The organism is Frateuria flava (assembly GCF_017837635.1).
GTDB classification, from domain to species: Bacteria; Pseudomonadota; Gammaproteobacteria; order Xanthomonadales; family Rhodanobacteraceae; genus Frateuria_A; species Frateuria_A flava.
This window is the reverse complement of record NZ_JAGJRS010000022.1, coordinates 1-55,549: the sequence shown is the minus strand read 5'-3', so window position 1 is coordinate 55,549 and position 55,549 is coordinate 1. Positions and strand designations below refer to the sequence as shown.

Below are 55,549 nucleotides of genomic sequence, written 5' to 3'. Positions count from 1 at the left end.
CGGAATCGGCAGCATCACCGGCGAGCGCTTGAGCAGCCAGGCCAGCGCGACCTGTCCGTTGCTGGCGCCCAGGCGCCGGGCGATGCGGCTGAGCACCGATTCGGGAGCGGCCAGGTCACCGGCGGCCAACGGGTACCAGGGTATGAAACCGATGCCTTGCTGCTCGCAATAGTCCAGCACCGCCTCGCTCTTGCGGTTGGCCATGTTGTAGAGATTCTGCACGGTGGCGACCGGGAAATGCCGGCGGGCCGCCTCGATCTCCTCCACGCCAACCTCGCTCAGGCCGACGTGGCGGATCAGCCCTTCCTTGCGCATCTGCGCGATGACCTCGAATTGCTCCTCGCGCGGCACCTTGGCGTCGATACGGTGGAGCTGCCACAGGTCGATGCGCTCCACACCGAGACGACGCAGGCTCATCAGTACGCACTGACGCAGGTATTCGGGCCGACCCACCGGCGCCCAGACGTCGGGGCCATGGCGGGTCAGGCCGCCCTTGGTGGCGATCAGCATGCCCTTGTACGGGTGCAGCACCTCGCGGATCAGGTCCTCGCTCACGAACGGGCCGTAGCTGTCGGCGGTGTCGACCAGGTTGACGCCCAGTCCGGGCAACGCGCGCAGGGTGGCGCGGGCGCCCTCCGGATCGGTCGGCTCGCCCCAGATGCCCTTGCCGGTAACGCGCATGGCGCCGAAGCCGAGGCGGTTGACCGTGATGTCGCCGCCGATCTGGAACTGGCCGGCGGCTGCAGCGTTGGGTTCTTGCATGAGGAATCTCCTGGTCAGGCGCAGATCCCGATCATGGGGGCACGCGACGACGAGGCAAGCACGCGCGCGGGCATCCCGGGGCCCAGGCCCGTTCGGCACGGAAGCCGGGTTCCGTGGCCGCGTTCGTGCGCACGGCGCGTGGTCAGCGCTCCTAGCGCAGCTGGCTGTCCTTGCTGCCGCGGCGGTTGTAGCCACTCACCGCGTGCTGCGCCTTGTCCTGCGCCTCCTGGCAGGCCACGCACAGCCGCACGCCGGGTACGGCTTTGCGCCGCGCCTCGGGGATTGGCGCATCGCACTCCTCGCAGTGGCTCAGGCTCGGCCCCTGCGGCAGTTTGCTGCGCGCGCGCTTGATCGCGTCCTTGACGGTCGCGTCGATCTGGTCCTGTACGGCGCCGTCGCCGGCCCAACCGATCGCCATGGCGGTCTCCGGAAACATGTCGGAGTGCTGATGCTACCGTGGACCCCGTGAACGCGGGCTCGGCAGCGGAGCAGAAGCATGCCCATCACCAGCGCTGGCATCCTGCTGTATCGCCTGCACGAAGGCGAGCCACAGGTGCTGCTCGGCCACCCAGGTGGCCCGTTCTGGCGCCGTCGCGACGCGGGAGCGTGGATGCTGCCCAAGGGCGAGCTGCAACCGGACGAGGACGCCCAGAGCGCCGCACGGCGCGAGTTCGAGGAAGAGCTCGGCATTCCGGCGGTCGGCGCCTTGGTCGCGCTGGGGCGCCTGCGTCAACGCGGCGGCAAATGGATTGAGGCCTTTGCGCTGGAGGGTGATCTCGACCCTGCAATCATGCGCAGCAATCTGTTCGAAATCGAATGGCCGCCGCACAGCGGGCAACGGGCCTCCTTTCCGGAGATCGACCGCGTTGCCTGGTTCACCCTTGCGCAGGCGCGCCATAAGATCCTGCCCAGCCAGGCGCCCCTGCTGGACTGGCTGGAAACGATGCTGGCGGGCGTATAGCGCCAGCGCGATGCCTCTGCGCGGTGAGCGGCTTGTCTGCGATCGCGTCCCACCCGCCTCGAACGAACGGTCACGTGACATCGGCTATCGACGCGATCAACTAAGCCCATGCCACCGCCGCGGCTCTTCCGTGACGCCATGCTCGCCGGCCTCGCCCGCTGGCTGCGGGCCGCCGGCCACGACGCTGCGCTGGCACCGGGCAACGCCTCCGATCGCGTGATCCTGCAGTGCTGCCGGGCTCAGGCGCGAGTGCTGCTCACACGCGACCGCCATCTGGCGGCCCACGCAGGCGGCGACATCCCGGTAATGCTGCTGGTCGCCAACGACATCGATGCCCAGGCGGCGGAACTGGCCGGGACGCTCGACCTCGACTGGACATTCGCGCCGTTCACCCGTTGCCTGCTCGACAACACACCGCTGAGGGAGGCCACGCCGGAAGAACGCGAGCGCCTCCCTGCGCGTTCGCGCGACCTGCCCGGCCCGTTACGCGCATGCCCTGGCTGTGGCCGCATCTACTGGCGCGGGAGCCACGTGCGGCGCATGCAGGCACGCCTGGAACGGTGGCTCGGGTTCGCGCGCGGGATACGGCGCGCGGACCCGGCCGATCCGGCAGGCGCCTAGTGCAAGCTTCCGCCGTCCACCTCCTCCGGTGGCTCCACGCCCACAATCTGTAGGCCGATGAACGCCCGGGAGACAGCCACCCCTACAGACGGAACCTGCGCGCACTGCATCGGAGCGGATGGGTGTGCGGTCAGCGCTTTCCACTCGCCCATATCGACCCGCGCCCTGGAAGCCGCATCGTCAAGCTGCTCCGCCCGGCGGTAACGCAACGACGCATCCTTTCCAATCTGTTCCAGAAAATCGATCGCATCGAACATGCTTTTCTCCTGGCTGTCGAATGCCGCCCATCATTGCGGCGTGGGTTTCGCGCAAGCGCAACCGCGCAAGGCAACTCTTTCAAAACCAGCGCCCGGGCGGCCTGCGCGCCGTTGCGATTGAGGGTTCACGACCGGCGCACGCCGCACGCTATGCAATGCGGCCAAACCAAACCGGAAAGCCGCCGCCATGCCGAACATTCTGGACACGCTAAAGAGCGAACACGACCAGCTGCGCGAACTTTTCGCACAGATCAACAAGACTGCCGACTCGGAAGCCGACACGCGCCACGAATTGCTCAAAAAGATCGAGGCGCTGCTGATTCCACACGCGAAGTGGGAAGAGACCGTGTTCTACCCCGCCTTCGAAGATCGCGCGGATCACGAACAGAAACTGATCTACGCCGAGGCGATCCAGGAACACCGAGCGGTGGAACTGGCCGTTCTGCCGGACATCCATGCCGCCGACGTGGACTCGCGGCAGTTCGCCGGTTCGGTGCAGGTGTGCGGCGAGCTGATCAAGCACCACGCGCACGAGGAGGAGACCAAGATGTTCGACGCCGTGCGCCAGCTGTTCAGCGCCGAGGAACTGGCCGATTTCGACCGCAAGTACGCCAGCTGGAAGGATTCCTCCGGTGCGGACGCCATCACCAGCTACGCCAAGGTAAAGACCGCGGCGATGGCATTCATGCGCAACCCGGATTCGCCGGCCTGAGCGCTCGCCTTCCCGCCCTGACGGGTGCGTACGCGCAGCCGCGCGCTTGCCCACGGGCGTCTGACCGATGAGCGAGGGGTTCGACGCCACCGAAGCGTGGGTGATCCAGGCGGTGCAGTGGCTCAAGCTGCTGATCGAGACGGTGGGCGCGGTCACCGTCGGCATCGGCATGCTGCTGGCCGTGTGGCAGTTCGCGCGCATGATCGCCTTGCGCGAGGCCAACGATTACAACCGCATCCGCCTCACGCTCTCGCGTTACCTGGCGCTGGCGCTGGAGTTCCAGCTGGGCGCGGACATCCTTTCCACCGCCATCGCGCCGAGCTGGCAGGAGATCGGCAAGCTTGGCGCCATTGCGGTGATCCGTACGGGCCTCAACTGGTTCCTCTCGCGGGAAATGGTCGAGGAGCGGGAGGCCGAGGCCGCGGCGGCACGCGCCCGCCACGCGGCCACGCCGTGACCGGGATCATCTGCCCATGAACGACCTGATCGACGCGCTGCAATGGCCGGCCATGGCCATCACCCTGGTAGCCGCCTGGCTGGTCGGCTCGCTGTCGCGGCGCAAGCGCACCTGGGGCTTCTGGTGCTTCGTGCTCAGCAACGTGGTGTGGGTCGCCTGGGGCTGGCACGACCACGCCTGGGCGCTGATCGCGCTGCAGGTCGGGCTGTTCCTGTTCAACCTGCGCGGAGTGTTCAAGAACGACGACGCGCCGGCGGGCTGACCAGCTTGCCCCGGGCACGTGGGGTGGGCTTGAGCCCACCGGCTTCTCGCCTGATGTGGACGGTGGGCTGAAGCCCACCCTACGGAGCACGTCTTGCCGGGCGCCGGCGCAGCATCCACAACGCCAGCGCCGCGCCGGCCACGCCGAAGGCGGCGGCGCGCGCACGCGGCGAGCGGCGCACGTCGTCCAGCAGGCCTTCGGCCACGTTTACGCGGTCGGCCAGCAGCAGGAGCATCCAGTGGCGCAGGTCGCTCTCGCTGCGCTGGAACGCGCGCCGGCGGATCCACCCGCTCACGGCGCTGGGCGGCACGCTGGTGCCGAACACCGGCGTGATGCCGGGCCGCTCGATCGAATGCAGCACTTCGACCGTGCGCGGCTGCTGCGCCGGACGGTCCCAGTGCACGCCCTCCAGCCGCGGCGGGGTGTGCTCCATCGGCACCGCCGGGCGCCTGGCCGGGTCGAGGTCCACGCCCCAGTCGGGGATGTGCGAATGGTCTGTCGCCTGGTTCATGGGTCGGGGCCTCGTCAATGCAGGTGGCTGGATGCCGGGGACACCGGCGCGGGCGTGTCGATATGGGCGGCGCGCGGCGGAACCAGTACGGTCTTGATGCAGCCGTCCTGCTTCGCCGAGAAGCGGTGGTAGGCCTCGTCGACCTCCTCCAGCGGCACGCGGTGGGTGATCAGCTCGCGCGGCTTGAGCCGGCCGGCGCGGATGTGTTCGATCAGGTGCGGCAGGTGGCGCTTGACGCTCGCCTGGTTCATGCGCAGGGTCAGGCCCTTGTTCATCGCGCTGCCGATCGGCACCAGGTTGAAGGTCGGCCCGTACACGCCGACGATCGACACATTGCCGCCGCGGCGCGCCGAGTTGATCGCCCAGTGCAGCGCCGTGGCCGCGCCGGCCTGCAGTTTCATCTTCACGCCGGTCAGGGTCTGCATGGCGTTGCCGTCGGCCTCGCAGCCGACTGCATCGATGCATACGTCCGCGCCCTGCCAGTCGGTCATCTTCTTGATGTGCACGGCCATGTCGTCCACCTCGCGGAAGTTGACCGTCTCGGCCTGCGCGAAGCGGCGCGCGAACTCCAGGCGATAGTCGTACTGGTCGACCACGATCACCCTGCCCGCCCCCATCAACCAGGCGCAGCGCGCGGCCATCAGGCCGATCGGGCCGGCGCCGAACACCACCACCGTGTCGTTCTCGTGGATGTCGCCCATCTCGGCCGCCTGGTAGCCGGTGGGCACCACGTCGGTAAGCAGCACGGCATCCTCGATATGGATGTCCGGAGGGATGACCGTCGGGCCGACGTCGGCGAAGGGCACGCGCACGTACTCGGCCTGGCCGCCGTTGTAGCCGCCAGCGGTGTGCGAGTAGCCGTAGGCGCCGCCGACCGCGGTCGCTTCGGGATTGACGTTCTCGCAGTTGCCGTAGAGCTCGCGCGAGCACGAAGCGCAAGTTCCACAGAACACGTTGAACGGCACCAGCACGTGGTCACCGACCTTCAGGTTGCGCACGTTGGCACCGGCCTCTTCGACGATGCCGGTGAACTCGTGGCCGAAGATCGAGCCCACGCGCGTGTCCGGCACCAGGCCGTGGTAGAGGTGCAGGTCCGAACCGCAGATGCAGGCGCGCGTGACCCGCACGATGGCGTCGTCCGGATGCTCGATCGCCGGCTCGGGTACGTGGGCGACCCGCACCCGGTAGGGCCGGCGATAGGTGGTGGCGAGCATGGCTTCTCCTCCGGGGGCGTGCGCTGCGATGTGCGGCACGCTAACCATGCGCATGTCGTCGGCACGGGAAGAGCCTGCATGGATTTCCTCGCCGAACAAGCGCTTGCCTGCTTGTCGACCAGGCAGGCAACGGCTGCGAAATGCTTGCGTCTCTGTCACCAGCGCTAAACACGCGCCGCCCTATAAACAAGCTGAGCCTGCACCCCGGCAGGCCCGCAGGAGACATGCATGAACGACAACCGCATCGAAGGCACCGAGCACCAGGTCAAGGGCGCCGTGAAGGAAGGCGTCGGCAAGCTGACCGGCAATACCTCCAAGGAAGTCGCCGGCAACCTCGAAAAGAACGCCGGCAAGGTGCAGAAGAACGTAGGCCAGGCCCAGGACGAGATCGAGGACCTGGACGACTAGAAGGCCCCCAAACCCGTCGCCCGCGCCCCATGAAGGGGGCGCGGGCGACCCTGTAACAACTGACCCACGCAACCATCACCCGTGCGCGCGAAACATACGGCATGGCCACCGGCCATGCCGGTCGGGGCCCTACCGGGAGGCGCCCATGAAAACCCGCTGCGTGTTCAGCACCCCCGACCTCGCCGCCGCGCGTACCGTCATGGCGGCCGCCCGCCAGGCCGGCATCCCCGACGACGACCTTTCGCTGATCGCCCGCGAGGACATCGAACTCCAACAGATTCCCGACCACCTGATGGTTGGCCGTACGGACTTCTATCCGGCCGCCGCCCGCGGCGCCGCCTGCGGCGGCGGTGCTGGCGTGTTGCTGGGGCTGATCGCGGTCGCGGTGCCGCCGCTGGGCGTGACGCTGGCCGGCGGCGCAGCCATCGCGCTGGCGGGCGCGGCGGTGGGCTGCTGGACCGGCGCGCTGGTCGGCACCGACGTGCCGGACGCCGTGCACCGCAAGTTCAAGGACGAGATCGACGCCGGGCGCATCCTGGTCATCATCGATGCCACCCGTGACGACCTCACCGCCGCCTGCCCGGGCGTGCTCGCCACCGGGGCGAAGCATTTGCCGCTGCACGCGCACCCTGAGGTGCCGCAGCTCGCGGCCTAGGCCCCAATCGTCAGGCGCGGTGGTAAGGGTGGCCGGCCAGTAGCGTGCTGGCGCGATAGAGCTGCTCGGCCAACACCAGGCGCACCAGCATGTGCGGCAGCGTGAGCGGGCCGAGCGACCAGCGCTGGTCGGCGCGCGCCAGCACCTCGGGCGCGTGGCCGTCGGGGCCGCCGATCAGGAAGGCCAGGTCGCGACCGGCCATGCGCCAGTTCGCCAGCTGGGCGGCCAGCTCCTCGCTCGACCAGGTCTTGCCGCGGCCGTCCAGCGCGATCACGTGGGTGTCGCGCGCAAGCGCGGCGAGGATCGCGACGCCCTCGTCATGCATGGCGCGCGCGTCGTCGCGGCCCTTGCCGCGGGCGCCCGGCTTGAGCTCGACCAGTTCGAGCGGGAGTTCGTGCGAGAGGCGTTTGCGGTATTCGGCGAAGCCTTCGGCGACCCAGCCGGGCATGCGTTCGCCGATGGCAAGCAGGCGGGCTCTCATGCCAGCTTCAATCAGATGAAACGGCGCGAAGCGCCACGTTCGCTTCCTCTCCCCTTCGGGGAGAGGATTGAGGTGAGGGGCTGGGGCTCGCGGGGATGTTCATGGTGAGGATGCTCTTAAAGCAGCACGCGCTTCGTCGCCAATCGATCGCAAGAATGACCCCTCACCCCAACCCTCTCCCCGGAGGGGATAGGCGCAAAAAAACCAGCCGCGAGGGGGCCACCTCGCCCAGCCATCTCCCGCAGGGGAGAGGGAAGCAAAGACCTCAACCAGCGCTCGCCGCATCCATTCCCGGCTCGCGGTCGCCCACCGTCCACAGCCGTTCCAGGCCGTAGAACTCGCGGATGCGCGGCAGCATGACGTGGACGATCACGTCGCCCAGGTCGACCAGCACCCACTCGGCTTCCTGCTCGCCCTCGACGCCCAGCGGCATCACGCCCGCCTTCTTGGCGAACTTGACCACTTCGTCGGCAATGGATTTGACGTGGCGGGCGGAGGTGCCCGAGGCGATCACCAGCAGGTCGGCGATCGAGGTTTTGCCGCGGACGTCGATTTCGCGGATGTCCTTGGCCTTGAGCTCTTCCAGCGCGTCGATCACGTGCTTGCGCAGGTCGGTGGTATCGGCCGCTTTCTTGGCGGCGACGGAAGGCTGGCTACGGGAAGACGTACTCAAGCGGGGGTGCCTCGGGGCGTACTCAGGGCGCGGAATGGCGCCGGGCCAGTATACCCGGCGCAACTCTATGGCACGTCAAGCGGGCGTGCAGCGGGCCGTGGCGTACTCCTCCACCAGCACGCGGACGAGCTCGGCGGCAAGCATCGGACGCACCCGCGTGGCGGACTGGCCGCACCACTCCGACAACAGGTCGCCGCGCCCGGCGGCCGCGGCCGCACGGCGCAGCGGGGCGGTCAGCGCGTTGAGGATCGGATACGGCGGCAGCTCGGCGGCGAACGGCTGCATGGCTTCCACGAAGCGGTTGCGCAGGCCCTGTGCCGCGCGCCCGGAGAAGCTGTAGATGGTGCCGATGCGGTGATCCTGCGCCTGCGGCAGGTCGCGCTTCCACGCGTCGGCCGCGGCCGATTCCGGGCAGGCCAGGAACGCGGTGCCGAGCTGGCTGGCGTCGGCGCCGAGCAGCTCGGCCGCGCGCATGCCGCGCCCGTCCATGATCCCGCCGGCCGCGATCACCGGAACGTCCACCGCCGCCACCGTCAGCGGCACCAGCGCGAACAGCCCGACCATCGCCTCCTCGGCCGGGTGCAGGAACGTGCCGCGATGGCCCCCTGCCTCGGCGCCCTGCACGCACACGGCGTCGGCACCGCGCTCGGCCCATGCCCGCGCTTCGGCCACGCTGGTGGCGGTGCCGACCACGCGGATGCCCGATGCCTGCAGTTCGCGCACCTGGGCCTGATCGAGCACGTCGAAGGCGAAGCTCGCCACCGCGGGGCGCGCCTCGCGCAGCGCCGCGAGTTGGTCGGAGAAGCGCGGCGCCCAGCGCGCGGGGAGCTCCGTGCGCACATCCAGCCCCTCGCAGGCCATCAGCGCATCGAGGCGACGGCGCATGGTCGCCACCTGCGCCTCGTCGACGCTGAAGTCGTCGGGCAGGACGAACAGGTTGATGGCAAAGGGCCGGTCGGTGGCCGCGCGGATCTGCGCCGCCTGGTCGAGCAACGCCTGCGGCTCCAGGTAACCGGCACCCAGCGAACCCAGCGCGCCGGCGCCGCTGACCGCGGCCACCAGCGCGGGCGTGTTGGAACCGGCCATGGGCGCCTGGATCAGCGGATGCGCAACGCCCAGCGAGCGAAGGAAGACGGACATGGCGGGCTCCTCGACAGCGTCACGCCATTGTCGCGCCGATCAGGCGGCGCGGTGCGGTTCCCCCGCCAGCGCGTACATGCGCTCGACTTCCCGCTCCAGCGCGCTGGCCATGGACGCCGCACGCTCGGTGAACAGGTCGGCCAGCAGCCGATAGTAGGTCAGCGTGCCGTCGCGGCCGCCGGTGAAGCGGGCGAACACGCCCTGGCCCACCTCCGGACGCTCCAGGTCCCCGACGATCGCGCGGGCGTTGTGCAGCTTGTCGCAACCGGACACCAGCAGCGTGTCGTCGGAGGCGTGCGCCAGGTGGTTGAGGTAGGCCTGCTTGCGGCGCAGCCAGTCGCGGCGACGGGCACCCTCATCGTCGACGCCGGCCTTGGCCTCGGCGGTGCCGTCGGTGCAGCCGAGCACCATCGCCTGCACACGTTCGCCGAAGCGCTCGCCGACCGTTGCGACATGCCCCTCGCCGCAATCCTCCACCACGTCGTGCAGCAGCCCGGCGATCGCCTGGTCTTCGTCGCCACCGTGCTCGAGCACCAGGCTGGCCACGCCCAGCAGGTGCTGGATGTACGGGATGGCGGTGCCCTTGCGGCGCGAGTGGGCGATGCGCGCGTAGTCGACCGCGGCGGTAAAGCGTTCGCTGAGCATGGCTGTCCTCCCTGTAAAGACGACAGCCTGCGGCCGGCGCGTCTCAGGAAGCGCGACGAACCCCGGGCGCGAGCAGGCGCCCGCCCAGCGCGGCGTTCGCCCCGACCACCACGGCGACCGCCAGTGCGTGCATCGCCAGGTCGGTCGCGGCGGCGTCGTATGCGTGGCAGATCTCCAGCAGGCTGGCGGACGCAGCGGCGCTGGCCAGTCCGACCATCATCGCGGTCAGCACCGGCCGCAGCGGGCAGGCGCGACGCAGCAGCACCACCAGCAAGGCCGAGAGCGGGACCGAGAACCCGATGATGAAGAACAGGCAGTCGCCCGCCTCCGGCGCGCTGGCGACGTGCGTGGCCGGTGCGATCCAGCCGCGCAGGCAACCCAGCCCACTGGCACCGATCCACAGCAGCGCGGGGGCCAGCGGCAGCCATGCCCACGCGACGCGACGGCCCGGCACGCCCAGCGCGAAGGCAACCCAGGCCGCGGCGATGGCGGTGAGCACGGCGCCCAGGCCGGCCCAGCCCAGGTCCGGCGCGCCCGCCCAGCGCGCCAGCATCGGCGCGCTGCCGTAGTGGGCCAGCAAGGCAAGCGCGATGGCCGCGACCACCGACAGCCAACCGAGCGTGCGCAACCACGGTGGGCGCAACCGGCGCACCGGCGCCAGCTGGGCGCCGAGCGCGTCGATCAGGCGATCATGTACGTGCGGGTCGGCCATGAGCTCAGTCGCCTCCGTGGATGCGGCCGCGCAGGGCCTTCAGCGCGCGATGCAGGTTGACCTTGAGCGCGCCGGTGCTGCGACCGGTCCGCGCGGACGCCTCTTCCAGCGAGAGCTCCCTCAGGCCCAGTTGCTCGACCGCCTCGCGCTGGCCCGGCGGCAGGTCGGCGATCGCTGCGCGCAGGTGACGCGCCTGCTGCGCCCGGTCGCTCTCGCTGCTGGCGTCCTGTTCGTCCGGGTGCATGGCGACCGCGCGCTCGTCGCCGACCTCGCGGTGCGCCTGCCGGCCGCTGCGGCGCAGGCCGTCGATCGCGCGGCGCGCGGCCAGCGCGGACAGCCAGGCGTCGTACGAACGGGACGGATCGTAGGTATGGCGCACGCGGTGGACGGTCAGCAGGGTTTCCTGCACGACGTCGTCAAGGTGGTCGTGGGCCACGCCCTGGCGGCGCGCGACCGCGCGGATCAGCGCCACCGAATCGGCCAGCACGCGCTCGTAGGCACGCCGGTCGCCCGCCTGCGCGGCGGCCATCCACGCGGCGCGGCGGCGTTCGGGGCTTTCGCTGGCAGGATCGGCAGGCACGGCCGGGTCGACGCTCGCCCAGGGGGAAGAGCGTTCATCTAGGACCAGGGTGCCGGTGGCGGTCAAGCCCGGCATGGCGGGAACGTGTGGCGCATGCCCGGGATTCGCTGCATCCGTGTGCGCGGTTACGTCGTAGGAATGGCTGCAGGCGGCGCCTGGCGGTTTTCGGCAAGGCTTCCCCCATCCGCCCTTCGGGGGCCTTCCCCCGCAGGCGGGGGAAGGATCAGCGGCGCAGCGCCACGCTACCGGCCTTCCCTGTCCGCGAGAGAAGTACCAAAGCGCGATGCCGCGCTACCGGGCCTTCCCCCGCGAACGCGGGGGAAGGTGCCGACAGGCGGATGGGGGGCACCCCTGGCCGGATGTAACCGCCGCCGTCTGGCGATCGAATCACCGGCATTCCTCCTTGGAAATCCACCCCATGCTGTTACTGATCCTCGCCTACCTGGGCGGCGTGCTGACCATCCTGAGCCCCTGCATCCTGCCGGTGCTGCCGTTCGTGTTCGCACGCGCGGACCGGCCGTTCGCGCGCAACGGCCTGCCGATGCTGCTGGGCATGGCGCTGACCTTTGCGCTGGTCGCCACGCTGGCGGCCGTCGGCGGCGGCTGGGCCGTGCGCGCCAACCAGTACGGCCGCCTCGTCGCGCTGGTGGTGCTGGCGTTGCTGGGGCTTACCCTGCTCTCGACCCGGATTGCCGAATTGATGACCCGGCCGTTCGTGGCGCTGGGCAACCGGCTCTCGCAACGCGCCGACAGCGAGGGCTCGGTGTGGTCCGCCGCCGGGCTGGGTATCGCCACCGGCCTGCTGTGGGCGCCGTGCGCCGGACCGATCCTCGGCCTGCTGCTGACCGGCGCGGCGCTCAACGGCGCCAGCGTGCAGACCACGCTGCTGCTGCTCACCTACGCGGCCGGGGCGGCCACGTCGCTTGCGCTGGCATTGCTGATCGGCGGCCAAGTGTTCGCCTTGATGAAGCGCTCGCTGGGCGCGGGCGAGTGGGTGCGCCGCGCGCTTGGCGTGCTGGTGCTGGCCGGCGTGGCGGCGATCGCGCTGGGGCTGGATACCGGCCTGCTGACCCGCGTGGCGCTCGCCAACACCGGCGGGCTCGAGCAGAAGCTGCTGGACGCCGCCCGCCCGCCGCCCGCGCCGGAGCCGGTGCACGCGGCCGGCGCGCCACTGCCGGTGGAGGGCGAGATGCCGTCGCTGGCCGGCGCCACCGGCTGGCTCAACACGCCGCCGCTCACCCGCGAAGCACTGCGCGGCAAGGTCGTGCTGGTCGATTTCTGGACCTATTCCTGCATCAACTGCCTGCGCTCCCTGCCCTACGTGCGCGGCTGGTACGACAAGTACAAGGACCACGGCCTGGTGGTGATCGGCGTGCACGCGCCAGAGTTCGCCTTCGAGAAGGAACCGGGCAACGTGGCGCGTGCGGTGAAGGAACTGGGCGTGGATTACCCGGTCGCGCTCGACAACGACTACGCCATCTGGAAGGGCTTCGACAACCAGTACTGGCCGGCGCACTACTTCATCGATGCGAAAGGCAACATCCGCGCGCACCATTTCGGCGAGGGCGACTACGCGCAGAGCGAGGACACCCTCCGCCAGTTGCTCGCCGAAGCCGGTTATCACGACCTCCCCGGCGGCTACGTGCAGCCCGGCAGCCGCGGCGCGCAGGCGGCCGGCTCGGGCGACCCCATGCGCTCGCCCGAAACCTACGTCGGCTATGCCCGTGCGGCGCACTTCGCCGGCGGCCAGGTGGCCCACGACGACGCCTGGGACTACCACGCGCCGGCCACGCTGCTGCCAGGCCAGTGGTCGCTGGACGGTCGCTGGACCGTGCACGCCGAGAACGCACAGCTCGAGCGCGCCGGCGGACGCATCGTCTACCGCTTCCGCGGTCGCGACCTGCATCTGGTGCTCGGCCCCGGCGCCGACGGCAAGCCGGTGCGCTTTCGCGTCACGCTCGACGGCAAGCCGCCCGGCGCGGACCACGGCATCGACGTGGACGCCGACGGCTACGGCACCGTCACCGAGCAGCGCCTGTACCAGCTCGTGCGGCAGCAGCACGGCAGCGGCGAGCGACTGTTCGAGATCACCTTCCTGGACCCGGGCGTGCGCGCGTACGCCTTCACTTTCGGCTGATCCCCTGGAGGTCGCCATGTCACGTACCAACGACATCGTTGCCATGGAACGGCGTCGTTTCCTGGGCGCCGCGCTCACCGGCGGCGCGCTCGCCGCGGTGGGCGGCGGCGTGCTGATCCCGCGACTGTCCGCCCGCTCCGCGCCCGCCGCGCCGGTTGCCGCGAACGGCACGGACCTGTTGCTGGAGTGTTTCGCCGACGACGGCCATCGCCTCGGTCCCTGCCACGTGCGCAAGCTGGTGCTGACCGATGCGCAGTGGCGCGAGCGCCTGCCGGAGGCCTCGTACTACGTGATGCGCCGCAATGGCACGGAGCGCGCTTTCAGCGGGCCGCACGAGCGGCCGCCGGTGCCCGGCCTGTTCCGTTGCCTGGCCTGCGACACGGCGCTGTACGACGCTGCCACCGAATTCGACTCGGGCACCGGCTGGCCCAGTTTCTGGCAGCCGATCGCGAAGCAGAACATCATCGAGAGCACCGACCGCATGTTCGGCTGGACGCGCACGGCCATCAGTTGTGCCGGCTGCGACAGCCACCTGGGCCACGTCTTCACCGACGGCCCCGAGCCGACCGGGCTGCGCTACTGCATGAATTCGGTGGCGCTGCGCTTCGTGCCGCGAATCGGCTGATCGGGCGTTACATGTGCGGGCGGTAGACGACGAACCGCCCGCGTTCTGTGAGCCTGTCGTCAAGGGTCACGGGCGTGGCGTCGCGCTCGTGCATCTGCCAGTGCATCCTCGAGCAGCCGGGCTCGTGCGCCGCCTCGCGGGTCCCTTCGATCAGCGTCGCGCTGCTCCGGGTCCGAAGCATGGTCGCCTCAGAACAGTCGGAACGCGTCGGACCGTCCCACCAGGGCAACCGGCGACGCGGTCACCATGCGACCTACCGCACCATGCTGCCCAAGGCTACCGTGGCTGGAAATCGTGCTCGCGGTAGGGCGCCAGCAGCGCCGGATCATCGAACAAGGCCTCGGGCAACAGGTAGCGCGGGTCGCGACCGGCGGCCAGCAGGGCGCGGATGCGGGTGGCCGAGATGTCGAGCGGCGTCACGTCCAGTTCGACAAGCTTCCCCGACGGCTGCGCGTGCAGTTCGCGTAGGTCGGCCACCTGGCGTGCTTCCACTTCGTCGACCAGCTCGGGCGGCCAGTTGCGAAGCGCGCCCGGGCGCGAGAGCACGCCGATATGCGCGGCCTCGAACAGCGCGTGCCAGTGGTGCCAGCCCGGCAAACCGGCGAAAGCGTCGGCACCCAGCAGCAGCACGATCGGCCGGTCGCCCTCTTGGGCGCGCAGTTCGGCGAGGGTGTCGATGGTGTAGGACGGGCCGCCCCGCGCCAGCTCGCGGGTATCCAGGCCGAGCCGGTCCTGCCCGCCCAGCGCCGCGCGCAGCATGGCCACGCGGGTGGTGGCGTCGGCGATCGGTGGCGGGCGGTGCGGCGGCACCGCGGCCGGCATCAGGCGCACCTCGGCGTCCAGCAATTCGGATGCCTCCCACGCCACCGCCAGGTGGGCGATGTGGATGGGGTCGAAGGTGCCGCCGAGGATGGCTAGCGGACGCATGGCGCTTCTGCTTCCTCTTCCCTGCGCGATGACGGGTCAAGCCGCGTCGAGGCGGCCACCGGGCGGGCGATTCGGTCCTGGCGCGGGGCACGAATCGACGTCACCGCGCGCCCCGGCCCCTCACCCCGGCCCTCTCCCCGGAAGGGAGAGGGAGCAAGGTTCGCGCTCGACCCAGCGCCGCGGGAGCTCGCCGGTCTGGGGCTTGGCTGCCTGGCAAGAGCGGGCCATTCCGCGAGCCCCGGCCCCTCACCCCGGCCCTCTCCCCGGAGGGGAGAGGGCGCAAGGTTCGCGCTCGGACCAGCGCCGCGGGAGCTCGCGGGTCCGGGGCTTGGCTGCCTGGCAGGAACGGACCATGCCGCGCGCCCCGTCCGCTCACCCCAGCCCTCTCCCCGAGGGGGAGTGGGCGCGAAGCGCGGGCTCATCCCAGCGCCGCGGCGGCGCGCGGCTCGGCGATGGCGGCGATCAGGCGCTCGGCCTCCAGCCACGGTTCACCCCACTCGCGGCCCTTGGCCATGCGGTCGATGCGCGAGGCGCGGGCCAGGCAGGCCAGCCAGTGTTCGCGCGGGGCGCGGCGCAGGGCCTTGCGGAAGAGTTGCTCGCGCGCCGGCCACAGCCGTTCGGCACGCGCCTGCTGCGCGAAGTCGCGCGCGTTGGCCAGGCGCAGCGCGAGCTGCAACTGGTTGACCAGCCAGCCCATCAGCGGGATCAGGTCCTCGCCCTCGCCACGCAGGCCAGCCAGGATGCGCAAGGCGCGGCCGCCGTCGCCGGCAAAGGCCGCGTCGGTGAGCTTGAAGGCGTCGTAGCGGGCGCTGTCGGCCACCAGGTTTTCCATCTCGGCCGCGTCGATGCGGCCGCTGCCATGCAACACGACCAGCTTGTCGATCTCCTGCGCCGCGGCAAGCAGGTTGCCCTCGACGCGTTCGGCCAGCAGTGCGGCGGCGTCGGGGGTGGCGGCGAGCCCGCGCGAAGCCAGCCGAGCGCCGATCCATGACGCCCATTCCTGCGGCCTGGGTGCGTTGAACACGGCCAGCACGCCGGCCGCGTCGACCTGTCTGGTCCACGCGCCCTCGTGCTTGTTGCTCCATTCCACCGCGGTGATCAGCAGGGTCACGTCCGGTGGCGGATTGGCGCAGAACGCGGTGATCGCCTTGGCGCCCTCCACGCCCGGCCGGCCGGTCGGCAGGCGCAGGTCGAGCAGGCGGCGGCTGGCGAACAGCGACATACCGGCGGCCGAACGCGCCAGGTCGTCCCAGTCGAAATGCTGGCCCGCTTCGAGCACCTCGCGTTCGGTATAGCCCAGGTCACGGGCGCGCGCACGCAACGCGTCGGCCGCTTCGAGCACCAGCAATTCCTCGCCCGCGAGCAGATACACCGGCGCCAGACGGTCGGATGCCAGCACCTTGTTCCACTGGGCGGAAGACAGCGGCATGTCAGCCGGCGCTGGACGCCGCGGCGGGTGCGGCCACCGGGTGGCGACCGGCGGCCTGCAGGCGGAACAGGATCGCCTGCACCATGTCGTCGTTGAGGCTGCGGCGGATCTCTTCGACCTGCGCGTTGGTGCCCACGGTGTTGAGCGCGTCGTAGCTGAAGTCACGCGACATGTCGATGCGCTGTTGCGCCACCAGCGGCCGTCCGTTGCTGTCATCGACCTCGAAGCGGACCTGATAGTGCACGCTGTATTCCGTCACGCGGGCGCCGCCGCTGACGCTCAGGGTGTCTGTGTTGAACGCGGCGACGGGGATCTTCAACTCGGCGATGCCTTCGCCACCCTGGTCCTCGACCGTGACGCCGGAATCCTCCAGCGCACGGGCCAGGTCGCGCTGCAGGCTGCCGCCGCCGCTCACGGTCAGGTGCATGCGCTGCATCGAGGTCGGCAGCGCGGCGCTCTGGCGCAAGTGGAAGCCGCACGCCGACAGCGCGAGGGTGCACAGCAGCAGCGAGGCTCGGAACAGACGGTTCATGGGCTCATCCCGCGACGATGTTGACGATCTTGCCAGGCACCACGATGACCTTGCGCACGGTCAGCCCGTCCAGGTGCGCCTGCACCTGCGGCTGCGCGCGCGCCATGGCCTCGGCCTCTTCTTTCGACACACTGGCCGACACCTCGATGGTAGCGCGCAGCTTGCCGTTGACCTGCACCGCCAGGGTCACCGAATCACGCACCAGCGCGGCCGGGTCCGGTTGCGGCCAGGAAACGTTCTCCAGCACCGTCTGCGGATGGCCGAGCACCTGCCACAGCGCGTGGCTGATGTGCGGCACCACCGGGTTGAGCAGCAGCACCATCGCTTCGAGCGCCTCGTGGCGCACGGCGCGCCCCTGCTCGCTCATGTCGGTGAATTTGCTCAGCGCGTTGAGCAGTTCCATCAGCGCCGCGATGGCAGTGTTGAAGGAATGCCGCCGACCCAGGTCGTCACCGACCTTCTGGATCGCCTCGTGAAGCTGGCGACGCATCGCCTTCTGGCCGGCGTCGAGCGTGGCCGGGTCGACCACCGGATGATCCGGCTGCGACGCATGCGTGGTGACCTCGCGCCAGAAGCGGCGCAGGAAGCGGGCCATGCCTTCGACGCCCGCCTCGCTCCACTCCAGCGACTGCTCCGGCGGCGCGGCGAACATGGAGAACAGGCGCACGGTGTCGGCGCCGAACTTTTCCACCATCGCCTGCGGGTCGACGCCGTTGTTCTTGGACTTGGACATCTTCTCGATGCCGCCGATCTGCACCGGCTGGCCGTCAGCCTTCAGGCGCGCGCCGACGACGCGGGCGCGCTCGTCGCGCTCGATCTCGACGTCGGCCGGGTTGATCCAGTCCTTCGAGCCATCCTCGTTCTCTCGATAGAACGTCTCGGCGATGACCATGCCCTGGCACAGCAGGTTGGTGGCCGGTTCGTCCGAGTGCACCAGCCCCGCGTCACGCAGCAGCTTGTGATAGAAGCGGAAGTACAGCAGGTGCAGGATCGCGTGCTCGATGCCGCCGATGTACTGGTCCACCGGCAGCCAGTAGTTGGCGCGCGCATCGACTTGGGCCTGGGCACCGGGGCTGGTGTAGCGCGCGTAGTACCAGCTCGACTCCATGAAGGTGTCGAACGTATCCGTTTCGCGCTCGGCCGGGCCGCCGCATTGCGGGCAGGCGCACTTGCGCCACTCGGGGTCGGCCTTGATCGGCGACTGCACGCCGGAGAACTCCACGTCCTCGGGCAGCACGACCGGCAGTTGATCTTCCGGCACCGGCACCGCGCCGCACTTGCCGCAATAGATCACCGGGATCGGGCAGCCCCAGTAGCGCTGGCGACTGACGCCCCAGTCGCGCAGGCGCCAGTTGACGCGGCGCTGGCCCTTCCCCTCGCGCTCCAGATGGGCGGCGATGGCCTCGAAGGCCTGGGCGAAATCGAGTCCGTCGTAGTCGCCTGAATTCACCAGGATGCCGCGCTCGGTGTAAGCGCCATCTTCCTGGATGCGGCGCTCGAACTCCTGCACCGTGCCGAGCGCCGCCGAGGTGGCGACCGCATCGGTCCGAGCGCCTTCCAGCGCATTGCGCATGGCGTCGGCGCGCACGCCGGTCTTCAGGTCGTGGCCGATCTCGGCCAGCGCGTCGACCACGCCACGGTCGACGATCACCATGCGGATCGGCAGCATGTATTTCTGCGCGAACTCCCAGTCGCGCTGGTCGTGGCCCGGCACCGCCATGACGGCGCCGGTGCCGTAGCCCATCAGCACGAAGTTGGCCACCCATACGGGGATGGGCTCGCCGGTGATCGGATGGACGACGCGCAGACCGGTGTCCATGCCGCGCTTTTCCTGGGTCTCCAGTTCGGCCTCGGAGACGCCGCCGTGCTTGAGCTCTTCCAGGAACGCGGCCAGCCGCTCGTTGCCCTGCGCGGCCTTGAGCGCCAGCGGATGCTCGCCCGCGATCGACACGAAGGAGACGCCCAGCAGGGTGTCCGGGCGCGTGGTGAAGACGGTCAGCGGCTCGGCTTCACCCTCGACGGCGAAGTGGATCTCCATGCCCTCGGACCGGCCGATCCAGTTGCGCTGCATGGTCTTGACCGCGTCGGGCCAGCCCGGCAGCGTGTCCAGGCCGTCGAGCAGTTCCTGCGCGTAGTCGGTGATCTTGAGGAACCATTGCGGGATCTCGCGTTTTTCCACCGGCGCACCGGAGCGCCAGCCGCGGCCGTCGATGACCTGCTCGTTGGCCAGCACCGTCTGGTCGACCGGATCCCAGTTGACCACCGCGTTCTTGCGATAGGCCATGCCCTTCTTCATCAGCCGCGTGAACATCAACTGTTCCCAGCGGTAGTACTCGGGGCGGCAGGTGGCGAACTCGCGCGTCCAGTCGTAGGCGAAGCCCATGCGCTTCAACTGCTCGCGCATGTGCTCGATGTTCCTGTAGGTCCACTTCGCCGGCGCGGTCCGGTTCTTGATCGCGGCGTTTTCGGCGGGCAGGCCGAATGCGTCCCAGCCCATCGGCTGCAGGACGTTCTTGCCATTCATGCGCTGGTAGCGGCTGATGACGTCGCCGATCGTGTAGTTGCGCACGTGGCCCATGTGCAGCGCGCCGGACGGATACGGGAGCATCGCAAGGCAGTAGAACTTGGGCCGGGAGGCGTCTTCGACCACCTCGTAGGCGTGGTTTGCGCTCCAGTACTGCTGCGCGGCGGTCTCCACCGCCTGCGGCTGGTAGCCCTGTTCGTTCGTAGCCTGTTCGTGGGAGTCCTGCATGTGTCCGGTGCCTTGCTGTGGGGCTCGCGCGGCCGGTCGGGAACGCCGCGGCGGGAACCCGTCAGCCTAGCCCAGCGCCCGCCTGGAGCCAAGACGGGAACGGTGGCGTGGTGGGTCTGTCGCAAGGTCTCCCCCATCCGCCCTTCGGGCACCTTCCCCCGTGAACGGGGGAAGGACCATGGTGCGTCGCCCCGCCCCCCGAGCTTCGCTAAGGACCATGGCGCATTGCCACGTTACCGAGCCTTCCCCCGCGAACGCGGGGGAAGGTGCCGACAGGCGGATGGGGGCGCCTTTGGACCGATGGGCTTACGGACAGGCGGGCGACTGGCCGGCCGCGACCGGCCCGGCGACCTGGGCGATCGCTCCGGCAAGCCTCGCCAGCGCACGCTGGTGACCTTCGACCAGCGCGTCGTAGCCGGCCCCGACCGGCTCGCGGAACTGGCTGGTGCAGGCGAGCATGGCGTCGCCCTGCAGTTGGCGCACGCTCCAGGCGGCGTCCACCAGCGCGTAGTCGCCTGGCGCCGAATCGAAGCGGCGCAGGTCGACCTTGATGCGCAGCCGGGGCTTGCCGCCACTGGGCAAACCCGTGGCGTCCTGGGCGTGCAGCGCCTTGGCAAGGTCGGCCGACAGCGCTGCGCGCACCTCGTCGGCGAGCGGCGCGATCCAGCGTTGGCCCGACAGCGGCGCCACGCCCTGCCCACCCTGGCGGATCACCAGTTGCGGCTGGTCGACCTGCGCCGGGATGCCCACCGGCATCAATTCGAAGTTGAACGGGGCGGGGCTGGCCGTGCCCGCCTCGGCCGGGGCCGGGGCCAGCAGCGTGTAGTAGCGCGCCGGCTCGGAGGCGCAGGCGGCCAGCCCCAGGGCCAGCGCGGCGGCCAGCAGGAATCGCGTGCGGATCATGGCTTGCTCCCTTGCCGTGCGGGCGGGTGGTTGCGCTCGGGCGCGGGCGGCGGATCGTCCGGCCGGCCGCGGATCAGCGCCTCCGGATGCACGCCCAGGTAGTCGGTCAGCGCTCGCAGCGAACGGGCCATGCGCTGCAGCTCGCCCAGCGTGCTGCCCAGGTTCTGCTGCAGCGGGGAATCGGCCGACAACGCATTGTCGGCGCTGCCCAGCGTGCGCTGCGCACCCTTGAGCGTGCCCCTGAGCTCGGGCAGCACCCCGGTGTTGACCTGCTTGAGCGTGCGGTCCAGGTCCGCCAGCGTTGCGTTGAGATTGTGTCCGATGCTGTCGAACGGAATCTTCTGCACCTTGGTGACGATGTCTGCCAGTTGCTCCTGCAACTTGTCGAAGCTGCCGGGGGCGGTGGGCAGCTCGATCGGCGTCGCGGCCATGTCGAAGTGCGCCTTGGGCGTCTTGGGCACGAAATCCAGCGCGATGTAGAGCTGCCCGGTCAGCAGGTTGCCGGTGCGCGCCTGCGCGCGCAGGCCGCGGGCGACCAGCGGGCCGAACATGCGCCCCAGGTCGACGCGGCCGTCCTTCATGCCCGCCTGCGCGGCCAGCTTCTCGTAGGCCTGGCCCAGCCGTTGCGGGTAGATCACCGCACCCACGTTGAGCGGGAAACGCTCGCCGCGGGCGTCATAGTCGAGGTTGATCGACACCACCTTGCCGATGTTGACGCCCAGGAACTCCACCGGTGCATCCACCGCCAGCCCGCGCAGCGACTGGTTGAAGCGCATGCGGATATAGCGCGGCGGGCCATCGGGCGGCGACAGCGCGGTGGTCTCGTCGTCGAACAGCGCGAAGTCCGCGTCCTCGGCGGCGGGCGCGCTGTCGTGCGGGCCCTTGGGCTCGGCAAAGGCGACGCCACCGGCGATGACGGTCGCCAGCGACTGCGTATTGAGCTTCAGTCCATTGGCACCGAGCGAAACGTCGACGCCACTGGCGTTCCAGAAGCGCGTGTCGCGGGTGACGTAACGGTCGTTGGGACCATCGACGAAGATGTGCAGGGACACGCCCTTGCCGTCCTTGTCCAGCGCATAGGACACCACGCGGCCGACCTGGATGCGCCGGTAGTAAACCGGCGACCCGATATCCAGCGAGCCCAGATCATCCGTATGCAGCACGTAGCTCTTGCCCGGCGCGCCCAGCAGCACCGCCGGCGGCGACTCCAGCCCCTTGAACTCGTATTGCTCGTCCTGCGAACCACCCACGTCGGCGCCGATGAAGGCGCCCGAGAGCAGCGTATCCACGCCCGACACGCCGCCCAGGCCGATGCGCGGGCGCACCACCCAGTAGCGCGTGCCCCTGGTGGCGAAGCTGGCGGCACTCTTGTTGAGCGCTACCGTCACGCGCACCCGCTCGCGGTCGTCGGTGAGCTCCAGGCTGGTGACCTTGCCGATCACCACGTTCTTGTACTTGACCGGCGTCTTGCCGGACTCCAGGCCTTCGGCGGTCTGGAAAGTGATGGTGATCTGCGGCCCTGCCTGCAGCCAGGCATGCACCACCAGCGACAGGCCGACCAGCGCGGCCAGCACCGGTACCAGCCAGATCAGCGAAAGGCTGAAGCGGTGCTTGCGCACCACCGGCTCGGGCAAGTCCTCGCGCGGGGTCGGCTCAGTCATCGTCGGATAGGTCCCACATCAATCGGGGGTCGAAACTCATGGAGGCAAACATCGTAAGTACCACGGTCAGGCCGAAGAACACCACGCCCGGCAGCGGCTCGACCTGGCTGAGGAAACCGAAGCGCACCAGCGCAGTGAGCAGCGCCACCACGAACACGTCCAGCATCGACCAGTAGCCGATGAACTCCACCGCACGGTACAGCCTGGCGCGCTGGCGCAGCGCCCAGCGGCTGTGGCGCTGCGTGCTGGCCAGCAAGGTCCCCAGCACGAGGAACTTGGTCATCGGCACCACGATCGAGGCGGTGAACACGATCACCGCCAGGCTCGGCGAACCCTTGATCCACAGCTCCACCACGCCGCTGATGATGGTGTTGTCGTCCACGTCGCCCAGGCTCACCGTGCGCATGATCGGCAACACGTTGGCCGGGATGTAGAGGATGAACGCCGCGACCAGCAACGCCCAGGTGCGCGCGATGCTGTTTCGCCTGCGCCGGTGCAGCGCAGCGCCGCAGCGCGGGCAGGCCGCATCATCGCTGGCAGGCGCACGGCAGACCAGACCGCAAACATGGCAGCCGATGATGCCCAGCTCCTGCGCGCGCGGGGCCGTCACGCGTCCTCCGTCACGTCCCACAGCGAGCGCAGGTCGATCCCCGAGAACACCGTGATCAGCAGCATCAACACGCCGTAGGCCCAGATGCCCGGGTCCGGCTGAACGTCGAAGTAGGCACGCGCCTTGACGATCGAGACGATGGCACCGAGCACGAAAACCTCGCTCATCGTCCACGGCTGCAGGTAGTACAGCGTCTTCATGATCGACGCGAAGCCGGGCGCACGGCGGCCCTCGCGGGCGAAGAACAGCACCCAGCCCAGCATCAACATCTTGTTGAGGGGAAAGAAGAACAGCGTCGCCGCGGCGACCACAGCGACCAGCTGCGCACCCTGCTCCCACATCATCACGATCGTGCCCCACAGCGTGGTGCTGCTCTGCTGCGAACCCAGGCCCAGGGTGACCACCGGCCACACGTTGGCGATCAGGAACACGATCAGCGCCGTGAGCACCAGCGCCAGCATGCCGTCGGCGTTGAGCACGTGGTAGCGCGCTAGTAGCGCATCGCAACGCACGCAGCGCATGGCCTCGCCCGGCGCCAGCGCGTGGCCGCGATGCACCGTGTCGCAGTGCTCGCAGATCACCAGCCGGGGGGACGAGGCATGCAATCGCCCGGCCGCGGCGCTGTCGGTCGGATCGGCGGGGGCAAGACCGTGCTCGGGCGTGCTCATCGGCCCATTCTCGCAAATCGGGCCGTGAAGTAGCGCAAGCAGGAAGTTGCGTCCCAGGGTGGCCTCACTTCGATCCCGGAAGCGAGAGGAGGCGGACGAGTGCGCTTCGCACAGCTCCGGCCTGATGAAACCGATGCACTTGATATGCTGGTCTGCGCCCCGATGTCGAACCTTCCTTTCCTGGAGAGCTCACGTGACCGCCGCTGCCCAAGCCCACGTCTTCGACATCGACACGGCCAATTTCGAGACCGAGGTGCTGCGTGCCTCGATGACCACGCCGGTGCTGGTCGATTTCTGGGCGACCTGGTGCGGTCCGTGCAAGACGCTGGGCCCGATGCTGGAAAAGCTTGCGGTCGAGTACAACGGCGCCTTCCGTCTGGGCAAGGTGGACGTGGACAAGAACCAGGAGCTGGCCGCGATGTTCGGCATCCGCTCCATCCCCACGGTCATGCTGGTCAAGGACGGGCAGCTGCTCGATGGTTTCGCCGGCGCGCTGCCCGAGGGCGAATTGCGCGAATTCCTTTCCCGCCACGTGCAGCCGCTGGGCGACGAGGCATCCGCCGAGCCTGAAGTCACCGGAGAAGAGGATCCCGCACAGGCGATCAACCGCTTGCAGCAGGAAATTGCCGCCGAACCGGAACGCGCCGAACTCAAGCTCGACCTGGCACTGGCGCTGATGCGCAACGGCCAGGCCGATGCAGCCGAAGCCGAACTCAACGCGCTGCCGGCCAATCTCGCCACCGATGCACGCGCGGTGCGCCTGCGCAGCCAGCTCGACCTGGCCCGCGCGCTGGAAGGCGCCCCCTCGCTGGCCGAGTTGCGCCAGCGGGTGCAGGCCGACCCGGCCGACTGGGCCGCGCGCGACCTGCTCGGCGTGCGCCTGCTGCTGGAAGACGACCCGGCGGCCGGCCTGGACCAGTTCCTGGCGATCCTGGAGAGGGCGCGCGACTGGAACGAAGGTGGCGCGAAGAAGCGCCTGCTGGCCGCCTTCGCCACGCTGGACGATGCCGAGCTGGTGGGTCGCTACCGCCGGCGCATGGCCTCGCTGCTGTTCTGATCAAGCCTTCCGCCAATCTGTAGGAGCGCACCCTGTGCGCGACCGTGGTGCCGCGGGTCGCGCACCGGTGCGCTCCTGCGCACGAGCCATCCATACGCTCGCGTACGTTAGACTAACCCTTTCCCCGCCAGCGTTCGCCGATGCGCCCCGCCACCTTCCGCCGCCTGCTCAACTTCTGGCCGCCGTTCCTGTTCAACAGCATCCGCGTGCTGGAACTGGACGAGGACTGGAGCCGGGCACGCGTCGTGCTGCGCCTGCGCCCGTGGAACCGCAACTACGTGCGCAGCCAGTTCGGCGGCAACCTGTTCGCCATGACTGATCCGTTCTGGATGCTGTTGGCGATGCACCGCCTGGGCAGCGACTACTACGTGTGGGACAAGGCCGCCGCGATCGACTTCGTGTCGCCCGGCCGCGAGGACGTCTACGCCTCCTTTCACCTGACTGACGCGATGGCCGAGGAACTGCGCACGGCCGCCGCGGCCGGCGACAAGGTCCTGCGCTGGTTCGAAACCGAGGTGACCACCGCTACCGGCGACGTCGTCGCCCGCGTGCGCAAGCAGCTCTACGTGCGGCTCAAGCCCAGGGCGCGCACCCCGTAGGGTGGGCTTCAGCCTTCTGTTCACCACGGCAAAGGTGAGCTCAAACCCGCCCTAGGTGTCCTGCTCGAAGCGGGCCAGTTCGTCCAGAGCAACCTGGGCGTTACGGATCGCACTGCCGGCGAATTGGCCTTCCAGCCAACGCGCCCGTCCCGCGCGACGAATCAGCCAGGCAGTCAGCGCGGCCAGCGCGAGCGCCAGGAACCCGTTGAACACCAGCCATAGCGGCAGGCCCGGCGCCGCGCGCCACAGGTCGACGCCGGCGGGCTCGGTGGCGCCAAGCATCAACATCAGCATCGCGGGGATCCACATGAAGGCTCCCAGCAACACCAGTACCGGCGCCTCCACTTTCAACCGCCATACGCGCATCGCGGCCAGCCGTTGCTGTATTTCCAGCACCGGCCCCGCGTAATCGATACCGCCCAGCAGATGAAGCAGGCGCCCGGCGAAGCCGACCATCAAGGTGCCGAAGACCTGCATCGCAATGCCGCAGGCCATCGCCCTCCCGTCGTCCAGGCGCGTGCTCCAGAAGGTGATCCCCCACGCCATCGCTGCCACCCCGAAGGCGATCTGCAACGCCTGTCCCCACAGCAGCGGTCGCAGGTGGCGACGCAGGCGATCCTCCCGCCCCTGGCGGAAAAGCTGGAGGTCCAGCGCGTACTGCCGCTCCTGCTGGCGACCCAGTGCCAGCCAGGCCTGCTTCATCTCGTCCAGTTCCATGCTCATGCTCCGGTGATTGCCGCCGCGGCGATCTGTCCGCGCAGCTTCTGCTTGATGCGACCGATCTTGGTCGCCACGTTGGTTTCGCTGATGCCCAGTACCTGGGCGATCTCGCCGTAACTGCGGTCTTCCAGGTAGAGCAGGATCAACGCGCGATTGAGCGGGTCGAGCTGGCCGATGAAGGCGTAGAGCGCCGCCAGCCGCTCGTCCGGCTGTGAGACATCCGCCTCCCCGGGCAACTCCAGGTGCGCGGCGTCGAGCGGTTCCAGGCGCTCTTCGCGGCGGGACCGGCGGACGTGCGAGATCGCCACGTTGAGGGCCACGCGGTACATCCAGGTGGAGAATTTCGCGCGCGTGGCATCGAACCCCGGGAACGAACGCCACAATTGCGCCGCGATCTCCTGGGCCAGGTCGTTGCGGTCTTCGCGGCCGTGCGCGTAGACGTTGGCCACCTTGAAGACGATGCCGCGGTGTTCCTGCAGCAAGGCTTCGAACTGGCGCTGGTGGTGGTTCATGGCGGGCTCCCTGTCCACCGCATGATTCGCCGGTCCCGCAGAAAAATCACACCGCGCCCTACAATGCGGACTTTCCTTGCCGCCCGGACCCCATGCCCCGCCTGCGCTTCAAACGCTACCTGCTCACCGGCCTGCTCACCTTCATTCCGTTGTGGGTGACCTGGACCGTGTTCAAGTTCGTGCTGGGGTTTCTGGCCGGCATCGGTGCGCCGATGGTCGCCGCGGCACTCGGCGCGCTGGCGCTGGTAGCGCCGGAGACTGCCGCCACGCTGGGCAGCGCGTGGTTCATCTCCATCGTGGCCTTGCTGATCACCCTGGTGGCGTTGTACCTGCTCGGTTTCCTGGCCAGCCGGGTGATCGGCCAGCGGTTGCTCGATACGTTCGACGCCCTGCTGCAGCGCATCCCGCTGGTGCAGACGATCTATGGCGGCACCAAGAAACTGATGGCGGTATTGCAGCAGAAGCCTTCGGGGGTGCAACGGGTGGTGCTGGTCGACTTCCCGCACCCCGGCACCAAGGCGATCGGCTTCGTCACGCGGATCATGGTCGAGGAAGGCAGCGGCCGCGAGATGGCCGCGGTATTCGTGCCGACCACGCCCAACCCCACCGGTGGCTTCCTGCTGACCCTGCCGGTGGAGGCGCTGACGCCCACCGACTGGACCATGGACCAGGGCATGGCCTTCATCATTTCCGGTGGGGCGGTGGCGCCCGATACGTTGCCGGCGGTAGCGCGCAAGCCGTCGTAGGCGTGCACGCGGGTGCGACCACATCGCCGCTTGATCACGCCCGTCGCGCACCGACGCACTCCTGCGGGCGCCTCGCCGGCCCTGGCGAGCACCCCCCTCTACCCCTGACCTTTGACACTGTCTGCCCCATGACCAATGGCCTAGCGTGGCCGGCCATGGCCGCGTCGTGGGGGACGCGGCCGGCAACAATGAAACCGCCGAACGGCGATCCACACAGAGGGAAATCCATGTCCAAGCAGTATCTGAAGCCGCTGGCGCTCGCGGTAAGCCTGGCGCTGTCGCTGACCGCCTGCGGCAAGCACGAAGCTGACCAGGCTCCTGCCGCAAGCAGCAGCGCGCCCACTTCGGCACGCACCACCGCAATGGCCGGTGCGCCCACGAACGTGTTCGACGTCAGCGAGCTGGGCCCGATGAACGAGGCCTGCGCGGACTTCGACCAGTTCGTCAACGCCAAGTGGGTCGCGGCCAACCCGATCCCGTCCGACCGCACCCGTTGGGGCGCGTTCGACAAGCTGGCCGAGGACAGCCTCAACACCCAGCACGACATCGTCGACGCCGCGGCCAAGAATGCCGCCAGCGCGCAGGCCGGCTCGATCCAGCAGAAGATCGGCTACCTGTACGCCTCGGGCATGGACGAGGCGGCGATCGAAAAGGCCGGCTTCGACCCGATCAAGCCCAAGCTCGAAGCCATTGCCGCGCTGAAGAACGGCAGCGACGTGGCCGACTACCTCAACAAGAGCTTCAGCAACGGCGACATGCAGGTGTTCTCCTTCGGCTCGGGCGCCGACTTCAAGAACGCCTCCATGCAGATCGGCTATACGTACCAGAGCGGCCTGGGCCTGCCGACCAAGGACTACTACACCGACGCCAAGTACGCTGAGCAGCGCCAGGCGTACCTGGACTACATCGCCAAGTCGCTCGAGCTGACCGGCGTGCCGGCGGCCGACGCCAAGAAGCAGGCCAACCAGGTCATGGCCTTCGAAGGCAAGCTGGCCGCGGCCTCGTTCGCTCCGGTCGAACTGCGCACGCCCGAGCACCAGTACCACTTCGTCAGTGTCAAGGAAGCGGACAAGATCACCCCGCACTTCAGCTGGGAGAAATTCTTCGACGCCCAGGGCGTAAAGATCGACAAGGGCTTCTCGCTGTCGCAGCCGAAGTTCTTCGCCGAGTTCGACAAGCTGCTGGCCAACGCGCCGATCGACCAGTGGCAGGCCTACCTGCGCTTCCACGTGATCGACGACGCCTCGCCGTTGCTGTCCAACGCGTTCCAGGACAACAAGTTCGCCTTCTACGGCAAGACCCTCTCCGGCCAGCCGGAGCAGAAGGCGCGCTGGAAGCGCGTGCTCGGCGCCGTGAACGGCTCCATGGGCATGGCGCTGGGCCAGCTCTACGTCGACAAGATGTTCAAGCCCGAAGCGAAGGAACGGGCGCAGGTGCTGGTCGACAACGTCCGCAATGCGCTCAAGGCCCGCATCGAGAACCTCGACTGGATGAGCCCGGAGACCAAGGCCAAGGCGATCGCCAAGTGGAACACCTTCCTGCCGAAGATCGGCTACCCGGAAAAGTGGCGTGACTGGTCCGGCCTGCAGGTCAAGCAGGGCGACTATTACGGCAACGTCATGGCCGCGGCGAAGTACAACTACGAGTACGACATCAACAAGATCGGCAAGCCGACCGACCGCAAGGAATGGGGCATGACCCCGCAGACGGTCAACGCGTACTACAACCCGACCGACAACACGATCAACTTCCCTGCCGCGATCCTGCAGCCGCCGTTCTTCTATGCCAACGGCGACGACGCGATCAACTACGGCGGCATCGGCGCGGTGATCGGCCACGAGGCAAGCCACGGCTTCGACGACGAGGGCAGCCAGTTCGACGGCGAGGGCAACAACGTCAACTGGTGGACCAAGGCCGACCGCACCGCGTTCGACGAGCGCGCGGGCAAGCTGGTGGCGCAGTTCAACGCCTACACCCCGATCAAGGACAAGCCAGACGCACACGTCAACGGCCAGCTGACCCTGGGCGAGAACATCGGCGACCTCGGCGGCCTGAATTCGGCTTATGACGCGCTGCAGATGGCCCTGAAGAAGAACCCCGAGGAAGCCGGCTCGAAGATCGACGGCTACACCCAGGACCAGCGGTTCTTCCTCAACTGGGCCCGCGTGTGGCGCGGCAGCATCCGTGAGAAGGAAGCGCTGCTGCGTCTGAACACCGACCCGCATGCTCCGGCCTCGCTGCGCGCGATCGGTGCGCCGTCCAACATGGACGCCTTCGCCACCGCGTTCCAGTGCAAGCCGGGCGACGCGATGGTCCGCTCGGGCGACAAGCAGGTGAAGATCTGGTAACCCGCACCCCTCCCCTCGGGAGGGACTTGCCAGTCCTCGAAAGGCCCCGCCCCGGCGGGGCCTTTTTTTGTGCCCTGCCGCTACGCGAACACCGCAGGCCGCCGGAGCGCGCCCTGTGCGCGACCTACGCCATCACCTTGCGCAGGCTCGCCCAGGATGAGCGCACCAGTCGTACGAGCAAATCCGCGCTTCGCCCTGCAGGAGCCGCACCTTGTGCGCGACCGAAAGGATGCATGGCGGTCGCGCACAAGGTGCGCTTCTACAAGAGCTTGTCTTGTTATTGCAAATCGTTCTCATTAAGCTTCGCGACTTGCAGCTCCCGCCAGACAAGGACACCCATGGCCTTCATCACCAGCCGCAAGCATCCGGGCCGCCCCACCGCGCTGACCCGCAGCGTGGCCGCGAGCCTGCTCACCGGCCTCGCGTTCGCCGCACCAGCCCACGCCGGCAACAACGACACGACCGATCCGCAGGTACGTAACGCCAAGCGCCTCCCCGGCATCGAAGTCAACGCGACGAGCGGCGCCGACTACCGTACTGATATGGTCGACTCGCCCAAGTTCACCCAGCCGCTGCTCGATACCCCGCAGACCATCGGCATCATCACCCGCGACCTGTTCGAGCAGCAGGGCGCCACCACGCTGACCGAGGCGCTGCGCAACAGCCCGGGCGTGGGCACCTTCTACGTCGGCGAGAACGGCAGCACCACCACCGGCGACGGCATCTACATGCGCGGCTTCGACACGTCCGGCAGCATCTTCGTCGACGGCGTGCGCGACCTGGGCTCGATCTCGCGCGACCTGTTCAACATCGAGCAGGTGGAAGTGACCAAGGGCCCGGACGGCACCGAGTACGGCCGCACCGCCCCGACCGGCGCGGTCAACATGGTCACGCGCCAGCCGATGCTCGCCAATCGGGCCGGCGCCTCGCTCGCCTATGGCAGCGGCCAGCAGCAGCGCGCCACCGCCGACCTCAACCGTCAGTTCGGTGACCACAGCGCATTCCGCCTGGACGTGGTCGGCCAGGACAGCGGCGTGCCTGGGCGCGACCGCGTGCGCAACCGCCGCTGGGGCGTGGCGCCCTCGCTGGCGTTCGGGCTGGGCACGCCCACGCGGGTCTTCCTCGACGCGTTGCACATCAAACAGAACAACGTGCCGGACGGTGGCGTACCCACGATCGGCCTGCCCGGCTACGGCAGCCCCGACGCTACGCGGCCGCAGATCGGCCTCGCACCCCGCGTCGACAGTGAAAACTTCTACGGCACCACGCAGGACCATGACCGCGTCACCGCGGACATGCTCACGCTGATCGTCGAACACGAGTTCAGCCCCGACCTCGCGCTGCGCAACACTACGCGCTGGGGCCGCACCCATCAGGACTACCTGCTGACTTCCTTCCGCGCCGACGCGGGCAACCTCCTCACGCCGGACCCGGCCGATCCCTCGACCTGGGCCATCGCGCGCAGCCTGCCGACCTTCAAGCGCCAGTCCAACCGCATCCTTACCAGCCAGACCAACCTCACCGCGAACTTCGCCACCGGTGCGGTGATGCACAACCTGAGCGCGGGCCTGGAACTGACACAGGAGAAGGCCTCCGACATCGATGTCGCACCACGCGATGGCAGCACCTGGCCGGCGGCGAATCTCTATCACCCCGACCCACGCGTGGGCGGCCTGCTCTCTGCGGAAACCGGCGCATGGAGCACCGGCACCACCGACACCGCCGCGGCCTATGTCTTCGACACGCTGAAGTTCGGCCAGCGCTGGCAGGTCACCGCCGGCGTGCGCCTGGACCGCTACACCACGCGCTTCGACAGCGTGGCCCTGTGCGGCGAGCGCAACAGCCCCGAATGCGGCACGCTGCCAGCCGGCACACCAGTGCCGGGCCTTGCCGCGCGCATCGTCGACACGCTGCCCAACGGCAAGCTCGGCGTGCTGTACAAGCCCGCACCCAACGGCAGCATCTACGCGAACTTCGCCGTGTCGCAGGAGCCACCTGGCGGCAATACGCTGCTCTTCAGCAGCTCCGCCCGCAGCGCCGACAACCCCGCGCTCGATCCGCAGCGCGCCAGCACCACCGAACTGGGCACCAAGTGGGACCTGCTCGACCAGCGCCTGTTGTTCACCGCCGCGCTCTACCGCACCGTGGTGCGCAACGAGCTGACCCAGGACCCGGTCGATGAGCAGTATTACCAGACCGGCCGCAAGCGCGTGCAGGGCATCGAGCTCGGAATCGTCGGCCGGATCACGGATGACTGGGGCGTCAGCGCCGGCTTCACCACGATGGACGCGGAGGTCACCGACGGTGCAGCGGTCAGCAACGACGGCTCCAGCGACCTGGCCTACACCCCGCGCAGCGCGTTCACCGCCTGGACCACCTACCACCTGCCCTTCGGCCTCACGGTCGGCGGCGGCGCGCGCCATGCCGGCGCGATGAAGCGCGGCACCGACGGCGCCATCGGCACGCCCGCGACCACCGGCTCGTACTGGGTGTTCGACGCGATGGCGAGCCTGCCGGTCAACCGCTACCTCGACCTGCAGTTGAACCTCTACAACCTGTTCGACCGCCACTACGTCGCCGCGATCAACAAGAGCGGCTACCGTTACACGCCCGGCACGCCGCGCGCGGCGATGCTGACGGCCAACATCCGGCTCTGACACCAGGACACCGCCATGCTGCTGCACATCCCCAACGTGCTGGACCGCGCGCAGGTCACCCGCATGCGCGCGGCGCTGGATGGCGCCGCCTGGACCGACGGCCGCGAGACCGTCGGCCCGCAGGGCGCGCAGGTCAAGCGCAACCGGCAATTGCCGGAGACGTCACCGCTGCGTGCGGAGCTCGGCCGTGAAGTGCTGAAGGCGCTGTCACGCCATCCACTCTTCCACGCGGCGGTGTTGCCGCAGCGCGTGCTGCCGCCACGCTTCAACCGCTACGAGGACGGCGGACACTACGGCTCGCACGTCGATGGCGCCGTCATGGCCCTGCCCGACGGCGGCCAGCTGCGCTCGGACGTCTCGTGCACGCTGTTCCTCAGCGAGCCCGAGGACTACGACGGCGGCGAGCTCATCATCAACGACCTCTACGGCGAGCACGAGGTCAAGCTGCCGGCCGGCGATGCCATCGTCTATCCGGCCAGCAGCCTGCATCGCGTCGAGCCGGTCACGCGCGGTGCGCGCACGGCAGCGTTCCTATGGGCGCAAAGCCTGGTGCGCGACGACGGCCAGCGCCAACTGCTGCTGGAACTGGACAGCTCGATCCAGCGCCTGACGCAAGGCGGCGCCGATGCCGACGCCCTGCTGCAACTGACCGGCGTCTATCACAACCTGCTGCGGCGCTGGTCGGAAACCTGACCCAACCGCGCCCCGTTACCGGGCCCTTCCCCCGCACGGCGGAAGCTGCCTGACGCAAAGGCCGCCCGTGCCAATCCACGGCAGCTCGCCGGCGTCCCCCTCCAACCTCACGCCGGCCCGAAACCACACCTCAGCCCCCACACCGAGTCCTTCCCCCGCGCGCGGGGGAAGGTGCCGACAGGCGGATGGGGGCAACCGGAGCGCGATGCCTGGTTCTTGCCGGACCCTGTTTGCCCGGACGAAGCACGCCACTTCACCGCAAGACTTCCACGCCCTCCGGGAACCTGCCGCCCAGGCAGCGGAAGGATCGAGCGCGCGCGAAGGTTCCCTCTACACGGCCGGGAGCGGATAATCGGCGCCCCTTCATGCAACCTCGGCAGCACGATGTTCGTACCTGGTCAACGCTGGATCTCCACCGCCGAACCCGAACTGGGCCTGGGCACCGTCCTTCGGGTGGAGGGTCGCGGCGTGCAGGTACTGTTCGCCAAGGCCGGCGTGCTGCGCCCCTACGCGATCGATTCGGCGCCGCTGGTGCGCGCCGAGTTCCGCCCCGGCCAGCGCGTCGCCGGCAAGGGGCTGGCCTTTCTGGTCGAGCGGGTGGAGATCAAGGAAGACCTGCTGATCTACCGCGGCGAAGGCCGCGAGCTGCACGAAGGCCAGCTGGACGACGAACAGAGCGTGAGCCAGGCCGATGACCGCCTGGTCGGTGGCCGCACCGACACCGTGGCGCAATTCGACCTGCGCCTGGAAGGCCTGCGCCGCCGCGCCCAGGCGCGCCGCTCGCCGACCTGGGGCCTGGATGCGGCACGCATTGGCCTGGTGCCGCACCAGCTGCGCGTGGCCGGCATCGCCTCCTCGCGCCGCCCGCCGCGCGTCCTGCTGGCCGACGAGGTCGGCCTGGGCAAGACCATCGAGGCGGGCATGATCCTTTCCCGCCAGCTCGCCACCGGCCGCGCCTCGCGCGTGCTGGTGCTGCTGCCGGACACGCTGGTCTACCAGTGGTTCGTGGAACTGCTGCGCCGCTTCAATCTGAGCTTCGCGATCTACGACGAGGAACGCTGCGAAGCGCTGGAGCAATCCGGCGACGGCAGCAACCCGTTCGACGACGAGCAACTGGTCATCGCGGACTTCCGCTTCCTGGAGGACAACCCCAGGCGCGCCCGGCAACTGCAGGAAACCCACTGGGACCTGCTGATCGTCGACGAAGCGCACCACCTGGCGTGGACGCCCGAGGCCGCCAGCCCCCGCTACACGCTGGTCGAGCAGCTGGCCGCGAAGACGCCTGGCGTGATCCTGCTGACCGCCACGCCCGAGCAGCTTGGCCGCAGCGGCCACTTCGCCCGCCTCCGCCTGCTCGATCCGCAGCGCTACCATGACCTGGACGTCTATCTGTCCGAAGCGGAGCGCTTTCAGGCCCTTTCGCCGATCGCCGACCGCCTGCAGTCGGGCGAGGCGCTCGATGACGCACAACGTGCCACGCTGCGCGATATCTTCGCCGGCGACGCCGGCCTGCTCGCGCTGCTGGAAGACACTACCCGCCCGGCCGCGGCGCGCGAGCTGCTCGACGCGCTGATCGACCGCCACGGCACCGGCCGCGCGATGTTCCGCAACCGCCGCGCCGGCATCGGCGGCTTCCCGCGACGCGTGCCCGAGTGGCAGCTGATCGACGCGGACACGCTCGACGAAAACGCGCGCCAGGCGCTGCTGGCCGAGTTCCACGCCGACATCCAGCAGCCTGCCCCGGCGCTTGAACTGGACTACGCCAGCGACCCGCGCCTGGACGCCCTGGTCGCCCTGCTCGACGCCCACCCGCAGGACAAGTTCCTGCTGATCTGCCGCAGCCAGGCCAAGGTGCTCGCGCTGGAGGAAGCCCTGCGCACCCGCACCGGCGCCGGTATCGCCCGCTTCCATGAGGGGCTGGGCATCGTGCAGCGCGACCGCAACGCAGCCTATTTCGCGCAACCGGACGGCGCCCGCCTGCTGTTGTGCTCCGAGATCGGGTCCGAAGGGCGCAACTTCCAGTTCGCGCACCGGCTCATCCTGTGGGACCTGCCGCTGGACCCGGATCTGCTCGAACAGCGCATCGGCCGCCTGGACCGCATCGGGCAGACCCACGACATCGCCATCCACATCCTCGCCGTGCAGGACAGCGCGCAGCACGTCCTCGCGCGCTGGTACGACGAGGGCATCGACGCCTTCCGCTCCAGCCCCGCCGACGGCCGCGAACTGCTGCGCCGCTACGGCGAGCCGCTGGTGCAACTGGCCGAAGAGCACGCGCGCAACGCCGACAGCCGCGACCAGGAGCTGGACGCGCTGATCGCCGACACCCGTGCCACCCACGAGGAACTGGCCGCGCTGATCCGCGCCGGCCGCGACCACCTGCTCGAGCTGGCCGCCAGCCGCGACCCGCATGCGGACGAACTGGGCCAGGCGTTCCGCCGCGAGGATGTCGATCCCGCGCGCGACGCCTACGTGCAGCGCCTGCTGGAAGCCTTCGGCATCCACGCCGAGGAACTGGGCGGCAAGGTGCTGCTGCTCGACCCGCAGTACCTTTCCACCGACGCGCTGCCCGGCTTCGCCGAAGGCCCGGTCTCGGCCACCTTCGCCCGCGAGGTGGCGCTGGCGCGCGAGGAGCTGCCGCTGCTGCGCTTCGATCATCCGCTGGTGCAGGGCGCGCTGGACCTGGCGCTGTCGGGCGAACAGGGCAACGCAGCCTTCATGGTCGACGACGCGCTGCCGCCGCGCAGCGCGCTGCTGCAGGCGGTGTTCCTGCTCGAATGCGTGGCTGACCGCGCGCTCGACGCCGAACGCTTCCTGCCCGCGCTGCCGCTGGTGGTCACCATCGATACGCGCCTGGCCGAACGCGCCGGCTTCGAGCCCAGCGAGGCGGCGGTGCGCAAGGCGGCCGACCGCAACATCGAGGTGCCGCGTTACCGCAAGTTCCTCGCCAAGCTGGTGCCGCCGATGCTGGAGAAGGCCGAGGCGATCGCGGGAGAGCGCGCGCAAGAGCACATCGCCGACGCCGTGGCCCAGGCCACCGCGGAGCTGGACGCGGAGCTGTCGCGCCTGCGCGCGCTGCGCGAGGTGAACCCGTCGATCAACCCGGCCGAGATCGCGACGCTCGAGGTGGAGCGACAGGCCTTGCTGACCGCCCTGCCGCAGTCGCGGCTGCGACTGGACGCGGTGCGCTTCGTGGCCAGTCCGGATTTCCTGGCGTTGCGTTGATCTATCGGGTTTCCGGCAAGGCTTCCCCCATCCGCCCTTCGGGCACCTTCCCCCGTGAACGGGGGAAGGATCGGGTGTCGCACGCCGAGCCCCCGCCTGGATACCCCAGGCGCGAACGCCGTGATCGCATGCTGCACGCGTGAGCCTCTCAGGCCGGATGCTGCATGCGTGAGCCTTCCCCCGTTTACGGGGGAAGGTGCCGACAGGCGGATGGGGGCGACCGGAGCGTCATCGCCCTCGGCCACGTTGAGCTGCCGCCCGCTTCGCCCCACACTCAACGGCCCGCATCGTCACATCCGGAAAAAACCATGCGCACCATCGGCCTGATCGGCGGCATGAGCTGGGAATCGACCGTCGAGTACTACCGTCTGATCAATCGTGGCGTCCGCGATCGCCTGGGCCCGCTGCATTCCGCACGCCTGCTGCTCGATAGCCTGGACTTCTCGGTCATCGCCGCCTGCCAGCGCGAAGGCGACTGGGACGGTGCTGGCACGCTGCTGGCCGAGTCAGCGCGTCGCCTGCAATCCGGGGGTGCCGATTGCATCCTCATCGGCGCGAACACCATGCACATCGTGGCGGACACCGTCGCAGCCGCCACCCCGCTGCCGCTGATCCACATCGTGGACGCGACCGCCCGCGCGATCCGCGCGCAGGAGCTTGATACCGTGCTGCTGCTCGGGACCGCCTTCACCATGGAACAGCCATTCTTCCGCGAGCGCATGGAACGCGACCACGGCGTGCAGTGCCTCGTACCCGAGCCCGCGGAGCGGGCCGAGCTGCACCGGGTGATCTACGACGAACTTTGCGCCGGGCAGTTCCGCCCGCAGGCACGGGACGACCTGCTGCGCCTCATGGCGGATGGCACCCGCGCCGGCGCCCAGGGCGCGATTCTCGGTTGCACCGAACTGGGCCTGTTGCTCGGCGAAGCCGACGCGGGGGTACCGGTGTTCGACACCGCCGCGCTGCATGCCGCCGCGGCGGTGGCGTTCGCGCTCGGCTGATCGTTGGGGCGGGCTTAAGCCCTCCGTGCCCGCAAGTTTGCCGGTGGGCTGACGCCCCCCCTACGCCGGGTGCAACGACCTTTTCAGACCGCCACCAGCGCCGAGCGCATGCGGCGGCCAATGCCGAAACCCCAGTACGCGACGGTCAGCAAGGCCACCCAGCCGGCGCCCACGTAAAGCGCCACGCGCGTGTCGGGGCTGTAGCCGAGCATCACCAGCACGAATAGCAGGAAGGCCAGCGCCAGGATGCTGGAGAACGGCCACAACCGCAGCCGGAACGGCAGCGGCTCAGGCTGGCGGCGATGGAAGCGCCAGTGCGCCACCAGCACCGTGCCCCAGGTCCACACGGTGTTGAACGCCAGGATCGACATGATCATGCCGAAAATGCGCTCGGGCACCAGGTAGTTCATCAGCACGCCGAGCAGCAGGAAGAAGATCGTCACCATCACGCCGCGTACCGGCACGCCGCTGGTGCTCAGGTACCCCATCGCCGCCGGCGCCTGGCCCTTGGTCGCCAGGCTGTGCAGCATGCGGCTGCCGCTGAAGGTGGTCGAGTTGAAGCTCGACAGCGCCGCGGTGATCACCACGAAGTTGATCAGCCCGGCCGCCTGCGGAATCCCCAGTTTGGCGAAGGTGGTGACGAACGGGCTGCCCCGCGTGCCCAGCTCGTTCCACGGATAGATCGCCATGATCACGAACAGCGAGCCGATATAGAAGATCAGAATGCGCCAGATCACCGAGTTGACCGCCTTGGGGATCGTGCGCTCCGGATGCGCCGCCTCGGCCGCGGCCATGCCGATCGTCTCGATGCCGCCAAAGGAGAACACCAGTACCGGCAGCGCCAGCACCATGCCGGTGAAGCCGTTGGGGAACCAGCCACCGTGCGTCCACAGGTTGGAGATGCCGACCGGTTGCCCACCGTTGCCCCAACCAAACCAGATGATCCCGAAGCCGCCCAGGATCATCAGCACCACGGTCAGCACCTTGATCAGCGCGAACCAGAATTCCATCTCGCCGTAGACCTTCACCGCCATCAGGTTGAGGCCGCCGATCATGACCACGGAGGCGAACGCCCAGATCCACTGCGGCAGCTCGGGGAACCAGTCCTTCATGTAGATGCCCACCGCCGTGCTCTCGGCGATGCCCACGCCCATCATCAGCACCCAGTAGTTCCAGCCGGTCAGGTAGCCGGCGAACGGGCCCAGGTACTTGTGCGCGTAGGCGCTGAAGGAGCCGGCGATCGGCTCGTGCGCGGCCATCTCACCCAGCGCGCGCATGATCACGAAGATCATCGCGCCGCCAAACAGGTAGGCGATCAGCACCGACGGTCCGGCCAGCTTGATGGTGCTGGCCGAGCCCAGGAACAGGCCCGCACCGATGCACATGCCCAGAGCCATGAAGGTGATGTGGCGCGGCGTGAGCTGCCGCTGCAGTTGGTCGCTCATGTGGTGCCCGTCAGGAGAAAAAAGGTCAGCGCATCAACCGGCGCTTGGGCTTGATCGGCAGTCGCCCGCGCCAGTATTCGATCAGCACATAGCCACCCAGCATGCCACCCAGGTGCGCGAAATGGGCCACGCCGGCTTGCGTGCCGGTCACGCCCAGGAACAACTCGATCACGGCGTAACCCGTGACAAACAGCCAGGCCGGCATCGGTACGGGCAGGAAGATCAGCATCATCTTCTCGTGCGGGAACATCATGCCGAAGGCCAGCAGCAACCCGAAGATCGCACCGGAGGCGCCCAGCGTGGGATAGAAGCCGTGGGTAAACCACTGCACCACCACCAGTTGCGCCAGCGCCGCCACGATCAGGCAGACGAAGTAGTAGAGCAGGAACTCGCGACCGCCGAACAGCCGCTCGATCGGGCCGCCGAACATGTAGAGCGCGAGCATGTTGAAGGCGATGTGCTCGAAGCCGCCGTGCATGAAGGCATAGCTGACCAGCTGCCACGGGCGGAAGCCGATCGCGACCATGCCGTCGGGCGTGGGCAGGAAATGGTCCGGACCCCACGGCCACAGCGCGAAGTGCATCACGAGCACGTCCCCCAGCAGCATCTGCAGCAGGTAGACCGCGACGTTGGCGATGAGCAGGTTGCGGGTGACGGGCGGGAGCTGGAAAGGCATGGGCAATCCGATGGGGACCTCGTGAGGGTAACGCAAACACGACCGCACGATGACCACGCGGGCGTGGAGCTTGAGGCCCGTGATCCGGCCTCGGCCTGCGGCCTGCGCTCAACACGAACGGTTTCTTCGGCGGCCGTAGCTACGTTCCACACGACCGTTCGCCCTGAGCGTCGGCCGCAGGCCGAAGTCGAAGGTGCCGCCGCTCACCTGTCCCATGAAAAAAGGCCGCCTGTTGGCGGCCCGACTGCGGAAACCCCCGTGGCGTTTCCCTTCAACCGTTCTGCGCGATGCCCTCGGGACGGCGCGCACCGGCGAACCGCTTGGCCCAGTAGGCCTCGTCGAGGCTGGAGACCTCCACCGACTTGCCCGCCGAGGGCGAGTGGATGAAGCGGCCGTTGTCCAGGTAGATGCCCACGTGCGAGATGCGCTTCTTGCCGCGGGTGTGGAAGAACACCAGGTCGCCCGGCTGCATGTCGCCGCGCTTGACCTTGACGCCGGCGAGGAACTGCCGCGCCGAATTGGCCGGCAGGTTCAGGCCGATCGCATGGGCGAAGACATAGCGGACGAAGCCGCTGCAATCGAAGCCGGTCGCCGGCGAACGTCCGCCGCGGACGTAGCGCACGTCGCGCAACTGCATCGCCAACGCGACCAACGACTGACGCAAGCGGGCAGCCTCGTCGACCGGGCCGCTCTCGTTCGACTGGTCGGGCGCCAGCGCGGCCGGATCGGCCGGCAGCGTGGCCTGGGCCAGCGCAGGCGCCAGGCTGGCCAGCGGCAACGGGGCCAGCAGCGGCGCGATGGCGGGGGCGGCGACCGTGCGTTCGGCGGCATGCGCAGGCGCGATCGCAAGCAACGCGGCAAACAGGGCGGCGGTTGCGATCAGGCGCTGGCAGGGCATGCAGGAAAATCCCTTTGCAGGTCGGGGTTTGGCCGGGCCGCCGTGGCGGTTTGGCGAGGGACCGACGTTAGCAAACGGTTTCCGGCCGGATGTTCGATTGACGTTAACTAGACCCTGGCGTTTCGAAACGTTCACACAGGCGTGTGACAGGGAGCACAGGAGCCAGGCGGGTCCCTTTTAGAACGCACCGGTGCGCGCCTACAGGAGAGGGTTCAGCGACGCCCAAAGATCGCCGTGCCGATGCGCACCTCGGTTGCGCCCTCGGCGATTGCCAACGGGAAATCCCCGCTCATACCCATCGACAGGCGCGGCAGCGCATGCCCCCGCCGCACTGCGGCGTCGCGCAGTTCGCGCAACAGGCGAAAACAGGCGCGCACGGCCTCGGCATCATCCGACTGTACGGCCATGGTCATCAGCCCGCGCACGCGCAAGGTGGGGTAATCGCGCAGGCGGTCGAGGAAGGCCGGCAGCTCATCCGGCGCCAGGCCATGCTTGCTTTCCTCCGGCGAGGTCTTGACCTGGACCAGCACGTCCAGGGTGCGGCCTTCGACCTTCAGGCGCCGGTGCAAGGCGTCGGCCAGCTCCAGCCGGTCGAGCGACTGTACCTCGCTGGCCAGCCGCGCCACGTCCCTGGCCTTGTTGGTCTGCAGGTGGCCGATCAGCGCCCAATCGAGCGGCAGATCGGCCAGCGCGGCGGTCTTCTCGCGCAATTCCTGCACCTTGTTCTCGCCGAAGCGGGACAGGCCCAGCGCCGCCGCCTCGCGCACCACTTCGGGCGGGAAAGTCTTGCTGACCGGGAGGATGGCCACGTCCGCCGGGTCACGGCCGGCCGCGCGGCAGGCCGCGTCCACGCGCGCGCGGACCTCGGCCCAGCGCGCGGCGAGCGTGTCGGTCGCCTCGCCCATCGTCTCAGCCCTTTTTGGCCTGCTCACCGTGGCGGGCGATCACCTCGGCCACCACCATGCTCACCTTCTTGCCGGTCGGAATGTGCAGGAACTCGTTCGGACCATGCGCGTTGGAATGCGGGCCCAGCACGCCGGTGATCAGGAACTGCGCCTGCGGGAACTTCTCGCCCAGCATGCCCATGAACGGGATCGAGCCGCCCTCGCCCATGTAGGCCGCCGGCGCGCCGAAGTAGTGCTCGGACGCCTCGGCCACGGCCCGCTCCAGCCAGGCCGACAGCTGCGGCGCGTTCCAGCCGCTACCGTCCTTCTCCAGCTTGAAGGTGACCTTGGCGCCGTAGGGCGGGTCCTTTTCGAGCAGTTCCTTGAGGAACTTGCCCGCCTTGGCGCCGTTGAGGGTCGGCGGCACGCGCAGGCTCAACTTGACCGCGGTGAACGGACGCAGCACGTTGCCCGCGCTTTCCAGCGCCGGCATGCCGCCCACCCCGGTCACCGCCAGCTGCGGCCGCCAGGTGCGGTTGAGCACCAACTCCACCAGATCCTTGGTCACCGGCTGCATGCCGTCGACGAACGGGAACTTGTCGTACACCGCCTCCCCCAGCACCTCAGTGGAGCGGCGAGCCTGCTCGATGCGTTGCGGCGGAATCTCCACGTACAGCTCCTCCGGCTTGATCGTGCCGGTGGCCGGATCCTCCAGCCGCGAGAGGATCTCGCGCAGGACACGGAAGCTCGACGGCACCACGCCCGAGGCATCGCCCGAGTGCACACCCTCTTCCAGCACCTGCACGGTCAGCTCGCCGCCGGTCATGCCGCGCAGCGAGGTGGTCAGCCAGAGCTGGTCGTAGTTGCCGCAGCCCGAGTCCAGGCAGACCACCAGCGACGGGCTGCCGATGCGTGCAGCCAGGTGGTCCACGTAGTGCGGCAGGTCGTAGCTGCCGGACTCTTCGCAGGCCTCGATCATAATCACGCAACGCGCGTGCTGCACCTTCTGCTCGGCCAGCGCCAGCAGGGCAGAGAGCGAGCCGAACATCGCGTAGCCGTCGTCGGCGCCGCCGCGGCCGTAGAGCTTGTCGCCCTTGATCACCGGCGTCCACGGGCCCAGACCCTCGGCCCAGCCGGTCATCTCCGGCTGCTTGTCGAGGTGGCCGTACAGCACCACGGTGTCATCGCAACCGGGCAGCGTGGCCGGTACGTCGATGTATATAAGCGGAGTGCGTCCGGGCAGGCGCACGACCTCGAGCGTGGCGCCCTGGAGCGAGGCCAGCTTGCCGTGCGCCCAGCGCTCCAGCAGGGCCACCGCCTGGTCCATATAGCCATGCTCGGCCCACTTCGCGTCGAACATCGGCGACTTGTTGGGGATGCGGATGTACTCGACGAGCTGGGGCACGATCTCGTCATCCCACAAGCCACCGATGAAGCCGGACAGGCGCGCGGTATCCATGGGCGTGACTCCTTAAATGCATACGGGTGATCCGCGCAGTGTACCAGCGGCGCCGGACGGGCCCGTCACGGCCCACACGGCGTCGGGCATGGCCCACAGCCGCGGACGATGCAACCTGCCCGGACGCAACGCATCCGGCCGACTGCCCCCGGCGCCGGCCGCGGCCACACTTGCCGCACGGCAACGGTGCCGTCCAACGCATCCCAGGGAGGGAAACCCATGCAGTCGAAGTTCCGCAAACTGCTCGCCGCACTGGTCGTCGCGGCCTCGTTCGCGTTGCCGGCGTTCGCCGCCACGCCGGTAAACATCAACAAGGCCGACGCCGCGACCATCGCCAAGTCGCTGGACGGCATCGGCCAGTCCAAGGCGCAGGCCATCGTAGCCTGGCGCCAGGCGCACGGCCCGTTCAAGCGGGTGGAAGACCTGGCCCAGGTCAAGGGCATCGGCAAGGGCACGCTCGAGCGCAACCACGATGCCATCCGCTTCAGCGGCGACCTGCCGCCGCCGAAGGCGACCCCGAAAAAGAGCGCTCACCACAAGACCGCGTCGACCGCCAAGAGCTGATCGGCGGCCGGCCTCCCCGCTCTCCCGGGCAGGCCCGTGGAGCCGGTTGGGGAGGGAAAGGTCTTCGTCCCCCCGCAGACCCACCTCTCCCCAACCAACCTTGGGAGCGCGGAGCGCTCCTCCAGCCATGGCAGTGGCAGGTCACCGCCCAGGGACGGGCACCTGGTGGCCTCTTTCTAGCGGCTGATGGCACCACCGGTGCCGCGTCGCGCTTGCGCTACACTCGCGCGCTTTCCACGCCACCTATCTGCCATGATCCTTCCGCGCTACCGCATTGCCGCCTCCACCATCGGCGGCGCCGGCAAGGGCCTGTTCCTGGACGAGGACGTGGCCGCCGGGCGCATCGTCACCGCGCCGGACGCGATCGATCGCACCTGGAGCGCGGCCGATCTGGTCGCCCGGCCCGAGATGGCCTACGCCAGCGCGCGCTGGTTCGAGGACCGCTACACGCTCTCGCCCGAATGGCCCGACGAGTGCTACATCAACCACAGCTTCGAACCTACCGGCCTGTGGCATCTGGGCTTTGTGTTCGCGCTGGTCGACCTGCCGGCCGGTACCGAGCTCACCGTGGACTATCGGCACCTGCTGCCACCGGGAGAGGCCGAGGACTTTATCGACAGCGCCACCGGTGAGAAGATCGTCGGGTACGAATGGGCTGAAAGCCTGGCCTCAAGTACGCGTGCGCTGAGCCGATTGCTCAGGTAACGGCTGCTGTACGACCACGATGCCAACGATTCCCACCCTTGAAACCCCGCGCCTGCGCCTGACCGCGCTGGCGGCGCGCCACTTCGACGAGTACGCCGCCATGCTCGCCGACCCCGACAGCACCCGCTGGATCGGTGACGGGCAGCCGCTGGACCGCACCGGCGCCTGGCGCTCGCTGGCCATGCTGCTGGGGCATTGGGAGCTGCGGGGCTGCGGCATGTGGGCGCTGGAACTGAAGGACACGGGGCAGTTCGTCGGCCGTGCCGGCCTGATGTATCCGGAGGGCTGGCCGGCGCTGGAACTGGGTTGGATGCTCAAGCCGGAGTTCCGCCACCACGGCTACGCCACCGAGGCCGGCCATGCCATCCTGGAGTTTGCCTGGAACCGGTTGCACGCGGCACGCGTGATCAGCCTGGTGCGCATCGGCAACGAGGCTTCCGATCGCGTGGCCGAGCGGCTGGGCGGCGAGCACATCGAGGACATGGATTTCTGCGGCAGCACGAACCACGTGTTCGCCTACTACCCGCCCATGCGCGAATCGCGCCGGGCCTGGGCCTGACCGGGCACTGCCGGGCAGACTGACACCCGCCTGTTACGCACGCCTTTGCCTTGCCGGCCTCGCCGATCGCGCAGGGGCGGGATGCGTGTGCCAGGACATTGCCCACGTGTGGGCTCCCGACAGGAAACCGTGGGCACTCGGCCCTGGATTCCTCCGGCGAAAGCTCAGCGGCCGGCCGGCCGCAGCGTCGGCGGCACCGGCAGCGCCGTGGCGGCCATCGGCGCTGCCTGCAAGGCATCCGCCGCCGGCAAGGCTCCAGCCGGTAGCACTGACGCGGGAACCGCGTCGGGCATCGGCGCAAGCGGCGCCTGTACCGCCGCCGTCGGCTGCGCCTTGTCCTGGGCGGGTCGGCTGTCGACCACGTCCTGCGACAGCGCCGCGGCCTCGGCTTCCCTGGTCATCACGATGATGCTGATGCGCCGGTTGATCGGATTATCCGGATGCGTCTTGTCCAGCGGCACCGAGGCGGCCAAGCCGACCACGCGGGCGGGCTTGCCCTTGTCCATGCCGCCGGCCAGCAGTGCGCGCCGGGCCGCGTTGGCGCGATCCGTGGAGAGTTCCCAATTGCTGTAGTCGCGCTCGTCAGCGTACGGCGCGTCGTCCGTATGGCCGGTAATGCTGATGCGGTTGGGCACGCGATTGATGAAGGTACCCAGCTCGGCGAGGATCGCGCGGGTGTAGTCCTTCAGTTGCGCGCTGCCAAGGTCGAACATCGGCCGGTTGAGCTTGTCGACGATCTGGATGCGCAGGCCCTCGGACGTAATGTCCAGCAACAGCTGGTCCTTGAACGGCGCCAACGCCTGGCTGTTCTGGATCGCCGCGTGCAGTTGCTGCATCAGCTCCTGCAGGCGCGCCCGCTCCTGCTCACGTGCGCGTTTTTCGATGGCTTCCTTGGATGCGGGCGCGGACGGGCCGTTGTGGTGGTCCTTGCCGGGCCCGTGCGAGAGGTCCATCGCCCCACCGAGCTGGATGGCCGCGTCGCTCGCACCACCGGGGCCCATGCGGCCCGGCGGCGCCACCGTGGCGTTGCCCGGCGTCATGCTGGGGTTTTTGAAATACTCGGAAATGGCGGCCTTCTGCTCGCGCGTGCCGGCGCCCAGGATCCACATCACCAGGAAGAAGGCCATCATCGCCGTGACGAAGTCGGCGTAGGCCACCTTCCAGGCACCGCCATGGTGGCCGTGCGCCTGTTTCTTCACCCGCTTGATGATGATCGGCGGGCCGGCTCCTTCGCTCATGCGCCGGCTCCGGCGCGGGCGCCCTTGAGGTGGTCCTCCAGATCCTGGAAATTCGGCCGCGCGTGCGCCGAGAGAACCTTGCGCGCGAACTCGACCGACACTTTCGGGTTGTAGCCGCGCAGATTGGCCAGCAGCGCCACCTTGACGCACTCGAACGCCTTGCCGTCCTCGCGCACGCGGCTTTCCATCGCCGCCGCGACCGGCCCAATGAAGCCGTAGCAGAGCAGGATGCCCAGGAAGGTGCCCACCAGCGCGCCGGCGATGTGTTCGCCGATGCGCGAGGTATCGCCACCCAGGTTGGACATCGTCGTAACGATGCCGAGGACCGCCGCGACGATGCCGAAGCCCGGCAGCGCGTCCGCCATCTTGGCCACCGCCTGCGCAGGCGCTTCGGCCTCGTGGTGGTGGTTTTCGACCTCGGCGTCCAGCAACGCCTCCAGTTCGTGCGCCTCCATGCTGCCGCCGACGATCAGGCGCAGGCAGTCGGTAATGAATTCGACCAGATGGTGCTCGCGCAGCAGGCGCGGGTAAGCGGAGAACACCGCGCTCGATTGCGGATCCTCGATGTGCGATTCCATACCCAGTACGCCTTCCTTGCGCATGACGCCGAAAATGTCGTACAGCAGCGCCAGCAGGTCCACGTAGTCCTGCTTCTTGTAGTTCGGCCCCTTCACCAGCGCAGCTGCTTCGCGCAGCGACGCCTTGACCACCTTGCTGGAATTGGCCGTCAGAAAGGCGCCGATCGCACCCCCGAAGATGATCAGCAGCTCATACGGCTGCCACAGCGCCATCAGCTGTCCATGCGACATCACATAGCCGCCGAGCACGCAGCCGATGACGACCAACGTTCCTACCAGAACCAGCATTTCCTACTCCGGGGCGCGCGCCGCCTTGCGATCACCTCGGGTTATCGGTCGACCGGGGGAAAAATTGAACGGCTGCAGCTGCGCAAGGGATCACTGTTGCCGGACGTTTCGGGACGTTTCCGCCCGGCCGAGCCCGTTCCCGCTTCCTGATGAGCCGAGATCCAGCCAATGACCCGGACTCCTCGATCTTCGCGGCGTCATGCCCGCGAAAGCGGGAGGTGCCTCACCAGCCAATGCTGGTCATCCTTCCTTGCCTCAGGGAGCCGGAGCCAACGGATTCCCGCTTCCGTGGGAATGACGTCCGTTGAGGCGCTCGAGCCCCCTGAGACTCGGCGCTGACCCGACCGCGGGGTGCCGATTCGTCGCGCGGCCATCGGCCCGGCGGCACGGATGCCCGCAGATGCACGGGGGCAACGGCGCCGCAGGCCACAAAAAAAGCCCGGCACAAGGCCGGGCTTCTTTGCGGGGGACAGGCGTCTCAAGGCCGCCGTGCAAGCTCCGGGTTGTCCTTGGTCTGCGGCATCAGGTCCTTCTTGGACACGCCCAGCCACAGCAGGATCGGGCTGGCCACAAAGATCGAGGACAGCGTACCCACCACGATGCCGATCAGCATGGTGATCGCGAAGCCATGCACCTGCGGACCGCCGAAGAAGTACAGCGCCGCCATGGTGATGCCGGTGAACAACGAAGTGATGATGGTGCGCGACAGTGTGGTGTTGATCGACCGGTTGAGGATCTCCTCCGGATCGGCCTTGCGGGCCAGGCGGAACAGCTCACGGATGCGGTCGAACACCACCACCTTATCGTTGATCGAGTAACCGATCACCGCCAGCACCGAGGCCAGCACGGTCAGGTCGAACTCGCGCTGCACCAGCGAGATCACGCCCAGCGTCACCAGCGTGTCGTGCACCTCGGTCAGCAACGCGGCGATCGCAAAGCGACGCTCGAAGCGGATCCACAGGTACACGCCAATGCCGATGATCACGAAGATCGCCGCGATCGAACCGTCGCTCTTGAGCTCGTCACCCACCTGCGGGCTGACGAAGCTGTGGCTGGCTTCCACCGCGTCCGGACGCTCCTTCTTGAGTGCAGCCATGACGGCGGCAGCCACCTTGTCGGCACGCGCCGAGGCGCCTTCGCCCGGAGCGGCCGCGCCATCCTTGCCGTCGGTCTTCGGCTGCAGGCGGATCAGCACCTGGCGTGAACCGCCCAGGCTCTGCACCACCGGGTTCTCGATGCCGGCCTCGTCCAGCGCCTTGCGTACGTCGCCGATGTCGATCGTGCGGTCGTACTTGACCTCGACCGAGATGCCGCCGGTGAAGTCCAAACCGTAATTGAGACCGCGGGTGAGCAGCAGGCCCACAGAGGCGATCATCAGCAGCGCCGCGATGACGATGCTGATCTTGCGCCAGTGCAGGAAGGGGACGTTGCTGTTGTGATTGAAGATTTCCATTGCGCGTCCCGCCCCTTACACCGAAAGGGTCTTGAGCTTGCGGTTGCCGTGGATCAGCGCGGTGATCGCGTGGGTCACGGTGACCGAGGTGAACATCGAAGTCAGGATGCCGATCAGCAGCGTCACGCCGAAGCCCTTGATCGGGCCCGAGCCCATGGTGGTGAGCGCCAGCGCCGCGATCAGGTGGGTGACGTTGGCGTCCAGGATGGTCGACCAGGCCTTGTCGTAACCGGCGCGGATGGCCGCGTGCGGACTGGAGCCGTTGCGCAGTTCCTCACGCACGCGCTCGCAGATCAGCACGTTGGCGTCGATCGCCATGCCCAGCGTCAGCACGATGCCCGCGATGCCCGGCATGGTCAGGGTCACCCCGATCATCGACATTACCGCGACCAGGATCACCAGGTTGAAGAACAGCGCGATGTCGGCCACCAGGCCGAACAGGTGGTAGTAGATGGCCGCAGCCAGCAGCACGAGGCCCAGGCCCAGCAGCACCGCGCGCAGGCCCTTCTCGATGTTGTCCTGGCCCATGCTCGGGCCGATCACCGACTGCGAGGCGATGTTCATCGGCGCGGCCAGCGAGCCACCCTTGAGCAGCAACGCCAGCTCGGAGGCTTCCTTGGGACTGTTCAGGCCGGTGGTCTGGAACTGCTTGCCGAACACGCCCTGGATGGTCGCGTCGCTGATGACCTCCTGGGTGGTGTGCGGGATGTGCACTTCCTTGCCGTCGACGATCTTGGTGTCGTAGACGGTTTCGACGTACACCACCGCCATCGGCTTGCCGACATTGGCGCTGGTGAAGTCGAGCATCTTCTTGGCACCGGAGGCGCTGAGGGTCACGTCCACCTTGGGCGTGCCGCTCTGCTGGTCCACGCCGGAAGCGGCGTCGACCAGTTCGTCGCCGGTGGCGATGATGCGCTTGGAGACCAGCACCGGCCGGTTCGTGCCGCGCTCGTAGTAGAGGTTGGCGTCCGGCGGCACGTTGCCGGTGCGCGCGGCCTCGACGGCGCGCGGGTCGCCCGGATAGCCGATGCCGGCGCGGTATTCCAGCGTGGCGATGGCGCCGATCACCTTCTTCGCCTCGGCCGGGTTCTGCACGCCGGCCAGTTCCACCACGATCTGGTCTTCGCCCTGCTGCTGGATCAGCGGCTCGGACACGCCCAGCGCGTTGATGCGGTTGCGCAGCGTGGCGGTGTTCTGGCGGATGGTGGCCAGCGCGAGCTCGCGCAGCTTCTCCGGCTTGACCGTGGCGGTGAGCAGGAACCGGTCACCGGTGTTGGCGCCGTCCTGCACCAGCAGGTCCGGGTACTCGGTGGCGATCGCATCGGTGGCGGCGCTGCGGTCGGCTGCCGAACGCAGCACCACGCTGATGCCTTGCCCACGCTGGGCGTTGCGAGTCACCGACTCGTAGCGGATGTTCTTCTCGCGCAGCAGGCTGCGGATGTCGTCGGCGTAGCGCTCTTCCTGCTTGTCGACCACCGCGTTCTGGTCCACCGCCATCAGGAAGTGCACGCCGCCCTGCAGGTCCAGGCCCAGCGGCATCGAGTTGGCGTGGATGGCGCGCAGCCAGCCCGGCACGGTCGAGGCGAGGTTGAGCGCGACGGTGTAGTTGTCGCCCAGCGCGCCCTTGATGACGTCGGCGGCCTTGGCCTGCACGTCGGCGTTGGGGAAGTCGGCCACCAGGTGGTCGCCCTCGATCGCCAGCCCGCTGTAGGCGACCTTTTGCGCCGTCAGCGCGTCGGCGACCTTCTGCTTGATTGAGGCATCGAGCGGCGCGCCGTGGGTGGCGAGCACCTGCACCGACGGTACCGGCGGGAAGGCGTTGGGCAGCGCGTAGATGATGCCGAACAGCAATACCAACGCGACCAGCGCGTATTTCCAGCGTGGAAAGTCACTCATGCCTGGGAAGCCCGTTTCTCGTTACTTCGAAGGCCGCGGCCCCTGAAGCCGCGGCGGATGGCCTTGGCTGGCCAGGATGTCAGGACGACTTCAGCGTGCCCTTGGGCAGCACCTGGGAAATGGCGCCCTTCTGCAGCTTGATCTTGACGTTCGGCGCGATCTCGACGGTCAGGAAGCTCTCGCCCACCTCGTCCACGCGCCCGGCGATACCGCCGTTGCTGACCACTTCGTCCCCCTTGGCCAGCGCCGAGACCATGTTGCGATGTTCCTTCTGGCGCTTCATCTGGGGGCGAATCATCAGGAAGTAGAAGATCACGAACAGCGCGATCAGCGGCAGGAAGCTGAAAAGCGGGTTGCCCGGCGCGGCGGCGGGAGCGGCCTGGGCGATCACGAGGGACATCGGGAGGCTCATCGTTTCATCCTGCAAGTAGCGGCGCGGACAGGAATTTCCGTTCCACGCCAGAAAAAAGGTCTTGGATTATGCCATGCACCCCAAGGGCATGCACGGCGGCTTCACGCGTCCCTGCATGGCGATGCGGACCCGGGTTTGCAAGCGGCACGCCTTGGTAAACCTCGCCGACGGGAAGTTCCCGCCCCGCGCCATCACCCTGCCGCAGCGCCGCCGTACGCGACGGCCGACGCGGTGGCACCGCGGAGGCTCCCGGCGTGCCGCCATGGCAGTCGCGCACAGGCGCTCCTGCAAGGAGGCTAGGCCGCGGCGACCTGGCGGCGCGCGTAGAACCCGGCAACGAAATCGTCAAGCGCCCCCGCGGCGATCGCCTCGCGCAACCCCGCCATCAGCCGCTGGTAATGGCGCAGGTTGTGGTGCGTGGCCAGTTGGCTGGCAAGTATCTCGTTGCAGCGATCCAGGTGGCGCAGGTAGGCGCGCGAGAAGCCGTTGGCGCAGGCATAGCAGTCGCAGCCTTCCTCGATCACCCGGGTGTCGTCGGCGTACTTGGCGTTGCGGATGCGCAGGGTGCCTTCGGGCACGAACAGGAAGCCGTTGCGCGCGTTGCGCGTCGGCATCACGCAATCGAACATGTCGATGCCGCGCCGCACCGCCTCGACGATGTCCTCCGGCCGCCCCACGCCCATCAGGTAGCGCGGCTTGTCCGGCGGCAGCAGGCCCACCGTGAAGTCCAGCGTGTGATTGCGCTCGGCCTCCGGCTCGCCTACCGCCAGCCCGCCCACCGCATAGCCGTCGAAGCCGATGCCGACCAGGCCCTCCGCCGAGCGGCGGCGCAGCGGCTCGTACACGCCGCCCTGCACGATGCCGAACAGCGCGTTGGGGTTGTTCAGATCGTCGAAGGCGCGGCGCGAGCGCTCGGCCCAGCGCAGCGACATTTCCATCGAGTCGGCCGCCTGCTTCTCCGTTGCCGGATAGGGCGTGCATTCGTCGAAGATCATGGCGATGTCCGAGTCCAGCACCGTCTGGATCTTCATTGACACTTCGGGCGACAGGAACACCTTGGAGCCGTCCACTGGCGAGGCGAAGGTCACGCCCTCCTCGGCCAGCTTGCGCTTGTGCGCCAGCGAGAAGACCTGGAAGCCGCCGGAGTCGGTGAGGATCGGCTTGTCCCAGCCGATGAAGCGGTGCAGGCCACCGAACTTTTCGACGATCTGAAGCCCGGGACGCAGGTACAGGTGGAAAGTGTTGCCGAGAATGATCTCGGCGCCCAGTTCCGTAAGGTCGCGCGGGGTCATTGCCTTGACCGAGCCGTAGGTGCCCACGGGCATGAAGGCCGGGGTTTCGATGGTGCCGCGGGGGAAGGCCACGCGGCCGCGGCGGGCCGCGCCATCGCGGGCCAGCAGTTCGAAAGTCATGGAAGTCATCGCGGCATTATCGCATCGTCTGCACCCAGCCCCCCCCTCCGGGGAGAGGGCTGGTGAGGGGCGGTTCTTGCGGGAGAGGCTCACCGGTAGCGGGGCTCTGATGGCCCGCAACGCGAGCCCCGGCCCCTCACTCTCTCCCCGGAGAGGGAACTAGGCGCGCGGCAGGATCAGCATGGCATCGCCGTAGGAAAAGAAGCGGTAGCGCTCCCGCACCGCATGCCGGTACGCCTCCAGCACGAACTCCCGCCCGGCCAGCGCCGACACCAGCATCAGCAAGGTCGACTGGGGCAAGTGGAAGTTGGTGATCAAGCCATCGATGCTGGTGATGCGGTAGCCGGGGAAAATGAAGATCTGCGTCTCGCCCGCGAACGGATGCACCTGTCCGTCGAGGGTGGCGCTCTCCAGCGCCCGCACCACCGTCGTGCCCACCGCGATCACCCGACCGCCGGCGGCGCGCGTGCGGCGCATCTTCTCCACCAGCGCGGCGCCCACGTTGAGCCACTCGCGATGCATGGTGTGCTGATGGATGTCGTCCACCCGCACCGGCTGGAAGGTGCCGGCACCCACGTGCAACGTCACGTAGCCGGTGTCCACGCCCTGCTCCCGCAGGCGTTCGAGCAGCGGTTCGTCGAAATGCAGGCCCGCGGTCGGCGCCGCCACCGCGCCGGGTTCGCGGGCGTAGACGGTCTGGTAGCGCTCCAGGTCAGAGGCATCGGCATGGCGCTCGATGTACGGCGGCAGCGGCATCTCGCCCAGCCTCGCGAGCAGCTTCTCCAGCGGCTCGGGCGATTCGAAGCGCAGCCTGAAGAAGGCCCCGTCACGGCCCAGCACCGTGGCATGGCTGCCGTCCCCCAGCTCGATGCGGCCACCCTCCTTCGGCTTCTTGCTCACGCCCAGTTGCACGGTCGCCTCGTGCGCCCCGGTGACGCGCTCGATCAGGATCTCCACCGCGCCGCCGGATTCCTTGCGCCCATACAGCCGCGCCGGCAACACGCGGGTGTCGTTGAACACCAGCATGTCGCCGGCGCGAAGGAAGGACGGCAGGTCGCGGAACTGGCGGTCTTCCAGCACACGCGCCACCGGGTCCATCCAAAGCAGCCGGCTGGCCGAACGCTCCGGCAGCGGCGCCTGGGCGATCAGCTCGGGCGGGAGATCGAAATCGAAATCGGACTTCTTCAAAGCGGGCCTCGCAGGGCTTCTTGTAGGAGCGCCCTTGGGCGCGACCGCCGTCTTCCGGTCGCGCCCAAGGGCGCTCCTGCAGCAAAAGCCAGGCGGCGACCGGCAATCATAGCCCTCCGCAGCCGGCCCCGTGCTGCGCTGCGCATCGGCTACACACGGCATATCTGTTAATTTCGCGGGCTTTGCATCGGCTTGGGGACAACCCTGCATGTTCGAGCGCGTACTGATTGCCAACCGCGGCGAGATCGCCTGCCGCGTGATCCGCACCTGCCGCCGCCTGGGCATCCACACCGTCGCGGTGTATTCGGAGGCCGACAGGGACGCCCGGCACGTGCGCCTGGCCGACGAGGCCTGGCCGATCGGCGGCCCGCGCCCGGCTGACTCCTACCTGCGCGGCGACGCGATCCTCGAGGTGGCCAGGAAGGCGGGCGCGCAGGCGATCCACCCCGGCTACGGCTTCCTGTCGGAGAACACCGGCTTCGCGCGCGCCTGTGTCGAGGCCGGCGTCGTGTTCATCGGCCCCAGGCCCGAGAGCATCGACGCGATGGGCTCCAAGGCGGCCGCCAAGGCGCTGATGGAGAAGCACGCGGTCCCGCTCGTGCCCGGGTATCACGGCGAGAACCAGGACCCGGCGTTCCTCGCCGAGCAGGCGCGCAAGACCGGCTTCCCGCTGATGATCAAGGCCGCGGCCGGCGGTGGCGGCAAGGGCATGCGCATCGTGCGCGGCGAGGGCGAGTTCGCCGATGCGCTGGCCTCGGCCCAGCGCGAGGCGGCCAACGCCTTCGGCGACACGCGGGTGATCCTGGAACGCTACGTCGAACATCCGCGGCACATCGAGTTCCAGGTCTTCGGCGACACGCACGGCAATGTGATCCACCTGAATGAGCGCGAGTGCTCCTCGCAGCGTCGCTACCAGAAGGTGCTGGAGGAGACGCCCTCGCCCTTCCTCACCCCGGCGCGCCGCCAGGCGATGGGCGAGGCGGCGGTGGCGGCCGCCAGGGCAGTCGACTACGTCGGCGCCGGCACGGTGGAGTTCATCGTCGGCACCGATGGCGAGTTCTTCTTCATGGAGATGAACACGCGCCTGCAGGTCGAGCATCCGGTCACCGAGGAAACGTTGGGCCTGGACCTGGTCGAGTGGCAACTGCGCGTGGCCGCCGGCCAGCCGCTGCCGCTGAAGCAGGAGCAGATCCAGGCGCACGGCCACGCCATCGAGGTGCGACTGTACGCCGAGGACCCCGAACAGAACTTCCTGCCCGGCTCCGGCAAGCTGGTCCGCTTGCGCCTGCCGGCGCCGTCGAAGCACGTACGCATCGACGGTGGCGTGGTCGAAGGCGATACCGTCACCATCTTCTACGACCCAATGATCGCCAAGCTGGTCGTCCGGGACACCGAACGGCCCAAGGCGCTGGAGCGGCTGCGCGAAGCGCTGGCGCAGTGCGAGATCGTCGGCCCGAAGTCCAACATCGCCTTCCTCGAACGGCTGGCGCGCCACCCGTCCGTGGTCGAAGGAACCATCGACACCGGCTACCTGGACCGGCACCTGGACGAGTTCCTCGAAGGCGACGCGGCGCCGGCCGATCGCGTGTTGTTCGCTGCCGCCACCGCGGCGCTGCTGCAGGAAGAGCGCAGCGTGTCCGCCAGCGCCGCCGACCCGCACTCGCCCTGGGCCAGCGCCGACGCCTGGCGCATCGGCCACGCCGGCAAGCGCGTGGTGGCGCTGTCACTGCACGAGCAGCGCTACGAAGTCACGGCCCATGGGCAGGGGGGCGACTATCGACTGGAGCATGGCGAGGCGACCTGCGAGGTCCATGGCGCGCGCCTGGAACCCGACGCGCTGAGCGCCCGCTTCGATGGTGAGGCCCAGCGCCTGGGCGCGCGGGTCGACGACACCCGCGTGCTGCTGCACGACGCCGCCGGTCGCCGCTACCGCTTCGTGCGAGCTCCCGCCTTCGCCTGGGCCTCCACCGAGAGCGCCGGCGGCAACCAGGTCGTCGCACCGATGCCCGGGCGCATCGTGCTGGTCAAGGCGAAACCCGGCGACAACGTCGAGGAAGGCCAGGAGTTGCTTGTGATGGAGGCGATGAAGATGGAGCTGGCGCTAAAGGCCCCGCGTGCAGGCACCATCGAAAGCGTCAGCGCGACGCAGGGCGAGTTCGTCGAGGCGGACGCCGTGCTGGTGCGCTTCGAGGGCTGAAGATCTGCGCTCCCTCTCCGCTCAAGGCACCGCGTGGCGGCACCGTCGAGAGCCAGGGCGAGTTCATCGAAGGCAAAGCGGGCCGAACGCAGTCGAGAACTGAGGCGAGCGCGCTCTGCTCCCTCTCCCCTCCGGGGAGAGGGTTGGGGTGAGGGGCCGCTCTTGCGGGGAGCCCGGTCCAAAAGGGCTTTTCCAAGCCCGCCTCGCACCCGCAGCTTCCCCGCGAGCCCCGGCCCCTCACCCTGCCCTCTCCCCGGAGGGGAGAGGGTTCAAGAGCCAAGGCGAAACAAGGCGCCATCGAGGTCGCGTTGAAGATGGAACCTCCGCTCAAGGCACCTCGTGGCGGCACCGTCGAGAGCGTCAGCGCACCCCAGAGCGAGTTCATCGAGGCAAAGCGGGCCGAATGCGGTCGAGAACTGAGGCGAGCGCGCTCTGCTCCCTCTCCCCTCCGGGGAGAGGGTTGGGGTGAGGGGCCGCTCTTGCGGGGAGCCCCGGTCCAAGAGGGGCCTTTCTAACCCCCTGGCACCCGCAGCTTCCCCGCGAGCCCCGGCCCCTCACCCTGCCCTCTCCCCGGAGGGGAGAGGGTTCAAGAGCCAAGGCGAAACAAGGCGGCCATCGAGGTCGCGTTGAATGGAACCTCCGCTCAAGGCACCTCGTGGCGGCACCGTCGAGAGCGTCAGCGCACCCCAGGGCGAGTTCATCGAGGCAAAGCGGGCCGATGCGGTCGAGAGCTGAGGCAAGCGCGCTCTGCTCCCTCTCCCCTCCGGGGAGAGGGTTGGGGTGAAGTGGTCAAGTCTTTTTGGACACCGGATAGGAGCTAAGCCGCCATTGCATCAACGATGGC

Annotated in this window: 55 protein-coding genes (1 of these 55 cut by a window edge); 21 read left to right on the top strand and 34 right to left on the bottom strand. The window is 68.7% G+C overall.

Annotated elements, in window-relative coordinates:
- A protein-coding gene (locus J7I44_RS12235; protein WP_209621101.1) for an aldo/keto reductase crosses the window boundary here: on the bottom strand, window positions 1–762 show its 5' portion. Its footprint begins 99 nt before the window's first position; only the first 762 of its 861 coding nucleotides appear in the window; the start codon lies at window positions 760–762; its stop codon lies beyond the left edge, outside the window.
- 151 nt (window positions 763–913) lie between these two features.
- Window positions 914–1,180: a DksA/TraR family C4-type zinc finger protein gene (locus J7I44_RS12230; RefSeq protein WP_209621098.1), complete on the bottom strand. Its 267-nt coding sequence runs from the start codon at window positions 1,178–1,180 to the stop codon at window positions 914–916.
- A gap of 78 nt (window positions 1,181–1,258) precedes the next feature.
- Here J7I44_RS12230 and J7I44_RS12225 point away from each other — a divergent pair, with 78 nt between their 5' ends.
- Both J7I44_RS12225 and J7I44_RS12220 read left to right on the top strand, forming a co-directional pair.
- On the top strand, window positions 1,259–1,723 hold the full coding sequence (locus J7I44_RS12225) for an NUDIX hydrolase (RefSeq protein WP_209621095.1): 465 nt from the start codon (window positions 1,259–1,261) through the stop codon (window positions 1,721–1,723).
- 108 nt (window positions 1,724–1,831) lie between these two features.
- Entirely contained in the window at window positions 1,832–2,344 is a 513-nt protein-coding gene (locus J7I44_RS12220) for a Mut7-C RNAse domain-containing protein (RefSeq protein ID WP_209621092.1), read from the top strand.
- On the opposite strand, the gene J7I44_RS12215 is transcribed toward J7I44_RS12220, so the two are convergent.
- Entirely contained in the window at window positions 2,341–2,601 is a 261-nt protein-coding gene (locus J7I44_RS12215; protein ID WP_209621089.1) for a hypothetical protein, read from the bottom strand. The two genes, J7I44_RS12220 and J7I44_RS12215, sit on opposite strands and share 4 nt — an antisense overlap.
- 187 nt (window positions 2,602–2,788) lie before the next feature.
- Between J7I44_RS12215 and J7I44_RS12210 the strand changes: the two genes are divergently transcribed.
- From J7I44_RS12210 to J7I44_RS12200, 3 genes are all read left to right on the top strand, one after another.
- Window positions 2,789–3,313: a hemerythrin domain-containing protein gene (locus tag J7I44_RS12210; protein WP_209621086.1), complete on the top strand. Its 525-nt coding sequence runs from the start codon at window positions 2,789–2,791 to the stop codon at window positions 3,311–3,313.
- Between the two features lie 67 nt (window positions 3,314–3,380).
- Entirely contained in the window at window positions 3,381–3,770 is a 390-nt protein-coding gene (locus J7I44_RS12205) for a DUF1622 domain-containing protein (protein ID WP_209621083.1), read from the top strand.
- 16 nt (window positions 3,771–3,786) lie between these two features.
- Entirely contained in the window at window positions 3,787–4,032 is a 246-nt protein-coding gene (locus J7I44_RS12200) for a hypothetical protein (RefSeq protein WP_209621080.1), read from the top strand.
- 79 nt (window positions 4,033–4,111) lie between these two features.
- Here the strand turns inward: J7I44_RS12200 and J7I44_RS12195 are convergent, their stop codons facing one another.
- Both J7I44_RS12195 and J7I44_RS12190 read right to left on the bottom strand, forming a co-directional pair.
- Entirely contained in the window at window positions 4,112–4,543 is a 432-nt protein-coding gene (locus tag J7I44_RS12195; protein ID WP_209621077.1) for a hypothetical protein, read from the bottom strand.
- Window positions 4,544–4,557: 14 nt separating this feature from the next.
- Window positions 4,558–5,757: a zinc-dependent alcohol dehydrogenase gene (locus tag J7I44_RS12190; RefSeq protein WP_209621074.1), complete on the bottom strand. Its 1,200-nt coding sequence runs from the start codon at window positions 5,755–5,757 to the stop codon at window positions 4,558–4,560.
- A gap of 228 nt (window positions 5,758–5,985) precedes the next feature.
- Here J7I44_RS12190 and J7I44_RS12185 point away from each other — a divergent pair, with 228 nt between their 5' ends.
- Together J7I44_RS12185 and J7I44_RS12180 are read left to right on the top strand one after the other, a co-directional pair.
- Window positions 5,986–6,165 (top strand): CsbD family protein, encoded by a 180-nt coding sequence (locus tag J7I44_RS12185; RefSeq protein ID WP_209621071.1) that lies wholly within the window; start codon window positions 5,986–5,988, stop codon window positions 6,163–6,165.
- A 145-nt stretch (window positions 6,166–6,310) separates the two neighbouring features.
- On the top strand, window positions 6,311–6,820 hold the full coding sequence (locus J7I44_RS12180; RefSeq protein ID WP_209621067.1) for a hypothetical protein: 510 nt from the start codon (window positions 6,311–6,313) through the stop codon (window positions 6,818–6,820).
- A 10-nt stretch (window positions 6,821–6,830) separates the two neighbouring features.
- On the opposite strand, the gene rlmH is transcribed toward J7I44_RS12180, so the two are convergent.
- The 6 genes from rlmH to J7I44_RS12150 form a co-directional block, all read right to left on the bottom strand.
- Complete coding sequence (gene rlmH / locus J7I44_RS12175) at window positions 6,831–7,301, bottom strand: 23S rRNA (pseudouridine(1915)-N(3))-methyltransferase RlmH (RefSeq protein ID WP_209621064.1); 471 nt, start codon at window positions 7,299–7,301, stop codon at window positions 6,831–6,833.
- Between the two features lie 265 nt (window positions 7,302–7,566).
- Window positions 7,567–7,911, bottom strand: coding sequence for a ribosome silencing factor (gene rsfS, locus J7I44_RS12170; RefSeq protein WP_245188154.1), 345 nt, complete (start codon window positions 7,909–7,911; stop codon window positions 7,567–7,569).
- Window positions 7,912–8,049: 138 nt separating this feature from the next.
- Window positions 8,050–9,114: an NAD(P)H-dependent flavin oxidoreductase gene (locus J7I44_RS12165; protein ID WP_209621059.1), complete on the bottom strand. Its 1,065-nt coding sequence runs from the start codon at window positions 9,112–9,114 to the stop codon at window positions 8,050–8,052.
- Window positions 9,115–9,153: 39 nt separating this feature from the next.
- Window positions 9,154–9,759 (bottom strand): HD domain-containing protein, encoded by a 606-nt coding sequence (locus J7I44_RS12160; RefSeq protein ID WP_209621056.1) that lies wholly within the window; start codon window positions 9,757–9,759, stop codon window positions 9,154–9,156.
- A 43-nt stretch (window positions 9,760–9,802) separates the two neighbouring features.
- Window positions 9,803–10,471 (bottom strand): NrsF family protein, encoded by a 669-nt coding sequence (locus J7I44_RS12155; protein WP_209621053.1) that lies wholly within the window; start codon window positions 10,469–10,471, stop codon window positions 9,803–9,805.
- Window positions 10,472–10,475: 4 nt separating this feature from the next.
- Window positions 10,476–11,000 (bottom strand): RNA polymerase sigma factor, encoded by a 525-nt coding sequence (locus J7I44_RS12150; protein ID WP_245188153.1) that lies wholly within the window; start codon window positions 10,998–11,000, stop codon window positions 10,476–10,478.
- A gap of 469 nt (window positions 11,001–11,469) precedes the next feature.
- Here J7I44_RS12150 and J7I44_RS12145 point away from each other — a divergent pair, with 469 nt between their 5' ends.
- Window positions 11,470–13,188 carry a cytochrome c biogenesis protein DipZ gene (locus J7I44_RS12145; RefSeq protein ID WP_209621045.1) on the top strand — a complete coding sequence of 573 codons (1,719 nt, stop codon included), beginning with the start codon at window positions 11,470–11,472 and terminating at the stop codon, window positions 13,186–13,188.
- A gap of 16 nt (window positions 13,189–13,204) precedes the next feature.
- Window positions 13,205–13,813, top strand: coding sequence for a peptide-methionine (R)-S-oxide reductase MsrB (gene msrB, locus J7I44_RS12140; RefSeq protein WP_209621042.1), 609 nt, complete (start codon window positions 13,205–13,207; stop codon window positions 13,811–13,813).
- A gap of 7 nt (window positions 13,814–13,820) precedes the next feature.
- Here the strand turns inward: msrB and J7I44_RS12135 are convergent, their stop codons facing one another.
- The 9 genes from J7I44_RS12135 to J7I44_RS12095 form a co-directional block, all read right to left on the bottom strand.
- The gene (locus J7I44_RS12135; RefSeq protein ID WP_209621039.1) at window positions 13,821–13,994 is read right to left on the bottom strand and encodes a hypothetical protein; all 174 of its coding nucleotides are present in this window, start codon (window positions 13,992–13,994) and stop codon (window positions 13,821–13,823) included.
- 95 nt (window positions 13,995–14,089) lie between these two features.
- Complete coding sequence (gene nadD, locus J7I44_RS12130) at window positions 14,090–14,740, bottom strand: nicotinate-nucleotide adenylyltransferase (RefSeq protein ID WP_209621036.1); 651 nt, start codon at window positions 14,738–14,740, stop codon at window positions 14,090–14,092.
- 418 nt (window positions 14,741–15,158) lie between these two features.
- Window positions 15,159–16,169 (bottom strand): DNA polymerase III subunit delta, encoded by a 1,011-nt coding sequence (gene holA, locus J7I44_RS12125; RefSeq protein WP_209621032.1) that lies wholly within the window; start codon window positions 16,167–16,169, stop codon window positions 15,159–15,161.
- A gap of 1 nt (window position 16,170) precedes the next feature.
- Window positions 16,171–16,701: an LPS-assembly lipoprotein LptE gene (locus J7I44_RS12120; RefSeq protein ID WP_209621028.1), complete on the bottom strand. Its 531-nt coding sequence runs from the start codon at window positions 16,699–16,701 to the stop codon at window positions 16,171–16,173.
- 4 nt (window positions 16,702–16,705) lie between these two features.
- Window positions 16,706–19,453, bottom strand: coding sequence for a leucine--tRNA ligase (gene leuS / locus J7I44_RS12115; RefSeq protein ID WP_209621025.1), 2,748 nt, complete (start codon window positions 19,451–19,453; stop codon window positions 16,706–16,708).
- A gap of 306 nt (window positions 19,454–19,759) precedes the next feature.
- Entirely contained in the window at window positions 19,760–20,356 is a 597-nt protein-coding gene (locus J7I44_RS12110; RefSeq protein ID WP_209621023.1) for a PqiC family protein, read from the bottom strand.
- Complete coding sequence (locus J7I44_RS12105; RefSeq protein WP_209621021.1) at window positions 20,353–22,017, bottom strand: PqiB family protein; 1,665 nt, start codon at window positions 22,015–22,017, stop codon at window positions 20,353–20,355. The genes J7I44_RS12110 and J7I44_RS12105 overlap by 4 nt, the downstream gene beginning before the upstream one ends.
- Window positions 22,010–22,627 (bottom strand): paraquat-inducible protein A, encoded by a 618-nt coding sequence (locus J7I44_RS12100; protein ID WP_209621019.1) that lies wholly within the window; start codon window positions 22,625–22,627, stop codon window positions 22,010–22,012. The genes J7I44_RS12105 and J7I44_RS12100 overlap by 8 nt, the downstream gene beginning before the upstream one ends.
- Window positions 22,624–23,295, bottom strand: a complete 672-nt coding sequence (locus J7I44_RS12095; RefSeq protein ID WP_209621017.1) for a paraquat-inducible protein A — start codon at window positions 23,293–23,295, stop codon at window positions 22,624–22,626. The genes J7I44_RS12100 and J7I44_RS12095 overlap by 4 nt, the downstream gene beginning before the upstream one ends.
- A 193-nt stretch (window positions 23,296–23,488) precedes the next feature.
- Between J7I44_RS12095 and trxA the strand changes: the two genes are divergently transcribed.
- Window positions 23,489–24,352, top strand: coding sequence for a thioredoxin (gene trxA / locus J7I44_RS12090; protein ID WP_342451977.1), 864 nt, complete (start codon window positions 23,489–23,491; stop codon window positions 24,350–24,352).
- Window positions 24,353–24,492: 140 nt separating this feature from the next.
- Window positions 24,493–24,951 (top strand): DUF4442 domain-containing protein, encoded by a 459-nt coding sequence (locus J7I44_RS12085; protein WP_209621012.1) that lies wholly within the window; start codon window positions 24,493–24,495, stop codon window positions 24,949–24,951.
- A gap of 51 nt (window positions 24,952–25,002) precedes the next feature.
- Here the strand turns inward: J7I44_RS12085 and J7I44_RS12080 are convergent, their stop codons facing one another.
- Window positions 25,003–25,668, bottom strand: coding sequence for a hypothetical protein (locus tag J7I44_RS12080; RefSeq protein ID WP_209621010.1), 666 nt, complete (start codon window positions 25,666–25,668; stop codon window positions 25,003–25,005).
- A 2-nt stretch (window positions 25,669–25,670) separates the two neighbouring features.
- On the bottom strand, window positions 25,671–26,183 hold the full coding sequence (locus tag J7I44_RS12075; RefSeq protein WP_209621008.1) for an RNA polymerase sigma factor: 513 nt from the start codon (window positions 26,181–26,183) through the stop codon (window positions 25,671–25,673).
- Between the two features lie 92 nt (window positions 26,184–26,275).
- On the opposite strand from J7I44_RS12075, the gene J7I44_RS12070 reads away from it, so the two are divergent.
- From J7I44_RS12070 to J7I44_RS12045, 6 genes are all read left to right on the top strand, one after another.
- A complete protein-coding gene (locus J7I44_RS12070; protein WP_209621005.1) occupies window positions 26,276–26,929 on the top strand; it encodes a DUF502 domain-containing protein in 654 nt (217 codons plus the stop codon).
- A 227-nt stretch (window positions 26,930–27,156) separates the two neighbouring features.
- Window positions 27,157–29,277, top strand: a complete 2,121-nt coding sequence (locus tag J7I44_RS12065; RefSeq protein WP_209621002.1) for a M13 family metallopeptidase — start codon at window positions 27,157–27,159, stop codon at window positions 29,275–29,277.
- A 338-nt stretch (window positions 29,278–29,615) separates the two neighbouring features.
- On the top strand, window positions 29,616–31,934 hold the full coding sequence (locus J7I44_RS12060; protein WP_209620999.1) for a catecholate siderophore receptor Fiu: 2,319 nt from the start codon (window positions 29,616–29,618) through the stop codon (window positions 31,932–31,934).
- Window positions 31,935–31,949: 15 nt separating this feature from the next.
- Window positions 31,950–32,627 carry a Fe2+-dependent dioxygenase gene (locus J7I44_RS12055; protein WP_209620996.1) on the top strand — a complete coding sequence of 226 codons (678 nt, stop codon included), beginning with the start codon at window positions 31,950–31,952 and terminating at the stop codon, window positions 32,625–32,627.
- A gap of 384 nt (window positions 32,628–33,011) precedes the next feature.
- Window positions 33,012–35,852 carry an RNA polymerase-associated protein RapA gene (gene rapA / locus J7I44_RS12050; RefSeq protein WP_209620992.1) on the top strand — a complete coding sequence of 947 codons (2,841 nt, stop codon included), beginning with the start codon at window positions 33,012–33,014 and terminating at the stop codon, window positions 35,850–35,852.
- Window positions 35,853–36,160: 308 nt separating this feature from the next.
- Window positions 36,161–36,853: an aspartate/glutamate racemase family protein gene (locus J7I44_RS12045; RefSeq protein ID WP_209620990.1), complete on the top strand. Its 693-nt coding sequence runs from the start codon at window positions 36,161–36,163 to the stop codon at window positions 36,851–36,853.
- Window positions 36,854–36,936: 83 nt separating this feature from the next.
- Here the strand turns inward: J7I44_RS12045 and J7I44_RS12040 are convergent, their stop codons facing one another.
- The 5 genes from J7I44_RS12040 to J7I44_RS12020 all read right to left on the bottom strand — a co-directional run bounded on the left by J7I44_RS12040 (window position 36,937) and on the right by J7I44_RS12020 (window position 42,215).
- Window positions 36,937–38,298 (bottom strand): amino acid permease, encoded by a 1,362-nt coding sequence (locus J7I44_RS12040; RefSeq protein ID WP_209620987.1) that lies wholly within the window; start codon window positions 38,296–38,298, stop codon window positions 36,937–36,939.
- A gap of 25 nt (window positions 38,299–38,323) precedes the next feature.
- Window positions 38,324–38,974: a rhomboid family intramembrane serine protease gene (locus tag J7I44_RS12035; protein ID WP_209620985.1), complete on the bottom strand. Its 651-nt coding sequence runs from the start codon at window positions 38,972–38,974 to the stop codon at window positions 38,324–38,326.
- 271 nt (window positions 38,975–39,245) lie between these two features.
- Window positions 39,246–39,872: a C40 family peptidase gene (locus J7I44_RS12030; RefSeq protein WP_209620983.1), complete on the bottom strand. Its 627-nt coding sequence runs from the start codon at window positions 39,870–39,872 to the stop codon at window positions 39,246–39,248.
- A 212-nt stretch (window positions 39,873–40,084) separates the two neighbouring features.
- Complete coding sequence (locus tag J7I44_RS12025; protein WP_209620981.1) at window positions 40,085–40,777, bottom strand: YggS family pyridoxal phosphate-dependent enzyme; 693 nt, start codon at window positions 40,775–40,777, stop codon at window positions 40,085–40,087.
- A 4-nt stretch (window positions 40,778–40,781) separates the two neighbouring features.
- On the bottom strand, window positions 40,782–42,215 hold the full coding sequence (locus J7I44_RS12020; RefSeq protein WP_209620979.1) for a M20 family metallopeptidase: 1,434 nt from the start codon (window positions 42,213–42,215) through the stop codon (window positions 40,782–40,784).
- A 219-nt stretch (window positions 42,216–42,434) separates the two neighbouring features.
- Here J7I44_RS12020 and J7I44_RS12015 point away from each other — a divergent pair, with 219 nt between their 5' ends.
- The 3 genes from J7I44_RS12015 (at window position 42,435) to J7I44_RS12005 (ending at window position 44,043) form a co-directional block, all read left to right on the top strand.
- A complete protein-coding gene (locus J7I44_RS12015; RefSeq protein WP_209620975.1) occupies window positions 42,435–42,779 on the top strand; it encodes a ComEA family DNA-binding protein in 345 nt (114 codons plus the stop codon).
- 252 nt (window positions 42,780–43,031) lie between these two features.
- On the top strand, window positions 43,032–43,484 hold the full coding sequence (locus J7I44_RS12010) for an SET domain-containing protein-lysine N-methyltransferase (RefSeq protein WP_209620972.1): 453 nt from the start codon (window positions 43,032–43,034) through the stop codon (window positions 43,482–43,484).
- Between the two features lie 19 nt (window positions 43,485–43,503).
- Entirely contained in the window at window positions 43,504–44,043 is a 540-nt protein-coding gene (locus J7I44_RS12005; RefSeq protein WP_209620970.1) for a GNAT family N-acetyltransferase, read from the top strand.
- 164 nt (window positions 44,044–44,207) lie between these two features.
- Here J7I44_RS12005 and motB read toward each other — a convergent pair whose 3' ends face one another.
- The 7 genes from motB to queA all read right to left on the bottom strand — a co-directional run bounded on the left by motB (window position 44,208) and on the right by queA (window position 52,508).
- Complete coding sequence (gene motB / locus J7I44_RS12000) at window positions 44,208–45,281, bottom strand: flagellar motor protein MotB (protein ID WP_209620967.1); 1,074 nt, start codon at window positions 45,279–45,281, stop codon at window positions 44,208–44,210.
- Entirely contained in the window at window positions 45,278–46,147 is an 870-nt protein-coding gene (gene motA / locus J7I44_RS11995; protein WP_209620964.1) for a flagellar motor stator protein MotA, read from the bottom strand. The genes motB and motA overlap by 4 nt, the downstream gene beginning before the upstream one ends.
- Before the next feature lie 478 nt (window positions 46,148–46,625).
- Window positions 46,626–47,600, bottom strand: coding sequence for a protein translocase subunit SecF (gene secF / locus J7I44_RS11990; RefSeq protein WP_209620961.1), 975 nt, complete (start codon window positions 47,598–47,600; stop codon window positions 46,626–46,628).
- A gap of 15 nt (window positions 47,601–47,615) precedes the next feature.
- On the bottom strand, window positions 47,616–49,496 hold the full coding sequence (secD, locus tag J7I44_RS11985) for a protein translocase subunit SecD (protein WP_209620958.1): 1,881 nt from the start codon (window positions 49,494–49,496) through the stop codon (window positions 47,616–47,618).
- Between the two features lie 79 nt (window positions 49,497–49,575).
- Window positions 49,576–49,908, bottom strand: coding sequence for a preprotein translocase subunit YajC (yajC, locus tag J7I44_RS11980; protein WP_245188142.1), 333 nt, complete (start codon window positions 49,906–49,908; stop codon window positions 49,576–49,578).
- A 296-nt stretch (window positions 49,909–50,204) separates the two neighbouring features.
- Window positions 50,205–51,329 (bottom strand): tRNA guanosine(34) transglycosylase Tgt, encoded by a 1,125-nt coding sequence (tgt, locus tag J7I44_RS11975; RefSeq protein WP_209620955.1) that lies wholly within the window; start codon window positions 51,327–51,329, stop codon window positions 50,205–50,207.
- Window positions 51,330–51,479: 150 nt separating this feature from the next.
- Window positions 51,480–52,508 (bottom strand): tRNA preQ1(34) S-adenosylmethionine ribosyltransferase-isomerase QueA, encoded by a 1,029-nt coding sequence (queA, locus tag J7I44_RS11970; protein WP_209620953.1) that lies wholly within the window; start codon window positions 52,506–52,508, stop codon window positions 51,480–51,482.
- Window positions 52,509–52,716: 208 nt separating this feature from the next.
- Between queA and J7I44_RS11965 the strand changes: the two genes are divergently transcribed.
- Complete coding sequence (locus J7I44_RS11965) at window positions 52,717–54,705, top strand: acetyl-CoA carboxylase biotin carboxylase subunit (RefSeq protein WP_209620951.1); 1,989 nt, start codon at window positions 52,717–52,719, stop codon at window positions 54,703–54,705.
- The last annotated feature ends 844 nt before the right edge of the window (window positions 54,706–55,549 follow it).

Bases quoted from the DNA above. Each gene is read 5' to 3' on its own strand.
- J7I44_RS12230 (WP_209621098.1), bottom strand. From the start codon at position 1,180: ATGGCGATCGGTTGGGCCGGCGACGGCGCCGTACAGGACCAGATCGAC.
- J7I44_RS12225 (WP_209621095.1), top strand. From the start codon at position 1,259: ATGCCCATCACCAGCGCTGGCATCCTGCTGTATCGCCTGCACGAAGGC.
- J7I44_RS12220 (WP_209621092.1), top strand. From the start codon at position 1,832: ATGCCACCGCCGCGGCTCTTCCGTGACGCCATGCTCGCCGGCCTCGCC.
- J7I44_RS12215 (WP_209621089.1), bottom strand. From the start codon at position 2,601: ATGTTCGATGCGATCGATTTTCTGGAACAGATTGGAAAGGATGCGTCG.
- J7I44_RS12210 (WP_209621086.1), top strand. From the start codon at position 2,789: ATGCCGAACATTCTGGACACGCTAAAGAGCGAACACGACCAGCTGCGC.
- J7I44_RS12205 (WP_209621083.1), top strand. From the start codon at position 3,381: ATGAGCGAGGGGTTCGACGCCACCGAAGCGTGGGTGATCCAGGCGGTG.
- J7I44_RS12200 (WP_209621080.1), top strand. From the start codon at position 3,787: ATGAACGACCTGATCGACGCGCTGCAATGGCCGGCCATGGCCATCACC.
- J7I44_RS12195 (WP_209621077.1), bottom strand. From the start codon at position 4,543: ATGAACCAGGCGACAGACCATTCGCACATCCCCGACTGGGGCGTGGAC.
- J7I44_RS12190 (WP_209621074.1), bottom strand. From the start codon at position 5,757: ATGCTCGCCACCACCTATCGCCGGCCCTACCGGGTGCGGGTCGCCCAC.
- J7I44_RS12185 (WP_209621071.1), top strand. From the start codon at position 5,986: ATGAACGACAACCGCATCGAAGGCACCGAGCACCAGGTCAAGGGCGCC.
- J7I44_RS12180 (WP_209621067.1), top strand. From the start codon at position 6,311: ATGAAAACCCGCTGCGTGTTCAGCACCCCCGACCTCGCCGCCGCGCGT.
- rlmH (WP_209621064.1), bottom strand. From the start codon at position 7,301: ATGAGAGCCCGCCTGCTTGCCATCGGCGAACGCATGCCCGGCTGGGTC.
- J7I44_RS12165 (WP_209621059.1), bottom strand. From the start codon at position 9,114: ATGTCCGTCTTCCTTCGCTCGCTGGGCGTTGCGCATCCGCTGATCCAG.
- J7I44_RS12160 (WP_209621056.1), bottom strand. From the start codon at position 9,759: ATGCTCAGCGAACGCTTTACCGCCGCGGTCGACTACGCGCGCATCGCC.
- J7I44_RS12155 (WP_209621053.1), bottom strand. From the start codon at position 10,471: ATGGCCGACCCGCACGTACATGATCGCCTGATCGACGCGCTCGGCGCC.
- J7I44_RS12150 (WP_245188153.1), bottom strand. From the start codon at position 11,000: ATGGCCGCCGCGCAGGCGGGCGACCGGCGTGCCTACGAGCGCGTGCTG.
- J7I44_RS12145 (WP_209621045.1), top strand. From the start codon at position 11,470: ATGCTGTTACTGATCCTCGCCTACCTGGGCGGCGTGCTGACCATCCTG.
- msrB (WP_209621042.1), top strand. From the start codon at position 13,205: ATGTCACGTACCAACGACATCGTTGCCATGGAACGGCGTCGTTTCCTG.
- J7I44_RS12135 (WP_209621039.1), bottom strand. From the start codon at position 13,994: ATGCTTCGGACCCGGAGCAGCGCGACGCTGATCGAAGGGACCCGCGAG.
- nadD (WP_209621036.1), bottom strand. From the start codon at position 14,740: ATGCGTCCGCTAGCCATCCTCGGCGGCACCTTCGACCCCATCCACATC.
- holA (WP_209621032.1), bottom strand. From the start codon at position 16,169: ATGCCGCTGTCTTCCGCCCAGTGGAACAAGGTGCTGGCATCCGACCGT.
- J7I44_RS12120 (WP_209621028.1), bottom strand. From the start codon at position 16,701: ATGAACCGTCTGTTCCGAGCCTCGCTGCTGCTGTGCACCCTCGCGCTG.
- leuS (WP_209621025.1), bottom strand. From the start codon at position 19,453: ATGCAGGACTCCCACGAACAGGCTACGAACGAACAGGGCTACCAGCCG.
- J7I44_RS12110 (WP_209621023.1), bottom strand. From the start codon at position 20,356: ATGATCCGCACGCGATTCCTGCTGGCCGCCGCGCTGGCCCTGGGGCTG.
- J7I44_RS12105 (WP_209621021.1), bottom strand. From the start codon at position 22,017: ATGACTGAGCCGACCCCGCGCGAGGACTTGCCCGAGCCGGTGGTGCGC.
- J7I44_RS12095 (WP_209621017.1), bottom strand. From the start codon at position 23,295: ATGAGCACGCCCGAGCACGGTCTTGCCCCCGCCGATCCGACCGACAGC.
- J7I44_RS12085 (WP_209621012.1), top strand. From the start codon at position 24,493: ATGCGCCCCGCCACCTTCCGCCGCCTGCTCAACTTCTGGCCGCCGTTC.
- J7I44_RS12080 (WP_209621010.1), bottom strand. From the start codon at position 25,668: ATGGAACTGGACGAGATGAAGCAGGCCTGGCTGGCACTGGGTCGCCAG.
- J7I44_RS12075 (WP_209621008.1), bottom strand. From the start codon at position 26,183: ATGAACCACCACCAGCGCCAGTTCGAAGCCTTGCTGCAGGAACACCGC.
- J7I44_RS12070 (WP_209621005.1), top strand. From the start codon at position 26,276: ATGCCCCGCCTGCGCTTCAAACGCTACCTGCTCACCGGCCTGCTCACC.
- J7I44_RS12065 (WP_209621002.1), top strand. From the start codon at position 27,157: ATGTCCAAGCAGTATCTGAAGCCGCTGGCGCTCGCGGTAAGCCTGGCG.
- J7I44_RS12060 (WP_209620999.1), top strand. From the start codon at position 29,616: ATGGCCTTCATCACCAGCCGCAAGCATCCGGGCCGCCCCACCGCGCTG.
- J7I44_RS12055 (WP_209620996.1), top strand. From the start codon at position 31,950: ATGCTGCTGCACATCCCCAACGTGCTGGACCGCGCGCAGGTCACCCGC.
- rapA (WP_209620992.1), top strand. From the start codon at position 33,012: ATGTTCGTACCTGGTCAACGCTGGATCTCCACCGCCGAACCCGAACTG.
- J7I44_RS12045 (WP_209620990.1), top strand. From the start codon at position 36,161: ATGCGCACCATCGGCCTGATCGGCGGCATGAGCTGGGAATCGACCGTC.
- J7I44_RS12040 (WP_209620987.1), bottom strand. From the start codon at position 38,298: ATGAGCGACCAACTGCAGCGGCAGCTCACGCCGCGCCACATCACCTTC.
- J7I44_RS12035 (WP_209620985.1), bottom strand. From the start codon at position 38,974: ATGCCTTTCCAGCTCCCGCCCGTCACCCGCAACCTGCTCATCGCCAAC.
- J7I44_RS12030 (WP_209620983.1), bottom strand. From the start codon at position 39,872: ATGCCCTGCCAGCGCCTGATCGCAACCGCCGCCCTGTTTGCCGCGTTG.
- J7I44_RS12025 (WP_209620981.1), bottom strand. From the start codon at position 40,777: ATGGGCGAGGCGACCGACACGCTCGCCGCGCGCTGGGCCGAGGTCCGC.
- J7I44_RS12020 (WP_209620979.1), bottom strand. From the start codon at position 42,215: ATGGATACCGCGCGCCTGTCCGGCTTCATCGGTGGCTTGTGGGATGAC.
- J7I44_RS12015 (WP_209620975.1), top strand. From the start codon at position 42,435: ATGCAGTCGAAGTTCCGCAAACTGCTCGCCGCACTGGTCGTCGCGGCC.
- J7I44_RS12010 (WP_209620972.1), top strand. From the start codon at position 43,032: ATGATCCTTCCGCGCTACCGCATTGCCGCCTCCACCATCGGCGGCGCC.
- J7I44_RS12005 (WP_209620970.1), top strand. From the start codon at position 43,504: ATGCCAACGATTCCCACCCTTGAAACCCCGCGCCTGCGCCTGACCGCG.
- motB (WP_209620967.1), bottom strand. From the start codon at position 45,281: ATGAGCGAAGGAGCCGGCCCGCCGATCATCATCAAGCGGGTGAAGAAA.
- motA (WP_209620964.1), bottom strand. From the start codon at position 46,147: ATGCTGGTTCTGGTAGGAACGTTGGTCGTCATCGGCTGCGTGCTCGGC.
- secF (WP_209620961.1), bottom strand. From the start codon at position 47,600: ATGGAAATCTTCAATCACAACAGCAACGTCCCCTTCCTGCACTGGCGC.
- secD (WP_209620958.1), bottom strand. From the start codon at position 49,496: ATGAGTGACTTTCCACGCTGGAAATACGCGCTGGTCGCGTTGGTATTG.
- yajC (WP_245188142.1), bottom strand. From the start codon at position 49,908: ATGAGCCTCCCGATGTCCCTCGTGATCGCCCAGGCCGCTCCCGCCGCC.
- tgt (WP_209620955.1), bottom strand. From the start codon at position 51,329: ATGACTTCCATGACTTTCGAACTGCTGGCCCGCGATGGCGCGGCCCGC.
- J7I44_RS11965 (WP_209620951.1), top strand. From the start codon at position 52,717: ATGTTCGAGCGCGTACTGATTGCCAACCGCGGCGAGATCGCCTGCCGC.